Raw genomic sequence first — 54,564 nt, 5'->3', positions numbered from 1 at the left:
ATGGCCGGATGCGCATCGGCGGCAACATCATCTGGGCGACCGATTTCCGCGAGGAGACGAAGACCACCACGCAGGGTGGCGGCAAGGGGGGCGGAGGCGGCAAGGTCAAGACCACCGAGTACCTGTACTATGCATCCTTCGCCGTCGCTTTGTGTGAAGGACCAATCACCGGCATTGGGCGCATCTGGGCCGACGGCAAGCCGATAGACCTCTCCGGCGTCACCTGGCGCTGGTATCCGGGCGACGAGGCGCAGACGGCCGATCCGTTCATCGCGGCGAAGATGGGCGCGGCCAACACGCCCGCTTATCGCGGCACGGCCTATGTCGTCTTCGAGGAACTGCCGCTGTCGAGCTACGGCAACCGCCTGCCGCAGCTTTCATTCGAGGTGTTCCGGCCGCTCGCCGATCCCGACACCGCCGAGGGACTGACCCGCGCCGTCACCATGATCCCGGCCTCGGGCGAGTTCACCTATGCCACACAAGCCATCCGCAAAACCTCGGGCGGCGCGACGGTTTCCGAGAACCTGAACGCGCTGCCCGCCACCGCCGACATGGTCGTCGCACTCGACCGCCTGCAGGCCATGGCGCCGGCCGTCGAGAGCGTCAGCCTCGTCGTGGCCTGGTTCGGCGATGACCTGCGCGCGGGAACCTGCAAGCTGCGCCCCGGCGTCGAGGTGTCGGCCAAGTCGACCACGCCCGCCAGCTGGTCGGTCAATGGCGTCAGTCGCGCCAATGCTTTCCTGGTCAGCCGCGACAACCAGGACCGCCCGGTCTATGGCGGCACGCCCGCCGATTTTGCTGTGGTACAGGCGATCCGGGAGATGAAGGCACGCGGCCTGCGCGTCACCTTCTATCCCTTCCTGCTGCTGGACGTCCCACCCGGCAACATGAAGCCCAATCCCTACAGCGCCAATGCCGCGGCCTTGGGCCAGCCGACATTCCCCTGGCGGGGGCGGATCACCTGTTCCCCGGCTGCGGGTTTTGCAGGGTCGGTGGACAAGACCGCCCCCGCTGCCACGCAGGTGTCGGCACTGTTCGGCACGGCGACACCCGCGAACTTCAGCGTGTCAGGCACCAATATCAACTGGACCGGGCCGGTCGGGGAATGGTCGTTGCGCCGGATGATCCTGCACTACGCGCATCTGTGCAAAGCGGCCGGGGGCGTCGATGCCTTCCTGATCGGTTCCGAAATGCCGGGGCTGACCACCATCCGCTCGGGCGCCAGCAGCTATCCGGCGGTGCAGGCCTATCGGGATCTGGCCACCGATGTCCGGTCCATCCTCGGGGGAGGCACCAAGCTCGGCTACGCCGCCGACTGGTCGGAATATTTCGGGCACCATCCGAATGATGCCAGCGGCGACGTCTTCTTCCACCTCGACCCGCTCTGGGCCGATCCCGAGATCGACTTCGTCGGCATCGACAACTACATGCCGCTCTCCGACTGGCGCGACGGGTTCGACCATGCGGATGCCGCCGAGGGTTGGCCCGCGATCTACGACCGGGCCTATCTGCAGGCGAACATCGCCGGCGGCGAAGGGTTTGAGTGGTTCTACGCCTCGGCCGCCGACCGCTCTGCGCAAATCCGCACGCCCATCACCGACGGCGCAGCAGGCAAGCCTTGGGTCTTCCGTTACAAGGATCTGCGCGCCTGGTGGTCGAACCCGCATTACGACCGCCCGGGCGGGGTGGAGAGCAGCACGCCGACCGCATGGGGGCCGCAATCGAAGCCGATCCGCTTCACCGAACTCGGCTGCCCGGCCATCGACCGGGGCACCAACCAGCCCAACGTCTTCTTCGACCCGAAATCCTCCGAGAGCTTCACGCCCTATTTCTCGCGGGGCTGGCGCGACGACACCATCCAGCGCGCCTATCTCGAGGCGACCTATCTCTTCTGGGGCGAAGCTGCGAACAACCCGCTGTCCTCGGTCTACGGCGACCGGATGGTCGATGTCTCCGAATGCGCGGCCTGGACCTGGGACGCGCGGCCGTACCCGTTCTTTCCCGAACTGACCGATGTCTGGACCGACGGACCGAACTGGCGGCTCGGCCATTGGCTGACCGGCCGCCTCGGGGCGGTGTCGCTCGCCGCGCTCGTGCGGCACCTCTGCCTGCGCGCGGGGCTTCCCGAAGATCGCGTCGACGTCACCGGCCTCTGGGGCGCGGTCGAGGGCTATGCCATCGGTGCGCTGGAGAGCCCGCGCGCTTCAATCACCACGTTGGCGCGCCACTTCGGCTTCGACGCCGTCGAGACCGAAGGCGTGATCCGCTTCGTCATGCATGGGCGGGCGGCGGTGGCGAGCGTCACGCCGGACGACCTGGTCGCCGCGCGCGAGGGCGACGTGCTGGAACTGACGCGCGGCCAGGAGACGGAGTTGCCCCAGGCCCTGAAATGGCAGGTCGCCCGCGCGGACGAGGATTACGAGGCCGCGCAGGTCGAGGCCCGGCGGATCACCGTCGACACGACCCGGATCGCCTCCGAGAGCTTCCCCATGGCGGTGCCGCCGGAGGAGGCCGAGCGCCGTTGCCGCCGCGCGCTGATGGAAGCGTGGACCGGCCGTGAAAGCGCGGCTTTCCGGCTGCCGCCCTCTCGGCTGGCATTCGACCCGGCCGATGTGGTTATGCTCGCCCATGACGGCCGGTCAATCCCGCTGCGGCTCATCTCGATTGCCGACACCGACGCGCGCGGCATCGAGGCCGTCCGCCAGGACCGGGAGGCCTACGACCTCCCGCCCGGCGCGCCGCGACCCTCGACGCTGTCGCAGGCCGTGGTGTTCGGCGCGCCCGAGGCGGTCCTCCTCGACCTGCCGCAGCTCACCGAGGACCAGGCCGCGCATCGGCCATTCGCGGCGGCGCATGCCGTGCCTTGGCCGGGCGAGTTGGCGGTGTTCCGCAGCCCCTCGACGGACGGGTTCGACCTGCTGACCACGTTTGACAGCCGCGCCCGGATCGGCACGCTGGTCTCGGACTTCTACGCCGGGCCGACGTCGCGCTTCGACCTCGGCAATGCGCTGGTGGTCGATCTGCTGACCGGCACGCTGGAAAGTGTCACCGACCTGACGCTGTTCGGCGGGGCGAACGCGCTGGCCATCGAGAGCGCGCCCGGCACCTGGGAGATTGTGCAGGCTGGCGCGGCCGAACTGATCGCTCCTGGCCGGTATCGCCTCACCCGACTCCTGCGCGGCCAGAGGGGGACAGCTGGTGCGATGGGCAATCCGGCGCCCATAGGCGCACGGGTCGTGGTGCTGGACAGCGCGCTCGCGTCTCTGCCCATCGCCGAGGCCCATCTCGGCATCCCATGGAACTGGCGCATCGGCCCCGCAAGCCGCCCGGTCAGCGACGAGACCTACATCGCGCAGGCCTTCACGCCGGTTGGCGTGGGGCTGCGGCCATTCTCTGTCGCCCATGTCGAGCAGCCGTGGCGCAGGCCGCGCTCGCCGGGCGATCTGACCATCCGCTGGACCCGCCGGTCCCGCGCGCTCGCCGCCGACAGCTGGGGCGGGCTCGAGGTGCCGCTGGCCGAAGAGCTCGAAGTCTACGAGGTCGAGATTCTCGACGGCGCCACCGTAAAGCGGGTGCTGAGCACCGCCACCACCAGCGCGATCTACACCGCCGCCGCCCAGACCGCCGACTGGGGCGCAATGCTGGGCCCCGGCGACACCCTCGACATTCGCATCTATCAGCTCTCCGCCCTCGCGGGGCGGGGCGCGCCGAAAACCGTCACGCTGACCTTCTGAAGGCCATCCCATGTCCGACGCAACGACCCATCTGCTGCTGCCCTATATCCTCGCGGCGCAGGCCCAGAAGCATGTCACCCATAACGAGGCGCTGCGGATCCTCGACGGACTCGTCCAGCTCTCGGTCCTCGATCGGGATCTGACCGTTCCGCCGGGAAGCCCCGCCGATGGCGACCGCTACATCGTTGCTTCGGGTGCCAACGGCGACTGGGCGGGCTGGGATCTGAACATCGCCCTCTCGACCGACGGCGCCTGGCTGCGCCTTCCACCGCGCACCGGATGGCGCGCGTGGGTCGAGGACGAGGGCCTGCTGCTCGTCTGGACCGGTGCCGCCTGGGAGGTCGTGGGCGAACCGAGCGACATCTCGGATGCGGTCTTCAGCCTGATCAACGATTCCGATCCCACCAAGAAGGCGGTCTTCTCGCTCTCCGGTATCAGCACCGGCACGACCCGCAGCTACACGCTGCCGAACACCTCGTCGGAACTGGCAATCCTCGCGGGCACGCAGACCTTCACCGGCAACAAGACCTTCTCTGGCACGCTGACCGCCTCTGGCACCGTCACGGTCTCGGCCGCGACCGCGACCATCGGCACGGCGGCGGGCACCGCCACCTACGGCATGGGCACCGGCGCAACGACCACCGGTATCACCAAGACCGTGAACCTCGGCACCGGCGGCGCATCGGGATCGAACACGGTCGTCAACATCGGCCCCGCGACCTCTGGCGCGAACGGCACGACGGTCGTCAACACGCCGACCGTCACCTTCGCCAATGCCGTGACGCAGGTCGGCATGCCGCAGGCGAACCTGACCGCGCAGCTTCTGGGCCTCGGCGGGGCAACGGCGGACAGCTTCAACCGGGTGTCGGTGAACACACCGGCCGTGCTGTTGAACAACGCAGGCGCGGGCATCGAGGTGACAGTCAACAAGGCCGCCACCGGGAATGACGCGGCCTTCGCCTTCAAGACCGGCTTCTCGGCGCGCGCGCTGATCGGGTTGCTCGGCAACGACGACTTCAGCTTCAAGGTCAGCCCGGACGGCTCCGCCTTCTTCGATGCGATCCGGATCGACCGATCCAGCGGCCAGGTGGAACTGCCGCAGCCCGCGGTGTTGCCGGGGCTGGCCGCTGCGCCATCCCCGCCGCCCGTGGGCAAGGCCGCCGTCTATGCCCGCAACCGCGCCGGGGCACCTTGGATCGACGTCATGCGACCCTCGGGACGGGACTTTCCCCTGCAGCCGCATTTCGGGGTGAACCGGATCGCCAACTGGTCACCCTCGACCGGCACCACGATCAACAGCGAGGGCCTGCCCATCACGTCCGTCGGCACCGTCTCGCACCCGACGCTGGCCGCCACGAACCTCGCCGCCTCGATGCGCCGCTGGCGCCTGACTTCGGCGGCGGTGGTGGATTCGGCCGCCGACCAGCGATCAGCAGGCTGGGCCTGCTGGCGCGGCAATGCGGCGGGGCTGGGCGGCTGGACTTTCGTCACGCGGATTTCGCTGACGACGCTGCAGGCGACCGGCATGGGCTTCTTCGGCCTCTACGGCTCTACCGCTGCGTTGGCCACCACCCTGACTCTGGCCGCCGCCATCAACTGCATCGGTATCGGCTTCCAGCGCGGCACCCACACACGCTGGCAACTCGTGGCCAACGACGGCACGGGCGCGCCGACGCTGACCGACGTGGGCGCGAGTTTCGCCGTCGCAACGGGGGGCGTGCTGACGCTGTTCATCGCGGCACCGCCCAATGGCAGCTCGGTCTGGGCGCGGGTGGTCGACGAGGTTTCCGGCGCGGTGTTCGAGCAGGAGGTCACCGCCGACCTGCCAGCGGCCACGCAGTTCCTGTCACCGCGCCTCTTCCTCAACACCGGCGCGACCGCCGCCGCCGTCGCCTACGACTGCGCGGGGGTCTATGTCGAGACGGATTTCTGATCTGTAGATATGGACTGCCGTGTGCATGCCGGGCCGGGCAACACCATCGAGGCAACCGCCGAATGCCTCGACCGGAGCAATACGCCCGGCCCGGTTCACCTATTCACGTTTCAGAAAGCGGAAGGGGATTCGCTGCAGGTTGGAGATAACACAGTGGCCCGGCATGTCGTGTCAGGCAATGGGAACAATTCTGCCCCCCTGTCAGGGCTGTTTTCGGCGCTTTGGAATTGTGATGCCGGACGGTTTTCTACTTGAAATCTACGCTTTCCCGACACCGGTCGCCCGGGTCGCAGACCGCTGTGCCGACCGCGCAGTCGCTGGTATCGCCGCCGCAGCAGTTCTCTGTGAGATAGGCCATCAGCCCGTTCATCGCCGCACAGTTGGCGGTGTAGATCAAAGGATCGCCCCTCGCGGCGGAACGTCACCAGGCCGGCATGCTTCAGTTGGCTCAGATGAAACGAGAGGGTGGTCGAGTGCAGGCCGAGCCTCTCGCCGATATGCCCGACAGCGCGCCCTTCGCTCCCGGCCTGCACCAGCATCCGAAAGATATCGAGACGGGTCTCCTGCGCGAGCGCGGCCAAGGCCGCTATGGTGCCCATTTTTTCCATATCTCCAGAATCGTGTAAATGTTTCTGTGCCACGAATAAGAGCGGCGCCGGAACTGCCTCCGGCGCCATTCACTACCTACCGGCTCGATCCGCCGTAGACGATGCCGTTCGGGCGATCACCAACCGGTAGGGTCTTGACGACGTGCTGGCTCCCCACTTCGATGATCGACACGGTATCGTCGGCGATGTTGGTCACGAACACGAATGCCCCGTCGGTCGATACCGAGACCCCATGGGCGCCGCCGCCGGTGGCGAGGGTCTTCACGACCTGACCGGTCGCGGTGTCGATCACGGACACGGTGTTGTTAGGCTCCGCGTCGGTGCCCTGGTTTGCCACATAGACGTAGGCTCCATCGGGGGTCGCAACCATCTGGATCGGGTTCGGCCCGACGTCGATCCTGTTCATCACCTCGCGGGAGGCGGTGTCGATGACGGCCATCCGGTTCTCGTCCCGGAGAGAGACGTAGACCTGATCGCCAGACGGGGTAAACCCGACCTGAACGGGCGCTGCGCCCACCGGAATGCGCGCAACTTCCGTCAGATCCTGCGTGTCGATGACGGAAACCGAGCCATCCTCGACATTAGCCACATAGAGTTGGCTCTCATCGGGGCTGAGGCGAAGGCCGTGCGGATAATCCCCCGTCGCGATGCGCCCGATGACCTCTCCCTTTGCGAGGTCGACCACGGCGATCTCGTCGCCGCCGGCCAGCGAGACAAATGCGCGCCCCTGCCGGTCAGCGACCACATGGGCCGGATGCGAGCCTACCGTCACGGTCGCCGTGGGCGCCGAGAGGTTCCGCGGATCGAGAATGACCAGCAAACCCTCGGCCGCGCCCTCCGCGCCATGCCCATGGCCGTCCGAGCCGTGATCCCCCTCGGCGGCAGGATCTCCGACCGCCAGCAGAAGCTTGCCATCCGGCGTCAGATCGACGTTGTGAGGCGCGACCGGGATCGTAACCGTGTCGACCGCCCCCGTGCCGAGATCGAAGGCGCTGATGGAATTGCCGCCCTCGTTGGCGGAGTAGACCGTTCCGCCGGTCTGAGCAAAGGGCGACGGCGCGTCGCCGGCCTTCGCCTCCAGCCATGCCTGCATCTCGGCGATCTCGGCTTCCTGCGCCGCGATGATCTGGTCCGCCCATGCCCTGGTCTGCGGGTCGTTTCCGTATTGCTGGACGATCCGGGCCATGTCGATCGCGCCCTGATGATGGGGGATCATGCCCCGGACGAAGGCGACATCCGGATCATCCGCCATGACGCCGTCCATCATCGGCCCGTGCATTTCATTCATCGCTTCGACGTAGGCCCGGGTGAACTCCGGAAGGCTTTCGTTGGCCGGGGCGGCACCCTCGTTCGGCGCGCCCATCATCCCCTGCATCATTCCGCCCTGCATCATCTGGTGCATCGCGCTCATGCATTCCGGGGCCATCGCCTGCATCATGGCTTGGCACTGCTCTGGCATCATCCCTTGCATACCAGCCATCTGGCCTGAGGGAGGCGTCGGCACGGGAGCCTGCTGCACTTGCGCGGGCGGGGTTCCCGGGTGATGGGCGTCATGCCCGGCCTGAGCGAGGGCAGCGCCAGGCAGGCCTGCCAGGACGCCGAGGGAAAGGGCGATTGCGGTTCGGTTCATTGATTTCATCCTTTGGATCCAGAGCGCTGACCCGGGGTTTCGGGTCGCGGTTCTCCGTTCTGTTCGCTGGTCTTTCGGGTTTGCACAGGAGCGGCCGGAGACAACATTCGTTCTCGCGGCCATCCCCTGCGCATCACGCAGCGATAGGACGTGGTGGCCTCAGGATGCCTTCGGGGAAACGGTCGTGCGGATCAGGGCGCACAACCGTGAAAGCCTCACCGCTCGTCGGCGGGCCGAACTCCGGCGGCGCGACGGGAACTGCGGCGGTCAGGCAGGTCTGACAGCAATCCGCAAGGTTTGGGCTACCGTCCGTGTTCACGCAGCTTGGCGATTGATTGGCGCCATGGTCGTCCGACGCGTGATGCTGGGTGCAGTGGCTTGCCTGGGCAGCGGCCTGTTGCTGGTGGATGGCGTGTCCAGTCGGGCTCGCATGGACTGGGACCTGCAGAACCAGTGCGCCGATGGCAAGCAGCAGGATGCAGATCGCAAACCGGCGCAGTCGGCCGCAACTCGCCCGAAATTTGACCCCGGCCCGTTTGGTCATGCGCCACCTTCCTTGCCGGCGGCACGCCGGCCCTGCGCGATGTCGCGTTCATGTCGCGCGCCACCCGACGTGGGGCGCCAGCCCCGCGGACGGAGGCAGGCCGCCACAGCGAGGTGCTGTTTGAGATCATCCGCGAGCCTGGCGTTCATGTCGGCGGCGCCTTTCAGATTTCCCGCGAACCGAGGAAGCGCCCGAAGCTCCGGGTGGTCGGGCCGAACAGGAACGCTTCATACGGCTCGGGATCGACGCCCGGGAAATCCATGCCGGGCGAGCCGGCAGGCATGCCGGGAACGGCCAGCCCCGTCACGTCAGGCCGCTCGGCCAGCAGGCGGCGGATCGCTGCGGCAGGCACATGACCCTCGATCACATAGCCGTCCACCTCGGCAGTGTGGCACGATGCCAGTTCGGCCGGCACGCCGAGGCGCTGCTTGAAGCTGTCCATGTCGGTGGATTCCACCACCCGCACCGGGAATCCCGCATCCTCGATGTGCGCGATCCAGCCATCGCAGCAGCCGCAGGACGGATCCTTGGTAACGCTCACCAGCGGCAGCGTTTCGGCATGTCCCCAGCCGGCCGTGGACATCAGCAGGGGCAGCGCGCCGGCAGCGGCCAGGATGGCGCGCCGGCTGATGTTGCTGTCGTTTCTCATAGTCACACCTTTTTCCATGGATTCATTGTCTCGCCGTCACGGTCCGCATCCGGCTCACAAGGGAGTGATGGGCAAACCGAGGGCCTTGGCACCGGCATCGTCATAGCTTCACCCTCCGCAGCCGAGCGGCATTGGTGATGACGCTGACCGATGAGAGCGCCATGGCGGCGGCCGCAATGATCGGCGACAGCAGGATGCCGAAGAACGGATAGAGGACTCCGGCTGCGACCGGCACGCCGAGCGCGTTGTAGATGAAAGCGAAGAACAGGTTCTGGCGGATGTTGCCCATCACCGCCTGCGACAGCCGGCGGGCGCGGACGATGCCGTTCAGATCGCCCTTCAGCAGCGTGACACCGGCGCTTTCCATCGCCACATCGGTGCCTGTGCCCATGGCGATGCCGACATCGGCGGCCGCCAGCGCCGGCGCGTCGTTCACCCCATCGCCCGCCATCGCCACAACTTCGCCCGCCGCCTTGTGCCGCTGCACCACCGCGCTTTTCTGATCGGGCAGAACCTCGGCCTCGACCTCGTCGATGCCGAGATGGCGCGCGACGGCCTTCGCTGTGGTCCAGTTGTCGCCGGTGAGCATGACCACGCGGATGCCTTGTTCCTTGAGCGCGGCCAGCGCCTCCGGCGTCGATGGCTTGACCGGATCGGCAATGGCGAAGATCGCGGCGACGCGGCCATCCACCCCCATGAAGATCGCGGTCGCCCCGTCCTCGCGCAGCCGGTCGGCCTCATCGGCGAGCGGAGCGACATCGACGCCTTGCTCGGCGAGGAACTTCGCATTGCCAAGCGGAATGCGCTTGCCTTCGACCACCCCGAGCGCGCCCTTCCCGGTCGGCGAGTCGAAATCCGCAACCGGCGCCGTCGCGATCCCGCGCTCCTCGGCGGCGCGGACGATGGCCAGCGCCAGCGGATGCTCGCTGGCCCGCTCCACACTGGCGGCAAGCCGCAGCGCCTCGTCCTCGCTGAAGCCAGCAGCCGGAACGATGGCGGTCACAGCGGGCCGGCCCTCGGTCAGAGTGCCGGTCTTGTCGACGATGATGGTGTTGACCTTCTCCATATTCTCCAGCGCCTCGGCGTTCTTGATCAGCACGCCCGCCTGCGCGCCACGGCCGACGCCGACCATGATCGACATCGGCGTCGCCAACCCCAACGCGCAGGGACAGGCGATGATCAGCACCGACACGGCAGCGATCAGACCGAAGAAGAAACGCGGCTCCGGGCCCCAGATCGACCAGGCGATGAAGGCAAGGATCGCGATCACGATCACCGCCGGCACGAACCAGCCCGACACTTGGTCGGCGAGGCGCTGGATCGGCGCGCGGCTCCGCTGCGCCTCGGCGACAAGCTGGACGATCTGCGACAACATGGTGTCGCGGCCAACTTTCCGCGCCTCGATCACCAGCGCGCCGGACTGGTTCATGGTGCCGCCGATGGCCGATGCACCGGCCTCCTTGGTCACAGGCATCGATTCACCCGTCACCATCGATTCATCGACGGCGCTGCGGCCTTCCAGCACTTCGCCATCGACCGGCACCTTCTCGCCGGGACGCACACGCAGGCGGTCGCCGACATGCACGCTGTCGAGCGGAACCTCCTCCTCCATGCCATCGTCGCGAATGATCCGGGCGGTCTTGGGGGCGAGGTCGAGCAGCGCGCGGATGGCGCCGCTGGTGCTCTCTCGCGCCCGCAGTTCCAACACCTGCCCGAGCAGCACCAGCACGGTGATGACCGCCGCCGCCTCGAAATAGACCGCGACGGAACCGTCATGCTGGCGAAACGCATCGGGAAAGATACCGGGCGCAACTGTGGCGACGACGCTGTAGATCCAGGCGGTCCCGGTGCCCATGGCGATCAGGGTGAACATGTTGAGGCTGCGGTTGACCAGCGACTGCCAGCCGCGCTGAAAGAATGGCCAGCCGGCCCAGAGAACGACCGGCGTTGCGAGGATCAGTTGCAGCCAGTTCGAGGTCAGCTGGCCGACATAATGGCTCAAGCCAAGAAAATGGCCGCCCATTTCGAGGACGACCACTGGTATCGTCAGCGCCAGTCCGATCCAGAACCGACGTGTCATGTCGATCAGTTCCTCGTTGGGTCCGGCCTCGAGACTGACCAGCACCGGCTCCAGCGCCATGCCGCAGATCGGGCAGGAGCCGGGGCCGACCTGCCGGATCTCCGGGTGCATCGGGCAGGTATAGATCGTCCCCTCGGGCACCGGCTCTGCCGTGGCCGCCGCGGTCGCCGGATCGAGGTAACGTTCCGGCTCTGCCAGGAACTTGGCCCGGCAGCCGGCGGAGCAGAAGTAATACGGCCGGCCGGCATGCTCGGCCTTGTGCTCGGTCGTGTGCGGGTCGACCATCATGCCGCAGACAGGGTCCTTGACCTTGTGCGTGTCGTCCCGCGCGACGGCGGCGTGGTCATGCGCGTGATCGTGCACATGGCCGTGGTTGTGGTGATGGTGATCTGTCTTGCTGGCCATTTCTCACGCCTCCTTGGCGGTTTGCCCGATCATGCGTTGACTGCGAATTCGGTCATCATGCCGGTCTCGAGATGCGGCATGTGGTGGCAATGCAGCATCCAGCGCGCGACCTCGCCGGCGTCGAGCGCGATATCGACCATCGACATCGGCGGCACGTATACCGTGTCGCGCAGCGCGCCTCGGACCGCACGCCCGTTCAACCCGACGACTTGGAACACATGTCCGTGCAGATGCATCGGGTGGCCCATCATCGACATGTTGTGGAAGGACAGCACGACCCGCTCGCCGCTCTGTGCGGCAAGCGGGCGATGCTGGCCCCAGACGGCCCCGTTGATCGTCCACACATAGGGCTGCATCGAGCCGCCCAGCATCACCATGTGGCTGCGGTCCACCGGCCGATCCGGCAAAGCGCCCGCGGCGATCAGACGCGTCTCCTGCGCAAGGTCGCTGTCGAAGGCAGGCGCTTCGGCCTCCGCCATGGTGTCGATGCGCCGTATTTCGGCGCCCTGCGTGGTAAGGATCAGCCCGGTCCGCTCTCGCGCGCCTTCCCGCAGCGCGAGGATCGGCCAGGCGCCGCCCTCCTGCGGCAGGTCGATCTCGAGGTCGAGCCGTTGGCCCATGGCCAAGCCGAACCGCGTGCCGGGGACGGGCTGAACGGCATGGCCATCGACCGCGACGAGCCGGGCCTGCGCTTCGCCAGTCTCGATCCAGAACACCGTTGCCGCGGCGGCGTTGATCACCCGCAGCCGGATGCGCCCGCCGCGCTCGACCTGCACCACCTCGGGATCCGAAAGCGTGCGGTCGTTGGCGAGATAGGCGTCCCAGTCGTAGTCGTTGAGGTCCATCGCCATGCCGTCCATGGCGCCCATTCCCGTCATGCCACCCATGGCGCCGTGATCCATGCCACCCATCGGCATGTTCCCCATCGCGCCGTGGTCCATGGCCGCCATGCCGCCCATGACCGCGCCGTGGCCGCCTCCATGACCGCCGGCGGTCCCGTGGCCGCCAAGGATCTCGGCCATCACCTCCTCGGGTGCCTTGAACGAGAAATCATGCAGGAACAGCACCACCTCCTGCCGGTCGGCGGCGACATCCTCGGCGCTGCGCACGATCAGCGGCGCGGCCAGAAGGCGCATCTCGTGCAGCGGCACATGCGCGTGCATCCAGTAGGTGCCGGGCAGCGGCGCGAAGTCATAGGCGCGAGTCTCGCCGGGGGCGAGCATCGGCAAAGGCATGTCGGGCACGCCATCCTGTGCGTTGGGCGGGATCTGGCCGTGCCAGTGGATCAGCGTGTCAGTATCGAGATCGTTGCGCAGATCCACCCGGAACCGCGCGCCGGGATCGAGTGTCAGCCCCTGTCCGGCTGGCCCGGCAAGACCCCAGACGGTGGCGGCGCGACCGTCGATGTCGAGCGTCCGGGTGGCGGCGTGCAGCGACAGCGGGGCGGCGCCCTGCGCTGCCGCGATCCGGGGCAGATGCGCATAGGCCAGCATGGCGGCGCCAGCGGCAAGAAAGCCGCGTCGTGAAAGGGTATTCATGGTCGTCTCCTCGGGACAGCTCGTCCCGTTCATCAAAACCGACAAGACGCCGCGGGCCTCGGCCCGGACGCGCGATCAGAGGAGACGGTGCTTGGGAGGTCGTTCGTTCAGTCCAGGTGCCCGACCGGCAAGCACTGCACCGGTGGGCAGGTCATGGCTGGCAGGCGCGTAAACGCTGGGCGAGTCTTCCCTCGGAAATGTCAGAAAGACCAAAAGACCTGAACAAAGCAACTCACAGCTTCCAGCATCCATCGATCCGCAGTGCTGTTCGCCGTCACAGGAACGGTCGCTGCCGGCCGCAACCTGCATCATCTCGCCGACATGCACCGAGTGATCCGGCTCTGCGCTCAAGCGCGCCGCATGCGCGGAGGTCACCGTCGTCATGACGGCGATCGCGAGTACGGCAAGCATGGTGACGAGGCGCGAGAACATGCCGGAAAGATAGGCGCTGGTCACGGGAATGTCCATTGCCTCCGGCGTCGCGCCTCTGGCAGAAATTCATCCTCGGCATATAGCCAATAGAAATTCCTCGCCACCAATCATGCAACTCATGCGAAAAGAACTCCGTAATATCTTGTGGCCCGGGTTGCTCGTCGGAGGCCTGGTCATGGCGGTCTTCGCTGGCAGGCACTATGCCCAGACCGCATCCAACGCCGCGTCATCTGCAGAAGTCATCGAACAGGGCCGGCAGATCTATGCGGACCAATGTGCGTCCTGCCACGGTGCGCAGCTCGAGGGGCAGCCGGACTGGAAGACGCCCCTTCCGTCCGGGCGTCTCCCGGCGCCACCGCACGATGCCGGCGGCCACACGTGGCACCATCCCGATGACATCCTGTTCCGCATCGTCAGGGAAGGCACGGCCGCCATCGTCGGGGGCGGCTATGAGAGCGACATGCCGGGGTTTGCCGATCTTCTCAGCGACGCCGAGATCCGGGCTGTCCTCGCCTATATCAAGAGCACCTGGCCAGAGCGCGAGCGGACCTACCAGGAGAATGTGTCGCAACCACACTGATGGCACCTTCGGGATGGAGCTGCCCCTGCGACCGGCAGTGCAATTTCCCGAGGCCCACCGGTCACAGTTGATGCCGCCGAACAGAAGCGGCATGTTTGGATCGACCTGATGGCGAAACCTTTGGGAGGGATGTTCGTGGGATTATTCATGGCTTACTTGGCATTTGAAGCGCGCTCGATCTTGGCGCCGCCTCGGGTTTTCCCTCGATGAACAATCCCGGCTCCAGTTCATCGAAGCGGGTTCAGGACCGCACGGACCGACTCAACAAGAACTGCTTCTGCGTTACACTGGACCTTCCATCGCTGCGCGAAGCGATGGAGCGCGAGGCCGGTGAGCCGGCATTCTTCGAGACGTTCATCCGCCCCAAGGCCCATCTGTTCTCGCACGTACCGGTGTTCCTTTCGGCCACCACCGTGGATGAGATGCGCGCCATCGCAGCGGCTGTGGAGACCACCGCCCAACTCGCGGCATACAAAGCCGCGGTCCTTTCCTGGGCGCCGGAAATCGCGCGGGCGGATCACGGTCCGATCGGGGCATTGATGGGCTACGACTTTCATCTTGGCGAAGACGGCCCCCGGCTGATCGAGATCAATACCAACGCCGGCGGGGCATTTCTCAATGCCTTTCTTGCAAGGGCGCAGCGCGCGTGTTGTGCCGAAATGGACATCCCCCCGACGCTGCTATCCTTTGAGGACGCGGCGTTCCGCATGTTCCAGAACGAATGGATTCGGCAGCGTGGAACGGGCGCGCCAGAACGCATCGCCATCGTCGACGACAATCCGCCGGAACAGTATCTTTATCCCGAATTCGTGCTCGCGCGGCAAGTTTTGGCGGCACGAGGGGTAGACGCGGTCATCGCCGACGCCGGTCACCTTAGCTACGACGATGGTCAGCTCAGCGTCGACGGAAAGACGATCGATCTCGTTTACAACCGGGTCACCGATTTCGCCTTTGATCAGCCCGAGCACAAGGCATTGCAGGAATCCTACCGTGATGGCGCGGTTGTCGTAACGCCGAATCCGCACAACCACGCGCTCCTTGCCGACAAGCGCAACCTTTCGCTTCTTTCGAATTCCGCGACACTTGAGGCATGGGGAGTCGACCCGGGGATTCGGGCCGGGCTTGCTGCCGTTCCACGCACCGTTCTGGTCAATCCCGACAACGCTGATGCACTTTGGAAATCCCGCAAGGACCTGTTCTTCAAGCCGACAGGAGGACATGGTGGCAAGGCGGTATATCGTGGCGACAAGCTGACGAAAGGAGTCTGGGCGGAGATCGCGGGAGGCGGATACGTTGCCCAGACGCTGGTCCGCCCCAGCGAGCGCATGATCAAGATCGACGAGACACCCCAGAGGCGCAAAATGGACGTGCGACTGTATACCTATGATGGGCAGGTGCTTCTGGTGGCCGCGCGCCTTTATCAAGGCCAGACCACAAATTTCAGGACGCTAGGGGGTGGGTTCGCGCCGGTGTTCGTGATCTGAAGCGAGAGTTGTTGGGATCTTGTATAATGAAATCAATACCTTAAGGTGGAGAAGGTTGGACGTCAGACCCATCCCCTCCGCCATATACATCTCTAGCCTTGCACAGCATATCCGACCTCAGGCCTTTACAGGTTACGACTATGGCCGCACCACAAGCAACAGATCCTACGTTTTTTTCATCAAGATCTCGCCAGAGATGATGCAGTCATCACGTTCAAGGATCTCATATGCACACACTATGCAACAACCAGAGCACATGCGAATTCAGTCTATCCGCTTGGTGGCATTGCCTCCCGTCATTGCCGGCTCGCAGCCTCGGATAAGGCATTTTTTGGGATTAAATAACGCCTGAGCAAGATTCGGCTAAGCTGGACACCGCGTTGAAATACCTGCGCGATCAAGGCATGGACGTTGCGCTGCTTCGAAAGATGCACCAGAGCAATACTGAAACATTCGGCGCAGCCATCAGTTACCGACATGGTAACCCGTACCGCGTCTTTAACGGACCGAATATTACATATCACAGGCGCCTATTGTTTGTGGCCGCCGAGCATTGGCGGACCGGGACTGGTTTTCAGGAACTGACCGAGGCAGCAATCGAGCGCTTTGACGTCAGCGCTCGATAAAAGCCCCATCCACCGGCACACAGCCACGCCCCACCAATCACCAGCGCCCTGCAGCGATCCACTGCAATCCGGTCAGAGAGGGCATGAACAGGTATTCGCCGCCGCGCAGGCGGTTGAAGGTGGTCACGCCGTTCACGCGTTGGCGGGCGGGGTCTTTCGGGATGGTGAAACTGCCCGGCTTGTCGTGCAGGCCGACGATCGGGTCGCGCTCCTCGGCCAGATCGATGAAATTGCCGCGATTGACCCATTCCTGCTGCAGAAACTCGATCGTGTCATAGGCGCGCGCGCTGATGAAGATGAAGAAGATGCCGCGCTGATCATCGCCATCGTCCCTGGCGGTCACATCCGGCGTCCATTTCGGACCGAAGGTCGATGACCGACGGATGATGCGGTGAATGTTCACATCGGTCAGGATGGTCAGTTGGCTGTCGCGCGGGTTCATGCGCCGCATATGGCTGGCGTGGGGACAGACAAGCCCCGCCGCGTCATCCTTGAACGAGAAATCGTTGCTGCGCTGCGGATCTGCCCCCAGCGCCTCGTCGTCATGGTCGGGCGACAGCGGCAGCGGCGCACCCGAGCGCCAGCGTCCGAACATCTTGGCGGCCAGCTTATGCTGCGCTTCCTCGCCCTCGGCATGGGCGCGAAGGAAATCATTGAACGCGCCGACCCGGCTGTCATATTTCCGCAGCACCACGAAACTGCCATTGCGGCCAAGTGCCTCGGGCTGCGGGATCGACAGCGGCGCGCCGGTCTCACTGTTTTCGCCAAGGATGAACTCGCCCGGCGCAATGGCGCGTTCCTGTCCCGGCTGCGGCTCGACCCCCGCGCCCGCCACCGTCGGCTGCGAGATCGAATCGCGAAAGCCGAACGGGTTCTTGGCTTCGGCATCGGCGCCGAATTCATGCGTGCCGACCAATGTCACGCCGCTCGAGGCGCGATATTCGCCCATGGCCTTTTCGACCGCGATATCCAGCCGGTCCTTGTCGACGGCATAGATGGTCAGCGCGATGTGGCAGTGATCGTCGCGATAGGCGTCCTCCCAGTCCTGAGGGGCGTTTTCGCCGAAGTCGCGCAATTGCTCGGCGCGTTTGGCCATGCCCTGCTGGAACGCCAGCGGAAAGGTTTTCAACGAGGCCTCGGGCACCCCCAGCGCCTTCAGCCCGGCATGGCTGATGGCAACGCCGGTCCATGCCTCCAGATCCTCGGTCCATGTCCCGGCCGAGGGGATGTGCTGGGCCAGACGGCCAAGCAGGGCGCGCCCGCCCTCGGCCTCATCGACATGCAGCATGGCGTGGATGCCGACATAGGGCTCGGGCCGGGACCGCAGGATCAGCGCCTGAATGTCGTCCAGTTGCAGCGTCACGCGATCTGGCCGAAAGCGGTCGCGAATCTTTTCAAGCAGGGACATCAGTAATCCACCCCATGCGGTTTCGAGATCGCGGCCGACAGCTTGGTCAGCGCCGCGCGGGTGGCGGGGTCGGCCTCGGCATTCTCGGCCATGGTATCCAGAAACGCGTCCAGCGCATGCGACATGCGCTGCAGGCGGCGCACATCGACCACTGTCACCTGCGGATTGGCGACAAACCACGCGGCGGCGTCGATCTGGTGGCTGGCGATGAAATCCTTGACATCGGGCGAGGCGATGCCGGGCCAGCCTTCGACATTGGCAAACAGCAGATCCATCAGATCCGGGATCTTGGTCGCGAAATCGTTGATATAGGTGTCCCAGTCGCCGTCATAGGCGGTGGCAAACAGGATCTTGGTGTTGTTTTCCAGAAACACGAAGCGCATGTCATGCAGCGTCGAGACCTTCTGCGCGCCGTCGAAGCTGCCGCCCGTCAGATCGAAGATGCGCCGCATCCGTTCGGCCGCACCCGGCTTCAGATCGGCGATCACCGTCAGCTCCGAGACATTGCCCGACTGGCGGCCCGCGCGGCCTGCGGATTTCGAGCTGCCCTTCAGATCAGGCTCATGCTGCCGGATCAGCTTGTTGATGGCGTCTTTCGCCAGCGTCGGTGCGTCAGCGGCGATTTCCGCGGCAACGCGCCGGAATTCGGCCAGCCGGGTTTCATGCTCAAGACGGGGGTCTGTGGTATCGACCATGGCGTCAGTCCTTTTCTTGGGGTCGGTCAGTCGGCGATTTCAGCCAGCGAGTCCGGCTCGCGCCGCTCAAGCGCGTTCAGCCGGTGTCGCAGCGCCGATGAGGATTCGTAGGCGGCCTTGCGGATGCGCATGATGCCCCCCAGGGGCCGATGCGCCGCCACGCCGTTCCACGGGTTGAAGGCAAGGTGGTCATCGCCCTGCACCTGCCGCGGCGGCGAATAGCTGTCCTGCGGATCGAAGTGCAGCGTAGCGATGACACGATGCGGCGAGATTTCGGGATCCCACAGGATCGCGGCATCCTCGACAGGCATCGCCTTTGGATCGGTGCAAAGCTGCGCGCGCAGTTCATAGGTTGCGCCGCGCGTGCTGAACCAGTCGGTGATCGCATCGCGCATCGCCGAATAGCCGCCCTTGACCTGCTGGCCGGTCAGTTCGGCCACCTCGCCCGTGGGGGCAATCGACAGCTTGGCCAGATAATCGCCATAGCGCAGCGCCGCCTGCGTGTGAAACGTCTCGCCCAGCGGGTGGCCCTGATCGCGGGCCAGACCGTCCAGCGTCGCATTGGCCCGTCCGCCCAAGGCCTCGACCGCGCCCTTGACGCCGCGCGCGGCCGCCGCGGCAAGCTGTTGCACCACGTCAGGCGCGGCGGATTTCGATTCCAGCAGACCCAGCAATTGATCGTATTTCGCAATGGTCCCGAAGGCGAGCGTCGGGAAATTCACCATCAGGACATCCTGATTGCTGCCGCCCAGTTCGGGGGTCAGCCGTTCACCCTGAACCCCGATGATCTTGGTGGCAAAGCCATGCGGCTGCGGGATGGCATCGCTGTGGATATCGCTGGCGGCGGATGAGATGCGCGAGACGATCTCATGCGTGCGCGGCTGGGCAAAGATGCCCTGCGCCAGTTCGGGCGGCAGATCGGCAAGGATGGTCAGCCGACCCTTGATGACCGCATGGCTTTTGGCATGGGCATCGCGATGGGCGTGGCGATGGCGTTCGGCGTCGGCTGCCTGCTTGGCGGCCATGCGCGCCACGATCTCGCGGGTCAGCTTGTCTTCATCGGGTTGCGTGGTTTCGATGGCTTCGCTGTATCGGACGGGTTGCATTCCATACTCCGGCGGCTGTCTCGGATTTAACATATCAACCGATATTTGAGTTTCATCCCGGACCGATTTCCCTTGCGTCAACTGCGCAGGGGCGCAGGCATTCTATTGTAAAAGACAACGACCGGCGTCATGTCTGCGGGATGGAAAATCCCCGCAGTCCGACCCTGCCCGCCCGCACCCGACGCGAAATGCAGGCCGAAACCCGCGCCCGGCTGATGCAGGCCGCGCTGCAGATCATTGCCGCGCGCGGCGTGGCCGCAGCCTCAATTCGCGGCATCTGCGATGCGGCAGGATTTTCGCAAGGCGCGTTCTATTCCAACTTTGCCAGCAAGGACGATCTGCTGATCGCGCTGATCCAGGACCACATGGCCGGGCTGGTCGACGATCTGGATCGGACCATCGCCCAGACCGAGGGGCTGTCCTTGCAAGACAGCCTGGCACTGGTGCTGCCGAAATTCACCACGCTGGCGCAGATGCCCGCCGCGTCTGTCGTCGTGGTCGAGCTGCATCTGCATGCCCGCCGCAGCCCGTCTTTTGCCAAGCGCTTCGCTCCGGTGCGGCAGGCCTATCAGGCGCAGTTCACGCGGATCACCCAACACCTGATCGCGCGGCATGACCTGCGGCCCAGCGTCCCTGCCCCGCAGATCGCATGGGCAATGACGGCCTTCTGGTCGGGCGCGGTCACGCAAGCGGCCCCCGACGAGGCGACGGGGTTCGAGGCGCTGATGGCACGGCTTTTCGAAAGCCTGACCGGCGCGGCGGACCAGACGCCCAAGACGACGCGCGCCTGAGCTTTGCCCATCCCTCTCTTGCGTCCGGGGCCGCCGCGTCGCAAGCTGCCCGCGCGAACAGGCCGGAGCCAAGATGACTTCTGAACATGCCCGACACGAGATCTCGGACCTGATCCTGCGTGTCGCTCAACGGGACCGTCTGGCCTTCGACACTTTGTATACCGCGACTTCGGCGAAACTTTTCGGCACCTGCCTTCGTGTCTTGAAAGACCGGGCCGAAGCCGAGGAAGCCGTGCAGGAGGTATTCGTCAAGATCTGGCTGAAGGCCGACCGGTTCGCGGTGACCGGCCAAAGCCCGATGTCCTGGCTGATTGCCATTGCCCGGCATCAGGCCATCGACCGGCTGCGGGCGCGGCGCGAAACCGCCTCGGCACTGGAGGACGGCGCGCTGCAGATCCGCGATCCCTTGCCCGGCCCCGAGGCTCAGGCAGTCGCCGCAGGTCAGCGCCGCCAGCTGGACGGCTGCCTGCAGGAACTTGAGGACGAGCGGGCGAATGCCGTGCGCGCGGCCTATCTGGACGGCGACAGCTATGCCGATCTGGCGGCGCGCCACGATGTGCCGTTGAATACGATGCGAACATGGCTCAGGCGCAGCCTGATGCGGTTGAAGGAGTGTCTGCAGCGATGAGCGACACCGATCTTGATGACCTGACCCAAGGTGGCGACGATCTTCTGGCCGCCGAATTCGTGCTGGGCGCGCTGCCCGTGGCCGAACAGGCCGTGCTGGCCCGCAGGGCGGAAACCGATCTGGCCTTTGCCCGGCTTGTGGGCGAATGGGAAGAGCGGCTGAGCCCGCTGGCCGATGGCATCGTGCCGCAGGACCTGCCGCCCGCCATCAAGGACGCGCTGAACCTGCGGCTGTTCGGTCAGCCCGTGCGCGCGCCCGGTCTGTGGTCGCGGCTTGCGCTGTGGCGCGGAATTGCGGGCGTGGCGACGGCGGCCTTTCTGCTGGCGGTGGCTTTGCCCGGCCTTCAGCCCACCCTGCCCGCCGATCGCCTTGCGGCCTCGCTGACGGCGCAGGACAGCGGCGTGACCTATCTGGTCGTCTACGATTCCGCGACGGGCAGCGTCAGCCTTGCGCATATGACGGGCGATCCGGTCGCCGGGCGCGACTTCCAGCTTTGGGTGGCGCGGGGATCCGAGGCGCCGGTCTCGCTGGGGGTGATCCCGGCGGGGGTGTCCACACGGGTCGAGGTCTCGGACCAGATCCGCGCGCTGATGACCAATGCCGCGCATATGGCGATCAGTCTGGAACCGCCCGGAGGCTCGCCCACCGGGCAGCCGACCGGGCCGGTTCTGGCCGTGGGCGACCTGCTGGACATCTGATCCCGAAAGAAAATGCGGCCCCGTGCGAAAAAAATCGCCGGGGCTGAAACTTTCCCGAAACGCCATCCGTGACTTCTTCCGTCTCCCGATCACCGGGCGACATTTCGGGAGGATCCCAGATGAAGACCTTTGCCAAAGCCATCTTCGCAGGCTGTTTCGCGTTGGCCACCGCAGGCGCGGCGCTGGCGCAGGACAATCCCATGGTCGGCGGTGCCGCCATGTTCGCCGACAAGAACATCGTCGAAAACGCCGTGAACTCGGCCGATCACACCACGCTGGTCGCCGCTGTTCAGGCCGCCGGACTGGCCGAGACCTTGCAGGGGCCGGGCCCCTTCACCGTCTTTGCCCCCACCAATGAAGCCTTTGCCGCCCTGCCCGCCGGGACGGTCGAAACGCTGCTGAAGCCCGAGAACAAGGCAGCCCTGACCAAGGTGCTGACCTGCCATGTGGTCGCGGCCAAAGCCATGGCCGCCGATGTGCAGAAAATGGTCGCCGATGACGGCGGCAAGCATGTCATCGACACCGTCGGCGGCTGCAAGATCACCGCCGAGGTCAAGGACGGCATGGTGATGCTGACCGACGAAAACGGTGGCATGGCCACTGTCACCATTGCCGATGTCGTGCAATCGAATGGCGTGATCCACGTCATCGACAAAGTTCTGCTGCCGAAGGGCTGATTTCCCTCCGGCACAGCCCGGGCCGTATCTCGCGCGGTCTTTCCCTCCCGCACGGATACGGTCCGTCATCGCCGGGATCTCCGGCAAAAACCCAACCAAAGAAGGAATTTTTCCATGAATGCGATCAAATCCGTTGCCGCTGGCCTGCTGATCTCGGCCATTGCCGCCCCCGCCATGGCGGCCACGGTCGTCGGCCTGTCGGGCGATAATGAATTGCACTGGCTGGACACCGAAAGCTGGACCCGCACCGGCGGCGTCACCGTTTCGGGCGTCGAAGGCCGGCTTCTGGGCATCGACGTGCGCCCGGCGGACGGGATGCTGTATGGCGTCTTTGCCGATGGCACGCTGGCCACCATCGACCCGCAGACGGGCATGGCCACCAAGGTCAGCACGCTGGCCACGAAACTGGCCGATGGCGTGTCGGCCACGGTTGATTTCAACCCGGTCGCCGACAAGCTGCGCGTCATGGGCAGCGACGGCACCAGCCTGCGCGTCACCGTCGACACCGGCGAAGTGGTGACCGATGGCAGCCACGCCTATGCCGATGGCACCTCGCCCAATGTGATCGCCGGGGCCTATACCAATTCCCATGCGGGCACGGAAAAGACCCAGCTGTTCAACATCGACGGCAAGGCCGGCTGGCTGGTGCTGCAGCATCCGCCGAATGACGGCACGCTGAACGCCGTGGGCGATATCGGCGTCAAGCCGACCGAGGCCGGGTTCGACATCGCCTCGGACGGTCAGGGCGGCAATGCGGCATGGCTGGTGGTGGATGGCGGCTTCCATTCCGTCAACCTCGAGACTGGCGCGACCACCGAGGTCGGCAAGATCGACGGCGCCAATGTGCGCGACATCGCCATCCTGCCCGCGATGTGACCTGACGCGGCGGTGCGCCACGTGCCCGTCGCCTGACCCTACGGCATGGCCGCGGCCCGGGAACAAAGCCCGGGCCGCGTTCGTTGCAAGGCCTTGGGCCGTGGCAGGATCCACGCCATCCCGCAGACCCAAGCATCCCCATCACGAACCGAGGGCAGAATGAGCGATTTCCTGAACCTTCTGGGCCGCAGCCTGATCGCGCTGCTGTTCATCGGCGGCGCGGTCCAGAAGCTGACTGACCCCGCGCCGGTCAAGCAGATGCTGCAATCCGTTCACATGCCCGCCTTTGCGGTCTGGCCGCTGGCGCTGTTCAACCTGATCGCCGGGCTTGCGCTGGTCTTTGGGCCGGGCGTCAAGACCTGGGCCATCGTGCTGGCGCTTTACTGCATGATGACCAGCTATTTCCATTGGCAGCTGCGCGCAGACCCGTGGCAGATGACGATCTTCGTCAAGAACTGGGCCATCGCGGGCGGGCTGCTGATCCTTGCTGCGCAGGGCCCGGGCAACTGGGTCTGGCGCGGCTGACGCCCGGGATGTTCCAAGACAAACTTTATCAATGAACCCCGAAGCCGATTGGGACGTTTGGCGACACGCGGTCGTGATCGGGTTTGGAACACAGCAGGCCGCAGCATGTCGTCGATGGGACCAAGGGGAACTGCCATGAAACACGGATTGCTGTCGGCGACAGTCGCGCTGCTCTTTGCTGCAAGCACAGCACAGGCTCAGGTCGTCGTCTCGTCGAAAATCGACACCGAGGGCGGCGTCATCGGATCGCTGATCCTTGCCGTTCTGGACAATGCCGGGATCCAGACGGAAAACCGCCTGCAACTGGGCGCGACCCCCGTGGTCCGCCAGGCCATCATCGCCGGTGAGATCGACATCTATCCCGAATATACCGGCAATGCGGCCTATTTCTTCAACCGCGCCGATGAGCCGATCTGGAAGGACCCGGACGCCGCCTATCAGACGGCCAAGGAACTGGACCAGCAGGCCAATCGCATCGTCTGGCTGACCCCCGCGCCCGCCAACAACACATGGGGCATCGCCCTGCGCGAGGATCTGGCCAAGGCGCAAGGCATCACCACGTTCAGCCAGTTTGCCGAATGGGTCAGGAATGGCGGCGATGTGAAGCTGGCGGCCTCGTCCGAGTTCGTGAACTCGGCCCCGGCCTTGCCCGCCTTTCAGGCGGCCTATGGTTTCACGATGAAGCCCGAACAGCTTGTCGTCCTGTCGGGTGGCGATACCGCCGCAACCATTCAGGCGGCGGCGAATGGCACCAGCGGCGTGAACGCGGCCATGGTCTATGGCACGGATGGCGCCATTCCCTTTGCCAATCTGCGCGTGCTGCAAGACGACCGCGCGGCCCAGCCGGTCTATCAGCCGACCGCGATCATCCGTCAGGACGTGCTGCAGGAAAACCCGCAGATCGCCGATCTGCTGAAGCCGGTGTTTCAGGCCCTGACGCTTGAGGAATTGCAAAAGATGAATGGCCGCGTGCAGGTCGAAGGCATCCCCGCCGCCGATGTGGCGCAAGAGTTCCTGACCTCGCATCAGCTTCTGGCCAAGTGAACCGCGTCGGGCTGGCCATGGCGGTTCCGCTGGCCTTGGGGCTGGCGCTGCCCTTGGCCAGTTTCAGGCCGAACCGCATCGCGGCCGGGGAAAGCCATTATCTGCTGGCTTTGCATCCCTTGGCCGCCGTGCTGCTGGCGGGCTTTGCGCTGGCGGTCATCGTCCTGCGCCGCAAAACCGTGCTGCCGCTGGCCGCCATCCTGCTGTGGCTGGCGCTGATGGGCTGGGTTGCGCGCGATCTGGCACTGGGGGCTGCCGCCTATGCCCGCGTCACGCCGGGGCCGGGCTTCTGGAGCGTGCTGGTGGCCATGCTGATCCTGCTGGTCGATGCGCTGGCCCATCAGCGCCCCGGCCCGCTGCTGCGCCTTGGCATTCTGGCGGGCATGGCCGCGGCGATCCTGCTGATGCTGCATGGCGGGCTGTGGGACAGCGTGTCCTATATGCAAGAATATCGCAGCCGCAGTGCCAGTTTCTGGCGCGAGGCCCGGACCCATCTGACCCTTGCGCTGGGCTCGTTCGCGGCGGCGACCGTGGCGGGCTTTGTCATCGGCGCGCTGGCGCATCGCCTTGCATCCCTGCGCGCGCCGGTGGTGGGCGTGCTGACGCTGATCCAGACGATCCCGTCGATTGCGATGTTCGGGATGCTGATGCTGCCCTTGGGCTGGCTTGCGGCGCAGATCCCGGCGCTTGGCATCAGCGGCATCGGCATGGCCCCGGCCTTTGTCGCGCTGTTTCTGTATGCGCTGCTGCCGATGGTGGCGAATACGCTGGCGGGCCTGTCGGCCGTTCCCGCCAATGTGACCGAGGCCGCGCGCGGCATGGGCATGACCGGCCCGCAGCGCTTCGTCCAGATCGAGCTGCCGCTGGCCTTGCCGATCCTGCTGACCGGGGCAAGGATCGTGCTGGTGCAGAATATCGGCCTTGCGACCGTCGGCGCGCTGATCGGCGCCGGGGGCTTTGGCACCTTCGTGTTTCAGGGGCTGGGGCAGACGGCCTCGGATCTGATCCTGCTGGGTGCCTTGCCGACCGTCGCGCTGGCCTTTGCCGCAGCGGTGGTCTTTGACGCGGTGATCGAGATGACAGGCCGGGGGCGGACATGATCGAGTTGCGGCAGCTTTCCAAATCCTATGGCTCGGAAAAGGCGGTGGATGGTGTCTCGCTGGACGTGCCGCGTGGGACGATCACGGCCATCGTCGGCACCTCGGGGTCGGGCAAGTCGACGTTGCTGCGGCTGGTGAACCGGCTGATCGTGCCCGATCATGGTCAGGTCGTGATCGACGGGCAGGATGCGGCGCGGCTGCCGCAGGCAGATCTGCGCCGCCGCATCGGCTATGTCATTCAGGATAACGGCCTGTTTCCGCACTGGACCGCCGCGCGCAATATCGGCACGGTGCCGCGGCTTCTGGGCTGGGATGCACCCCGCATCGCCAGCCGCGTGGCGGAACTGCTGGAGCTGTTGCAGCTGCAGCCGCAGATCGCCAGCCGCTATCCGCATGAACTGTCGGGCGGACAGGCGCAGCGTGTGGGGGTGGCCCGCGCGCTTGCGGCGGATCCCGATGTCTTGCTGATGGACGAACCCTTTGGCGCGCTGGATCCGGTGGTGCGCAAACGCGCAAGGCAGGATCTGCGGGCGCTGCAACAGCGCATCGGCACCACGATCCTGCTGGTCACGCATGACATGGATGAGGCGATCGGGCTGGGCGATCAGATCGCCGTCATGCGCAACGGCCGGATCGAGCAATGCGACACCCCCGCCCGCATCCTTGCCGATCCCGCCACGCCCTTCGTCCGCGATCTGGTCGGCGAAGGCCAGCGCGCCTTTCGCTATCTGTCGATCCAGACCGTCGCGAGCCTGCGCGAAAGCGGCCAGATTGCGGGCACGGCCCTGCCGCCGGAGACGCCGCTTTCGACCGCGCTGGAACAGATGCTGTGGACCGGCTGCGACATGCTGCCCATCGCGGGTGGCGGCGTCATCCGGCGCGATGCCATCCTGAAAGCCGCGCAAGGATGAGCCGCTGGCTGACCCCGCTGCTGGCGGCCGTAGTCGCGGCGTTTCTGTTGCGCCCGCAGCTTTTCGCGCCGCTGCTGGCGCCGATTTCGGCCGGGGGGCCTGCGATCTATGACCGCGCCTCGCTGCTGGCGCTGACCGTATCGCATCTTGGCATCGTGCTGATGGCGATCCTGCCCGCCACGTTGCTGGCCATCGGCTGCGCCGTGCTGGTCACGCGCAGATCGGGGGCCGAGTTCCTGCCGCTGTCGCGCGCCATCGTGGGCTTCGGCCAATCCTTCCCGCCGCTGGCCGTGCTGGCGTTGACGGTTCCGGTGCTGGGTTTCGGGACATGGCCGACGGTGGTGGCGCTGTTTCTGTATGCCCTGTTGCCGATCTTTGAAAACGCGCTGGCGGGCTTGCAGAACATCCGCCCGAATATCCTTGAGGCGGCGGATGGCGCAGGCATGCGCCCCGCGCAGCGCATCCGCCTTGTGGAACTGCCGCTGGCCGCGCCGCTGATCCTTGAGGGCGTGCGCATCGCGGCCATCGTGTCGCTGTCGACGGCGACCATCGGCTCGACCGTCGCGGCAAAAGGGCTGGGCGAGGTCATCATTGCCGGGCTGAACGCGCAAAATTCGGCCTTTGTCGTGCAGGGCGGGCTGCTGACCGGGGCCTTGGCGGTGCTGATCTCGCAAGTGTTCAGCCTGCTGATCCGGCGGCTGGATGTCCGCACGCATCGGAATGAATGAAAGGCGCGGCTGAACACCGCGCCTTTCCCTGGTCATCGCAGGGCTGGATCAGCCGTTGACCCATTCAAAGGCCGGGGCGTTTTCCAGCGCCGCACGGTCCGCCTTGAAGACGATGAAGTAATCGTTCTCGCTGTCGCCATCGCGGATCACGTCAAGCTGGTCCTTGGCCACTGCCACGGACTTTTCGCCCATGCCAAGGAAGCCGCCGATATCGACCAGAACGGCCTTGACCTGACCATCCGCGCCGATCACCAGATCGCTGATCTCACCGACATCATCCCAATCCGCATCGACCTCATTCATCGGAGCGGTGGTATCGACATCGGCTTCGGAGACATACAGACGCTTGCCGATGAAGGTCTCGGCGGACATGTCCCCGGCCATGCCGGTATACCCAAAGCCCGCAGCGGTCGCGGCGGTGTCGGTCATCGGCGTTGCCGCCCCAGCGCCCGCACCATCCGCCGCAGCCGGGGCGGTCTCCGTGCCGGCGGGCATCGTCGCAGGCGCCTCGGTGGTTGCGGCGGGCGGCGTGGTTTCGGTCGCGGTCTGGGCAAATGACGGAGCCGCAAGCATGGCAACAAGGGTGGTCGAAAGAAGTAGTCTGCTCATTTTGAACTCCTGTTTCATTGTCCGGCCATCCGCAGCCGGTTGAGCAAAAAACAGGCAAAAGCCCTGAACTGTTCCACGAAAACTTAACAGATAAGCAAATTTTAAGTGATGACCCCGCTGCTGCAGCCATTCGCTTAACAAAGGATGATCCATGCTGCGGCGCAGGAACAACTGCTGGCCCGGCCGGTTTACCTGATGCGCCAACGGTGGCGATTTTTCCGAGAGAACAAGATGGCAGGACGGCTGATTGTGGTTTCCAACCGCATTCCGACTGACGACAACGTGTCAGGCGGTCTGATGGTCGCGCTTCACGACGCATTGGGCTATTCGGGCGGTATCTGGATCGGTGCGCATTCGGAAACCAGCGAAAACACCGATGATATCGTGGATCTGGGCGGCACGGCCTATCGCAAGCTGGCCTTTCGCCTGACCGATGAGGAATTGCAGAATTATTACCTTGGCTATGCCAATTCGGTGCTGTGGCCGCTGTGCCACCGGCGCGGCGATCTGGTCGAGATGAACTCGGATTATCAGGCGGCCTATCGCCGGGTGAATGCGCGGGTGGCGCGCATCCTGTCGCAGGTGATCCAGCCCGACGATATCGTCTGGGTGCATGACTATCACTTCCTGCCTTTGGGCGCGGAAATGCGGCGCCTGGGTGTGACGAACCGGGTCGGGTTCTTTCTGCATGTCCCCTTTCCCTCACTGGGGGATCTGTCGGTGCTGTCGCAGCCGCAGGAATTCGCCGCCGATCTGGCCAGCTACAATCTGATCGGCCTGCAGACCCGCGCCGATGTGGCCCGCTGCCTTGAGATGTATCGCGCCGATCCCCGGGCGGAATTCATGAATGACGGCAGCATCAAGTTTCTGGACCGCATCACCTCGGTCCGGTCCTTCCCCATCGGCATCGACACCAAGGGCTTCGCGCTTGAGGCGCAGCAGAACGAACAGCCCTTCGGCAAGCAGGCGCCGGAAACCTTCCTGATCGGGGTGGACCGGCTGGATTATTCCAAGGGGCTGCCGAACCGCTTCAAGGGCTTCGCCGCCTATCTGCAACGCCGCCCGGATGGCAGCCAGCCCTGCCTTGTGCAGATCGCGCCGCCGACGCGCGAAAAGGTGCGCGCCTATCAGGACATCACCCGCGAGCTGGAAGAGATCGCCGGTCACGTCAATGGCTCATTCGCCGAACTGGACTGGACGCCGCTGCGCTATATCCACCGCTCGGTGCCACGCGCGCGTCTGGCGCGGCTTTATCGCAAGGCCAGGGCCTGTCTGGTCACCTCGCTGGCCGATGGCATGAACCTTGTCGCCAAGGAATATGTCGCGGCGCAGGATCCCGAGGATCCGGGCGTGCTGATCCTGTCGCGTTTCGCTGGCGCGGCCGAGGACATGACGCAGGCCGTGCTGATCAACCCCTATGACATCGAGGACATTGCCCGCGCCATCGACGTGGCGCTGGCCATGCCGCTGGCGGAACGCAAGGCCCGCAACGCCGCGCTGTTGCAGGTGGTCGAGGCGACGGATGTATCAGTCTGGTCGCAGAACTTCCTGCGCGTGCTGAAGGCATGTCCGGCCGATTTCGACTTCGCGCCGTTCTTTCCTGAAGACACGCCCGCGCCCGCCCGCGACATCGCCAAACTGGACGTGGCCTGACCCCGGCAAGGCCCCGCCGGTGCAAATCAACATATTTTGCATCGGGGAACATGGCGCGCGGTCAGCCGTTGATCCCGGACACCATGCAGGAGGAGATCATGGACCATACGAACCACACCCGCCTGAATGAAACCCAACTGACCGAAGACACGCTGCAAGGCGCCACGATCTATGGCCCCGGCGACGAAAAGATCGGCTCGGTCAGCCATGTCCATGGCGCGGGCGCGGATGCCAGCGTCGTCATCGACGTGGGCGGCTTTCTGGGCATCGGCGCGAAACCCGTGGCCGTGCCCGTGCGCCAGCTTGATTTCATGACCGATGAGCATGGCGAGGTTCACGCGGTATCCAGCTGGACCAAGGATGAGCTGAAAGCCATGCCCGAACATCATCATTAAGCCGAGACCAGCCATGCAAGATCGCAAATCCGACGAACAGCGCGTGCCCGCGCAGCAGTCCGAACAGGACCGCAGCTATCCCGAAGGGATGGACCGCGAACGCAGCCAGCCCGATCACGACCAGACCACCCGCCCCTCGCAGCGCAAGGATGACGGGGGCAATGCGCGGATCGACACGCCGACCACCAGCAGGCAGCCGCAATATCACGGCACCGATGCCTCGGGCGCGGCCAGCGGCGATCCGACCGAATAGGCACTGCCGCAGCCCGTCATCCGACCGGGGCGGGCTGCGTATCATCTGGATCTGCAAGCGGGAGACCGTTCATGGAAGCCAAATCCAAGGCCCAGCAGAAAGCAGCCGGTGCCGCATTGTCGGCAAAACGCGGCGACAGCAAGAAATCCGACCTGCGCGGCGCATCCAAGGAAATGTTCGACTCGATGACCGAGGGCGAACTTGCCGACATGGCCAGCACGAAGCGCAAGGGCAAGCCCGAGCGCAAGACCTGACCCGATCACGAAGAACCGCGTTCGGCGGAACATCCTGCCGCGCCGGCCGTTGATGTGACACAAGACCGAAAGGACATGATGATGACCATCAAGAACCTCGAAGATCTTTACCGCGACCAGTTACAAGACCTGCATTCCGCCCTTGGTCAATCCATGGCCGTCGTCGGCGAGATGGGTCAGGCCGCCAGCAATTCCGACCTTGCCGACGCGCTGATCGCAGGCCAGCAGGGCATTGCCAAAGGCATCGAGACCCTGGCCAGCCTGTGCGCCGAAAACGGCGTCGATCCGAATGGCGAACATTGCAAGGGCATGGAAGGCATCGTGGCCGAGGCGCGCAAACACGCGCTGGACACCAAGTTCGCCGACGAGGATGCGCAGGACGCGGCGATCATCACGCAATATCAGCGCATGGCGCATTATGCGATCGCGGGATATGGCTGCGTGCGCACCTTTGCCAACCGGCTGGGCCATGACGCCCAAGGCGCGCGGTTGCAGGAAGAACTGGACCAGACGCATGGCGGCGACAAGCACATGACCCAACTGGCCGAGGGCGGCATCAACGCGGCCGCCATGACGCCTGCCGAGTAAGATCCTGTTGCCCTGACGGATGCAGACAAGCCGCCCCTTGGGCGGCTTGTTTCATGTCCGCATGCAGGTAATCCGCCGGTTCAGGCGATGCCCGCGCCGCCGGTCACGCCATAGACCTCGCCGGTGATGAAACTGGCCTCGGGACTGGCCAGCAGCACATAGACCGGCGCCAGTTCGACCGGCTGGCCGGGGCGACCAAAAGCCGAGTTCTGGCCGAAATTGCGCACCTTGCGCGTGGGTTGCCCACCCGAGGGTTGCAGCACTGTCCAGACCGGACCGGGCGCCACGACATTCACCCGGATGCCGCGCTCGATCATCTGCTGCGCCAGCGCCTTGCTATAGGCGACGATCCCGGCCTTGGTCGTGGCGTAATCCAGAAGGATCGCCGAGGGATCATAGGCCTGAACCGAGGCGGTGGTGATGATCGCGCTTCCGGCGGGCATATGCGACACCGCCGCCTGCGCGATCCAGTGCAGCGCGTAAAGATTGGTCTTCATCGTGCGGTCGAAATCGTCGGTGGAAAGCTGCGTCAGATCGGTGCGAAACTGCTGGCGCGCGGCATTGATGACCAGAATGTCCAGCCCGCCCAGATCCTGCACGGCGCGGTCGACCAGCTTGCGGCACCAGTTTTCATCCGTGATGTCGCCGGGCAGCAGCACCGCCTTGCGGCCCTCGGCGCGGATCAGATCGGCTACCTCGGCGGCGTCCTCGGCCTCGCTTTCCAGAAAGGAGATCGCGACATCCGCCCCTTCGCGCGCATACGCGATGGCGGCGGCGCGACCGATGCCGGAATCGCCCCCGGTGATCAGCGCCCGCTGGCCCCGCAGCTTGCCCGCGCCCTGATAGCTGGTTTCGCCGTGATCGGCGGGCGGGTCCAGCCTGGCCACGATGCCCGGCGCGGGTTGTTCCTGCGAGGGAAAGGGCGGTTGCGGATAAAGGCTGCGGGGATCGCTCAGTTCGGGACGGTCGGCCATGTCGTCGGGCTCCTGCTTTGGGTGTTTCGGTCGGCGCGGTCAGTCGTCGCGGAAGACGCGCTTGCGGATGGCGGCTTCGATCGGCTCGTCTGCGGCCTGCGTTTCGACATCGGCCTGCAGGATGCGCACGGCCAAGGCCGACAGGGCGGACCAGATCTCATATCGGGACCATCCCGCAGCCTCGGCCTGATCGGCCAGTTCCAGCGCCGCGATCTCGATCGCGTCGGCGCAATCATTGTCGCGGTCGTCATAGGGGCCAAGATTTTTCGGCGCGTGCATGGCTTTCCATTCTCCTGCCTTCGGTCGGTCTTGCGCATCGGCCCTGACCGCTGGCCGAGCATGTCCCGACAAGGCTGGGTCCCGCCCGTTCTCAACCGATGGTGGTCATGGACAAAAGCCCGGCTGGGGCTGGGAAGTTCCTGACCGGCAGGCGATGTTAACATTTACTAGGTGCGGCTTCGGTCCCACGCCGCGGGCAAATTTCCACGCAGGCGGAACTCACGCGGCTGTGACCGCTTGTGTTCGGGTGATCGTATGGGACATCGGGCGGTTTGACGGCAAAAGCGACGGTTCTTTGTGGCGCGGTGATCCTGCTTGCGGGCTGCGAGGGCAGGCAATCGGCCCTGTCGCCTGCGGGCGAAGACGCGGCCCAGCTGAAATTCCTGTTTCTTGTCATGCTGGCCGGGGCCGTGGTGCTGTGGCTGGCGCTGAACGGGATCTTTTACTACGTCACGCGCCGCCAGCCCAAGGCGTTCCGCCTGAAACATCCCGACCGGCTGATCCTTGGCGCGGGGGTGATCTTTCCCACCGTGCTGATCGGGGCGCTGCTGGTCTGGGGCCTGTCGATCATGCCGCAGCAGCGCGCCTCGGGCGACGGGCTGACCATCCGCATCAAGGCCGAGGAATGGTGGTGGCGCGTCGAATACTGGCCCGAAGGCGCGACCCAGCCCGTCATCGCCGCCAATGAGGTGCGCCTGCCCACCGGCAGCCGCTCGGAATTGCGGCTGACCGCCAATCTTTACATCCATTCGCTGTGGATCCCGGCGCTTGGCGGCAAGATGGACATGATCCCCGGACGCGAAACGGTCCTGACCCTGCACCCCGAAAAGCCCGGCATCTATCGCGGCCAATGCGCCGAATTCTGCGGGGCCTCGCACGCGCTGATGGCCTTTGAAACCGTGGTCATGCCGCCCGAGGAATTTGCCGACTGGTTGCAGGCCGAAGCCGCCCCCGCGCGTCCCGCCGCAGATCCCGCAGGCGAGGCGCTGTTTCGCGACGAGGGCTGCGGCGCCTGCCACGCGGTGCGCGGCACCGATTTCACCGGCCAGACCGGGCCGGACCTCACGCATCTGGCATCGCGCGCCTCGCTGGCGGCGGGGATCATGCAGGTCACGCGCGACGATCTGAAACGCTGGATCGCCCATACCGGCGACATCAAACCCGAGGTCGCCATGCCCGCCTATGACTGGCTGTCCGACGCGCAGCTGGACCAGCTTGCCACCTATCTGGAGGGGCTGAAATGATCGACCGCACCCCGCGCGGCCCCTATCCCCCGACCGAGGAGATGCTGTCCCAGCCCGTCCCCGAACAGATCAGCCGCGAACAGGCCGCGCGGCTGGAACAGGTCTGGAGAACCAAGACCGGCATCCGCTATCTGATGTCGGTCAACAATTCCGAGGTCGGCAAATGGTATTCGCTGACCTGCTTTGCCTTCATGCTGGTGGCGGGCGTGCTGGCGCTGCTGATGCGGGTGCAGCTGGCCTATCCGGACATGAAGTTTCTGGATGCCGACCGCTTCAACCAGTTCTTCACCATGCATGGCTCGGCCATGATGTTCCTGTTCGCCGTGCCGCTGTTCGAGGCGATGGCGATCCTGATCCTGCCCGCCTTTCTGGGCGCGCGCGACATGCCGTTTCCGCGCCTGTCGGCCTTTGGCTATTGGTCGTTCCTGATCGGCGGCGTCTTCGTGCTGGGCTCGGTGTTTTTCGATGCCGCGCCGAAATCGGGCTGGTTCATGTATCCGCCGCTGGCCACCGAGGATGAGGGTGTCGGCTCGGACATCTGGCTGCTGGGGTTGTCCTTCATCGAGATCGCCTCGATTGCCGCGGCGGTCGAACTGATCGTCGGCGTGCTGAAATGCCGCCCCCCCGGCATGCGCGTCAACATGATGCCGCTTTACGCGTGGTATGTTCTCGTCGTCGGCGGGATGATCCTGTTTGCCTTTCCGCCGCTGATCGCGGGCGATCTGCTGTTCGAGCTGGAGCGCGCGCTGGACTGGCCGTTCTTTGACCACACGCGCGGCGGCGATCCGATCTTCTGGCAGCACCTGTTCTGGATCTTTGGCCACCCCGAGGTCTATATCGTCTTTCTGCCCTCGATCGCCATTGCCGCCATGGTCGTGCCGACCGTCGCGCAGCGCCCCATCGTCGGCTATTCGTGGATCGTGCTGTCTGCCGTGGGCACCGGCTTTCTGTCCTTCGGCCTGTGGGTGCATCACATGTTCACCACCGGGCTGCCGCTGATCTCATTGGGGTTCTTTTCGGCGGCATCCGAGGCGGTGGTGATCCCGACCGGCATCCAGATCTTTGCCTTTCTTGCCACGCTGATCGTCGGGCGTGTCACCGTCAGCCTGCCGCTTCTGTGGATCGCGGGCGGGCTTGCGATCTTCACGGCGGGCGGGCTGACCGGCGTGATGCTGGCCATCGCCCCCTTCGACTGGCAGGTGCATGATACCTATTTCGTCGTGGCGCATCTGCATTACACGCTGTTTGGCGGCATGATCCTGCCGGTCATGGCGGGGATCTATTACTTCTTTCCCTTCTTCACCAAGCGCATGCTGTCCGAGCGCCTGGGCAAATGGGCATTCTGGCTGATCTTTGGCGGCTTCAACCTGACCTTTCTGCCGATGCATCTGACGGGCCTTCTGGGCATGCCGCGCCGGGTCTTCACCTATCCCGGAGATCTTGGCTGGAACACGCTGAACATGGTGTCGACCATCGGCGCCTTCATCATCGCGGCGGGCTTCGTGATCTTTACCTATGATCTGCTGCGTCCCGGCAAGCCGCGCCTTGCCAGCCGCAATCCGTGGAAGGCGGGAACGCTGGAATGGACAGATACCGTCGAGGGCGAAGATTGGGGCGTGCGGTCCATCCCCTATATCACCTCGCGCTATCCGCTGTGGGACCAGCCCGATCTGGTCAAGCGCATGGATGCGGGCCGCTATTACCTGCCCGATGCCCAAGAGGGGCTGCGGGAAACCATGGTCACCTCGGTGATCGACGCCCGGCCCGTGCAGGTCCAGCGCGTCACGGGGGATGCGTGGATCACGCTGGGCGCAGCGGCCTTCACCGGCGGCTGCTTCATCCTGCCGACCTTCCACATGTATGTTCCGGCGGCGATTTCGGGCGTGATCGCGGTTGCCTGCATCATCTATTGGCTGTGGACCTCGACCGCGCGCAAGCCGGAAAAGCAGATGAAGGATGTCGGACTGGGGCTGTCGCTGCCGACCTATGCCTCGGGGCCGGAATCGGTCGGCTGGTGGGCGATGTGGATCACCATGCTGGGCGATTCCACGGCCTTTGCCTCGATCGTCTTCGGCTTTTTCTTCTACTGGACCAGCCGCGCCGATTTCCTGCCGCCCGATGCGCTGCATGCCGATACGGGGCTGCTGGCGCTGGCGGTGGCGGCGTTGGGGCTGGCATGGGGGCTGACCTATGCCGCCCGCTTCCTGAACCGCGCGGGGCGCATCCGTGCCTGCCGCGCGGCGCTTGTGGCCGCGCCCCTGCTGGCTGCGGCGGGGGGTGCTGCGCTGGTGGCCTCGGTGATGGGGCTTTCGCCCTCCAGCCATGTCTATCCGGCGGTCGTCTGCGCGCTGGTGATCTGGACCGTCGCCCATATCGCGGTCGGCGTGCTGATGCAGCTTTACTGCCTTGCGGGCAGCGTCTTCGGCAAGATCGACCCCGACCATGACGCGGATCTGTGGAACGTCACGCTGTATTGGCATTTCCATGTGCTGACCGTGCTGGTCACCGCCGCAATCATCGGCCTTGCGCCGCATCTGTTATAAGGTCCGCCATGCCCGATATCAGCGCCCGCGAAGACCAGGAGGAGTTCCGCGACGAAAGCGCCAGCCTGTGGCGCATCGCCTTGTCGCCGACGGTCTGGGCGTTTCATTTTCTGCTGTGCTATGGCGGCGGCGCGGTCTGGTGCGCCAAGTTCGGATCGTCGCAGGGGGTGCTGTTCTTGCGGCTGTCGGTGCTTGGCCTGACCGTGCTGGCGCTGGCGATCATCCTGTGGCAGGCGCGCAGGTCCATTCAGCAATGGCACCCCGGAACGCGCGGCGATACCAGTCTGCACCAGCCCGAAAGCCGGCACCGGTTTCTGGGCCATGCGGCGCTGCTCTTGTCGATCATCTCGGGGATCGGGGTGGTCTATGTCGCCCTGCCCGCCCTGTTCATCGCGAGTTGCCAATGAGCATGCGCGGCCTGTGCATCCTTGGCGCGGCGGGGCTGTTGGCGGCGATCTGGCTGATCCCGCTGCCCGACACGGCGCGGTTTCCGCTGCATATGCTGCGGCATATGGTGCTGGTGGCGCTGGCCGCGCCGCTTCTGGTGCTGGGCTTTCCGCGTCTGGGCCGGATCTTCGCCATGCCAGCCCTGCTGGCGGCGGGGCTTGAGTTCCTGCTGGTCTGGGGCTGGCATTTGCCCGCCGCCCATGGCGCGGCCTATCGGCTGCCCGGCGCCTTCGTGCTGGAGCAGGCGACCTTTCTGCTGGCCGGTCTGTTCGTCTGGGCGGGCTGCCTGCATGGTCCGCGCCTTCTGGGGGCGGCGGGGCTTTTGCTGACCTCGATGCACATGACGCTGCTGGGGGCGCTGCTGACGCTGGCGCCGCGCGATCTTTATGCAAGCTATTGCGGCACGCCGCCCGATCCCGAAGGTCAGGCGCTTGGCGGCATGCTGATGCTGGCCATCGGCACGCCGGTCTATCTGCTGGCGGGCGTCGCTTTGGCCGCCAGCGCCCTGTCCCAACCCGAGGCTGCGACATGAAACACGTCATCGCCACATTGGCAGGACTGGCTGTGCTGGGCGCGATTGCCGGCTTGGCGGTGGTATTCTTTGGCTTGTTCGATACCTCGGCCCGGCGCGGGCATTGGGCGATCACCGACTGGGCGATGCATACGACCTTTGAAAACGCCGTCAAATGGCGCGCGCCCGCCGCGTCCGAGGTGCCGCCCGATCTGGACGACCCGGCCCTGATCGAGCTGGGCGCGCGGCATTACGCCAGCGCCTGCGTCACCTGCCACGCCACGCCCGGCCGCGATGCCGACGCCACCATTGCCGCCATGGTGCCGCATCCGCCGCAGATCCAGCAGGCGGTGAAGCCATGGCAGCCCCAGCACCTGCACTGGATCGTCGATCAGGGCGTGAAGATGACCGGAATGCCCGCCTGGCCCGCCGAGGGACGCAAGGATGAGGTCTGGGCCGTGGTGGCCTTTCTGAACGCCGTCCGCGATGGCATGACGGCCGAGGATTACACCGCTTTGACCCAGACCGGGGAACAGGGCTATTGCGCCAGCTGCCATGGCCCGGACGGCACGTCGCGCGCGCCCCGTCTGGATATCCTCAGCCCCGATTATATCGCGGCATCGCTGGCCGCGTATCGTTCGGGCGCGCGAGCCAGCGGCATTATGCAGCACGCCGCAAGCAAACTGCCCGCCACCGCCGATGCCCGGCTGGCATCTGCGATGGCCGATCTGCCCGCACCACCTCGGCCTGCCGTGACCGGCGACGCAGATGCCGGCGCGGTGCTGGCCGACCAAGGCGCGGGCGAAGTGCCCAGTTGCCTTGCCTGTCACGGCCCGCAGAACCGCAACCCCCTGATCCCCAGCCTTGACGGCCAAGGCCAAAGCTATCTGGCCGCGCAACTGCGCCTGTGGCGCGACGGCCATCGCGGCGGTGCCGCGCGCGCGCCCCTGATGGCGCAGGCCGCGCAACAGCTGACGGATGACCAGATTGCCGCACTGGCGGCCTATTTCGCGATGCGGTGAACGGATCGCTCAACTCTGCGTTGGGTCAGGAAAGCAGCCACGAAAGTTCCTGATGCCCATTGAAACAAAAGAAGATCTTCACCAGAAAATGGGACATCAAGCCGGGTCTCCGGCACAGATACCGGCCAAGGGCTGGGTGCAGATCCTGTGGCGCGTGCAATCCGAAATCACCCGCGATCATATCGGCGTCGTCGCGGCGGGCATCGCGTTTTACGGGCTGATCGCGATCTTTCCCGCGATCGCGGCGATTGTCGGCATCTCCGGGCTGATCCTTGACCCGGCCGATCTGGACGCGACCACCGACACCATCGTCGCCGTCCTGCCCCCTGATGCCGCCGCCATCATCCGCGACCAGATGGTCAAGGTCACCAGCAGCGAAACCGGCACGGGACTTGTCGCGGCATCGGGGCTGCTGCTGGCGATCTATGGCGCGATGAAGGGCGTCATGACGCTGATCGAGGGGCTGAACATCGCCTATGACGAAGAGGAAACCCGGGGTTACCTGCGGCTTTACCTGACCGGCTTTGCCATCACGCTGGCGCTGGTCGTGGGCTTTATCCTTGCCATCGGCCTGATCGTCGTGCTGCCCGCGCTGGTCGAATTGCTGCATCTGGGACCGCGTTTCGCCGCGATGGTGTGCTGGATCAACTGGCCGATCCTTGCGGTCTTCATGATGATGGGGCTGGCGATGCTGTATCGCTTCGGCCCGGCGCGGTCGGCGGCACGCTGGCGCTGGCTCAGCCTTGGCGCGGCGCTGGCGACGGTGCTGTGGATCGCGGCCTCGTTGGGATTTTCGGCCTATGCCAGCAATTTCGGCAGCTATACGGAAACCTATGGCACGCTGGCGGGGGTGATCCTGCTGCTGACATGGCTGTGGCTGTCGGCCTATGTCATCCTTGCCGGGGCAGAACTGAATGCCGAGACCGAGCAGCAGACCCTGCGCGACACCACCACCGGCGCGCCCGAGCCGATGGGCCAGCGCGGCGCGGTCAAGGCCGATACGCCGCCGCCGGATCTGCCCGACGCGGCCCCGGAGGCTTCGGGCCCACACGCTTCGGACACGGTCGCTTCGGGCCTATACGCTTCCGGCCCAAAGGCTTCGGCCCCGCCGCGCCAGCGCGATGACACCACGCCCGTGACCGAGCTTGGCCTTGCTGCCGTGCTGGCGGGCCGCGCTGTGTGGCGGATGCTCAGGGCGCCAAGACGCTGACCCGCTTCACGCTTCGGGGTCGATCAGCATCAGCCCCGAGGCCGGATCATGCCGCTTGCGCAGATGGCGCGGCTGTTCGGTCAGGATGATCTCCAGCGTCGGCCGCACCAGACCGCCTTGCAGATGCCCGGCCACCGCGCTGCCGTCACGCTTGCCCAGCACGGCGTGGACATGCAGCGCGGGCGCGCCCTTGTCATCCAGCGCGATATCGCCGGTCAGGGATGCGACCTCGGTCTGTTCCTCGACCGGGATCGGCTCATAGGTCTTGCTGCTCCAGTCGAAAAACGCCAGCGTCGCGGTCTGAAACGCGCCAATGGCCTTGAAGCTGGCGGCGCTCAGCCGCTCGGCTTTCGCAAAGGACATCAGGCACGCCATCACCTCATCGCCTTCTTCCAGAATGACGGCATAGGTTCGTTCGGCGTCGCTGTGCAGCAGTTTCGTCTTCATCGCATGTCCTTTTGGGGTAATGAAAAATGGCCTGACGCATCACGGATCTTGCCGGGTGCATCAGGCCGGTTGCGCGGGACAAGTCAGCGGGCGATGGGTCTGACGCCATCGCCCGCACTCAGCTTCGCGACCTATTCCCCGCCATTGGTGGCGCGGTCGTTCTGTCTGGCATGGCGGTCGCCCGCCTCGCGGTTTTCGCCACCGGCATTGGGCGGATTGGCGTTGTGCAGCTGCTGCGGGTTCTTGATGTTGCGCAAATTGCCCAGCTTTTCATGCTGCGCCTGTTGCTTGGTGTTGAAGTCCTCATTGGCCTTTTCGGGATCGAATTTCTGGCCCATCTGGTGTCTCCTTTCAGGGTGTCATTGTTCCGCGGGTGCCTGTCCCTCGCCCTGCTGGGCGGGCGCGCTGATGCTGGCGGGGTCTTCCTGCTGCTCATCGGCGTGCCAGAATTGCCGCAAGACGAAGATCGCCACGATCACCGCCACGACGATGGCAATGATGACGACAGCCCCCCGGCCCGCCTGACGCGGAGGCGGGGTCTGCCGATGTGGATCGGGATTGTTCATGCGGCGTCCTTTCGCTGTGGTTCGGAAATCATGCCAGATCGCGGACCTGCGGCTCGCGCGCCCAGTATCTTTGCGTGGCGGCCTTGGTCAGCCCGGCCAGATCGGTGATCCCGGCATCGGCTTTGATGCCTGCACGATCCAGCAGCGGCTGCGCGCCCGCGTCATGGCCGATGGCTTTCAGATGCGCGAAGGCGTCCGACACAAAGCCCACCGCCGCGCTGTCTTGCGCCAGTTTCTGCGCCGCATCCGTGGTCAGGACCAGCGCCACCGCGTCAAACAGCCATGACGGCGACCCCGCAAGCTGGCCATCCGCCGTCAGCGTGCCGTCCTGCAATTTCAGCCCGCCGACCTTGGGCGCGATGGTAAAGGGCGTGCCCCCGGCCTGCCGGATGTCGTCGGACAGCTTCTGGATGGCCGCATTGTCCGAGCCTGCATCGAACAGGATGCCGACCTTGCGGCCCTGCAACGTCGCATGCCAGTTCTTCTGGATCGACAGCGCATCCGAGATGTCCAGATCCGTCGCCGCCTGCGCAGACGGGGCGGCGTCGGGCAGATCCAGCGCCAGCCCCTCGGCCACGCGCTGCGCCAAGGTGTCATCGACATTGCGCAATTGCGACAGCACCCGGCGGCGGATGTGATCCAGCCCCACCTTGGACAGCTCGAACACGATGGCCGAGGCGATATGCGCCTGCTCGTTTTCTGTCTGCGAGCGCCAGAACATGCGCGGCTGGCTGAAATGGTCGGCAAAGCTTTCGGCACGCTGGCGCAGCTTTTCGCCCTCGACCCGCTGCGGCGCGGTGCGATAGCCTCTGGCCGAGGCGCGCGGGCCGCCATCCTCGCCTGCTTCGGACAGGCTGTTCGGCTCATAATTCGCCCGACCCTCTGGCACCTGCGTCTGCATCATGCCGTCGCGCATCATATTGGCATAGGGGCATTTCGGCGCATTGACCGGGATCTGGTGGAAATTCGTCGTGCCCAGCCGCGATTTCTGCGTGTCCAGATAGGAAAACAGCCGCCCCTGCAGCAGCGGATCATCGGAAAAGTCGATGCCCGGCACCACGTTCGAGGGCAGGAAGGCCAGCTGTTCGTTTTCGGCGAAATGGTTGTCGGGGTTGCGGTCCAGCACCATACGGCCGATCACGCGCAGCGCCACGACCTCTTCGGGGATGATCTTGGTCGCGTCCAGCACGTCATAGGGCAGGCTGTCGGCCAAGGCCTGATCGAACACCTGAATGCCCAGTTCCCATTCGGGGTGGTCCCCGGCCTCGATCGCCTCCCACAGATCGCGGCGGTGGAAATCGTTATCCGCGCCCTGCAGCTTGGCGCTTTCGTCCCAGACCAGCGATTGCATGCCCAGCTTGGGCCGCCAATGGAACTTGACGAACTGCGCCTGACCCGCCTCATTCACCAGCTTGAAGGTATGCACGCCAAAGCCCTGCATCATCCGGTAGCTGCGCGGGATGCCGCGATCGGACATGGCCCACATGACCGTGTGCATGGTTTCCGGCATCAGCGAGACGAAATCCCAGAACGTGTCATGCGCCGAGGCCGCCTGCGGAAAACCGCGATCCGCCTCCATCTTGACCGAGTGGATCAGGTCGGGAAACTTGATCGCGTCCTGAATGAAGAAGACCGGGATATTGTTGCCCACCAGATCCCAATTGCCCTGATCGGTATAGAATTTCGTGGCAAATCCGCGCACATCGCGCGGCGTATCGACCGAGCCCGCGCCGCCCGCGACGGTGGAAAAGCGCACGATCACCGGCGTGCGCTTGCCCGCTTCGGCAAACAGGCTGGCGCGGCTTAAATCCGGGATAGGGTCGGTGCATTCGAAATAGCCATGCGCGACCGAGCCGCGGGCATGGACGATGCGTTCCGGAATGCGTTCATGGTCGAAGTGAAAGATCTTTTCGCGCAGCACGAAATCTTCCAGCAGGGTCGGACCGCGATCCCCGGCCTTCAGGCTGTTCTGGTTGTCCGATACCGGCACGCCATGGTTCGTCGTCAGAACCTGATCCTTGCCCGAGGCAAGCTGCTGGGTTTCGCCTCCGTTGCCGGTCTCTGCGTTGCCGGTGTCTGCGTTGCCCGCGTCGTCGCGATCAAGGGAATTCGCCATCTTTTACCTTCCGGATTTGGGGTGGGTTGGCCTGCCCAAAAAACGTGCCGGCGGCGGGGCAGTTCCGTAAAGAAATGATGGCCGGGGACGATCCTGCCCATGGTCGCGGAACCTTGCAGGAAAGCTGACGTTCGATTTTCAGCAACTCGCGTCACGGATCTGCGGATGACCTCTCCTCAAATTGCTGCTTTCGCTATCATTTTCGCAATGATGGGTTTGTTTCTTTGGGGAAGGCTGCGATACGACATCGTGGCGATGCTGGCGCTGATGGCATCGCTTGCGGCAGGCACGGTCGCGCCCGAGGATGCATTTCGCGGCTTCAGCGACGATATCGTCATCATCGTCGGCAGCGCGCTGGTGGTCAGCGCCGCCGTGTCCAGATCGGCGCTGATCGAAACCGCGCTGCGCTGGCTGGTGCGCAAGCTCAGCCGGTTTCAGGTGCAGCTTCTGGTTCTGGTCGGCTCGGTCACGCTGCTCTCGGCGCTGATCAAGAATATCGGCGCGCTGGCGATGATGATGCCCGCCGCGCTGAAGATGGCCAAGAAATCCGGCAACTCGCCCTCGCGCTATCTGATGCCGATGGCCTTTGGGTCGCTTCTGGGCGGGCTGATCACCATGGTCGGCACCTCGCCCAATATCATCGTGTCGCAGGTGCGTCAGGATTTGACGGGCCAGCCGTTCAAGATGTTCGATTATGCCCCGGTGGGTCTGGGTCTGTCGCTGATCGGCATGGTGTTTCTGCTGCTGGCCTATCGCCTGCTGCCCGCCGACCGCCGCACCACCGCGACACTGGGCGAGACGGTGAATATCGGCAATTACGCCAGCGAGGCGACGGTCCCGGATGACGCGCCCGCCGTCGGCAAGACCATCGGCGCATTTCTGGGCATGGCGGATGGCGAGGTGGCGGTGACGGGCCTGATCCGCGCCGACAAGCGCCGTCAGATCACCCTGTCCGATACCGTGATCGAGGCGGGCGACATCTTGCAACTGCGCGGACAGCCCGACGGGCTGGAGCGTGCGGCCTCGGTCGGGGGGCTGTCGCTGGCGGGGCAGGACAAGGTCGAGGAACTGGCCGTCAAGACCGCCGTGATCGAGGCCGTGGTCCAGACCAGCGCCCCGGTCATCGGCAAAAGCGCAGGCGCCATGCGGCTGTTTGAACGGCACGGGGTCAATCTGGTGGCCATCGCCCGCGCCGGCCATCGCATGACCGAACGGCTGGCGCAGGCGCGGCTGCAACCGGGCGATGTCGTGCTGCTGCAGGGTCCGCTGGACGTTCTGCCCGAAACAATTACCACGCTGGGGCTGTTGCCGCTGGCCGAGCGGGAATTGCGCATCGGCTCGGTCCGGCGCGACGTGCTGCCGGTCATCATTCTGGCCGTCGCCATGGGGCTGACCGCCTTTGGCTATGTTCCCGTCGCTGTGGCGTTCTTCGGCGCCGCGCTGGCGATGATGCTGACCGGCGCGATCAGCCCCGAGGCCGCCTATGAGGCGATCGAATGGCCGATCCTGATCATGCTGGGCGCGCTGATCCCGGTCAGCGGCGCGTTGCAGACCACAGGCGGCACCGATCTGATCGGCACGCTGCTGTCGGGGCTGGCCACAGGGCTGCCCGCATGGGGTGCGGTGGCGCTGATCATGGTGGCCGCGATGGCGGTGACACCGTTTCTGAACAATGCCGCCACCGTGCTGGTCATGGCCCCCATCGCCGCGACATTCGCCGGCACGCTGGGCTTCAAGCCCGATGCGTTTCTGATGGCGGTGGCGGTCGGCGCGGGCTGCGATTTCCTGACGCCCATCGGGCATCAGTGCAATACGCTGGTGATGGGCCCCGGCGGCTATCGCTTCGGCGATTACGCGCGGCTGGGCGCGCCGCTGTCGGTTCTGGTCGTGGTGCTGGGCACGCCGCTGATCCTTGCTGTCTGGCCGGTCTGAGCGCGCGGCAATTCACCCGCCCGCAGAAATGCCATGCGGAAAGGTGATCCGAACCGCCGCGCCGCGCGTAGTCTGTGCAGTGAGGTCACAAAGGGCGGGGACGACCATGGCACAGATGCTTTTCCTTTACGCGGTGACGGCGGCGGTCTTTCTGGGGCTGGACATGCTGGGCATCCGCTACATCGTCCGCCCGGTCTTTGACACGCATGTCGGGCATCTGCTGGCGCAGCCCTTGCGGCTGGGTCCGGCGGCGGTCTTTTATCTGCTTTACGTCGTGGGGCTGCTGATCTTTGTGTCATGGCCCGCGCTGAAGGCCGGGTCACCGTTGCAGGCGCTGGTCTTTGGCGCGCTGCTGGGGGCGATGTGCTATGGCACCTATGAGATGACGAACTATGCCACGCTGGCCGACTGGTCGTGGCAGCAGGTCATCGTCGACGGACTGTGGGGCACATTCCTGACCGGCTTTGCGGCATGGGCCGGGGTGGCCGTGGTCAGCGGTCGGCTGACCTGATGCCCGGCCCTCAACGCAGCAGCCGCGCCGTCAGCCGCAGCGACAGGCCGTAAGGCAACGCCCGCAGCAGCTTGACGCCCCATGTGAAGCGTTTCGGGAAATGCAGCTCGAACGCCCGCGTCTGCAGGCCACGGATCACCGCCTGCGCCGCCTGTTCGGGCGTGATGATCGCGGGCATCTTGAAGCGGTTCTTTTCGGTCAGCCGCGTCGCCACGAACCCGGGCGAGACCAGCCGCACATCGACGCGCGGCGCAAGCTCGGCGCGCAGGGTTTCGGCCAGATTGGCCACCGCCGCCTTGGTCGCGCTGTAGGGCTGGCCGCTGGGCAGGCCGAAATACCCCGCGACCGAGCCGAACAGCACCAGTTGCCCGCCATCGCGCAGCAAGGGCGGCGTCAGGCGCGCCACCTCGAAACTGCCCAGCAGATTGACCGCGACCAGCTTTGCGGTGGCCTCGGGGTCCAGATCCGCGACGCGGCCCGGATCATAAAGCGCGGCGGTGCAGATGACGGCATCAAGGCTGCCGGGCGGGATCGTCGCCACCACATCCGCCAGCGATTGCGGCTGAGCCAGATCCAGCACCGCAACCCGCGCATCGCCGCATTCCGCGGCCAGCTCAGCCAAGGCCGCACCATTGCGCGCCGACAGGATCAGTCGGGCACCTTCGCGTGCAAAGCCCCGCGCCAGCGCCGCGCCGATGCCGTCGCTGGCGCCGATGATCCAGATTGTCTTGCCTGAAAAGCCCATGATCTCAGATCCGGAAAAGCGGTTGCAGCAGGCGCGGGATCATCCCGCGAAACCGCAACGGCGCGTCGGTGGCCGCCAGACAGATGCAGGGACCGTCCGGTCCGGCAATCGGCTGGTGGTCGATATCGTCATGGGCGGTTTCGACATCGCCGCGACCGAAGCGGCCCTGACTGTCGGAAAAGCTGCCCTGCAGCACCAGCGTCAACTCCAGCCCGCCATGGCTGTGTTCCGGCACCGCCCGCCCCGGCGGGATATAGAGCAGCCGCAACGAGCCGTGGGCGTCGGCAGTCAGGATCTGCTGCCGGATGCCGCCGCCCAGCATGCGCCATTTCGGCGGCTGCCCGCCAAGCGCCTGCATGACCGCCGCCGGAAAGATGCCCGATCCCGCCGGGGCGTCCGGCATGGGTGGCGCGGCTTGCACCGCCGCGATCAGCCGCTGGCCCGCCCCCGCGCTGACCGCGACCGGCGCGATGCCGTCCAGCAATGCCCCGCCCAGCATCTCGACCGCCTCGGCCTCGGCGCGGCAGGCATCGCACAGCGACAGATGCGCCGCGACGACCACCGCGAAGGGATGCGGCAGGTTGCCGGAGGCGAAAGCGCGCAGCAGGTCGTCCGGGATATGGTGGGTGATGCCGGTCATGGCTGCCTCAGATCGTTCAGGTCGCGCCGCAGCCGTTCCAGTCCCAGCCGGATGCGCGATTTGATGGTGCCCAGTGGCAGGCCGCTGATCTCGCTGATGCGGCTATGCGGCAGATCCTCGAAATAGGCCTGCTCCAGCACGCGGGCCTGATCGGGCGACAGCGCGGCCAGCGCCTTGCGCAACAGCGCGGCCTCTTGCCCAAGGCCAAGGATCTGCGCGGCATCAGCCTGGGCTGCGTCGGGGGCTGCGATGATGTCGGCCTCGGGCGGGGGCCTGCGCCGGGCAAGGTCGATGCTACGGTTGCGCGCGATGCGATAGATCCAGGCGCTGGCCTCGGCCCGGTGCGGATCGAACTGCGCGGCCTTCTGCCAGACGGCCAGCATCACGTCCTGCACCACATCCTCGGCGCTGCCGTCGCGCAGACCGCCGCGCATCAGCATCGCCTTGAGGCGCGGAGCGAAATGCTGAAACAGCAGCAGGAATGCGTCAAGATCGCGCTGGTCGCGCACCGCCAGCAGCCAAAGCGTCGGCTGGCTTGGGTCGGCATGGTCCTGTCGCAAATCGCCGATCCCCTTCCCGGTCGTGGGGGCGTGGCCGCCATGCAGCGCAGTGCCGCGTGGGGGCGGCGCGATCACGTCATGGCTGCTGCGGTTGTCCTGCATCATGTCAGGGATACGCGCTGACCGGCCGATCAGATCACTGCGGCGCAGAAAAAGCAATTCCGCAGCGAATAAATCGCGCGCCGGGTGATCCGATCGGCCCCCGCTTGCGTAACCTTTCCGACGGCAGTGAAGGAGACGGTCTTGCCCTTTGACCTCACGCGTGGCGCACCGCTGAAGATTGCCATCATCGGCGGCGGGATTTCGGGACTGTCGGCAGCGTGGCTGCTGTCGGGCCACCATCAGGTCACGCTTTACGAAAGTGCGGCGCGGCTAGGCGGACATGCCCGCACGGTCATGGCCGGGCGGCGTGGCGATGTGGCGGTCGATACCGGGTTCATCGTCTTCAACTATGCCAATTATCCGCATCTTTCGGCGCTGTTTCGTGACCTTGACGTGCCTGTGCAGCGCAGCGATATGAGCTTTGGCGTGTCGCTGGGCAATGGCCGGGTGGAATATGCCCTGCGCTCGGTCGGGGCGCTGTTTGCGCAGCGCGCGAACCTCATGCGTCCGGGCTTTTACCGCATGATCCGCGACATCCTGCGCTTCAATGCCCGCGCCGAGGCTTTGGCCAAGGGCCAGCCCGACCTGACCATTGGCCAGTTGATCGCCCAGATGCGGCTGGGGGACCGGTTCCGCGACGATTACCTGTATCCGATCTGCGGCGCGATCTGGTCCACCCCGGCCAGCCAGATCGGCGATTTTCCGGCGGAAACGCTGCTGCGATTTCTGGCCAATCACGCGCTGATGTCCAAGGGCGGGCAGCATCAGTGGTGGACGGTCTCGGGCGGCAGCGCAAGCTATGTCGAAAAGCTTGCGACCCAGTTGCAGCGGCGCGGCGTGGTGCTGCGGCCTGCAACGCCGGTGCGCCGCGTCCAGCGCGATGCCACTGGCGTCACGGTTCAGGCCGACGGTGCCGCGCAGCGGTTCGATCAGGTCATCATGGCCTGCCATGCCGATCAGACGCTGGCGCTGCTGGCAGATCCCCTGCCACCCGAACGCGCGGCGCTTGGCGCGGTGCGGTTTCAGGACAACCGCGCCGTGCTGCATGCCGATCCGCGCGTCATGCCCGCCCGCCGCGCCTGCTGGAGTTCGTGGATCTATCGCGCCGACGATCCGCAATCGGACCGCGCGGTCGGCGTCACCTATTGGATGAACCGCCTGCAATCCCTGCCCGAGGATGACCCGCTGTTCGTCAGCCTGAACCCCGAGGCCGCGATTGATCCGGCGCTGATCTATGACCAGACCACGTTCCGCCATCCGGTCTTCGATCAGGCGGCGATCCGGGCGCAGGCCAGCCTGCGCGCGATGCAGGGCACGCATCACACCTGGTTTGCGGGCGCCTGGCTGCGCAACGGCTTTCACGAAGACGGCTTCGCCAGCGCCATGCGCATCGCCCGCCACCTGCTGCCCGCGAAGGTCTGAGCGATGGCGGATGACCTTGCTTCGGTGCTGGCGGCGGGCGGGGTCTTGCACCTGCCATCGGACGTGGCGCATGCCCGGCGCGGCGATGTGCGCCACGCCTTTCGTTACGGCGTCGATTACCTGCTGCTGGCCCCCGAGACGGTGCGGCCGCGCGGTCTGTTCCGACTGGGCAGGCGCGGGCTTTTCAGCTTTTGCGCCGCCGATCATGGCGGCATGCGCGGTGCGGGCGAAGGCGCGGCATGGGCGTGGCGGATGCTGGACCGGGCGGGGCTTGCCCGCGACGCGCAGATGACGCTGGCGCTGATGGCGCAGCCGCGATGTCTGGGCTTCTGGTTCAACCCGGTCAGCTTCTGGCTGGTGCTGCGGGGCGGCGATCTGCTGGCCGTCATCGCCGAGGTCAACAACACCTTTGGCCAGCGCCATTCCTACCTGTGCCACAATCCCGGCTTCGCGCCGATCCGCGCCGAAGACCGGCTGCGCACGGACAAGGTGTTTCACGTCTCGCCGTTTCAGGATGTCGCGGGCAGCTATGAGTTCCGCTTTGCCGTCACGCCCAGCCGCATTTCCGTGCTGATCCGCCAAAGCTGCGGCAGCACCGGGATGATTGCCACGCTGCACGCCACACCCCGGCCCCTGCGCCAGCGCGCGCTGATTGCTGCCGCCCTGCGCCGTCCGGGCGGCGCGCTGCGCATCCTTGCCCTGATCTATTGGCAGGCGCTGCGCCTGCGGCTCAAGGGCATCGCCTATCGTCCCCTGCCCGCCCCCCCGTCCAAGGAGATCAGCCGATGAGCCCGTTTCAGACCCGTTTCCTGACCTCGCTGGAGGGTATCCGGCACGGGCGGCTGTCGCTGACCACGCCCGAAGGCCATCGCCACAGTTTCGGCGGCAACGGCCCCGAGGCGCAGATCCACATCACCGACTGGGCCATGCTGTCTGCGCTGGCGCGGCGCGGCGATGTGGGTTTTGGCGAAAGCCATATCGCGGGCCATTGGGACAGCCCCGACCTTGAGGCGCTCTTGTCGCTGGCCATCCAAAACAGCGATCATCTGGGCGGGCAGGACAGGCCGGGTCTGCTGGCAGGCTGGGGTTTTCGGCTGATCGACGGGCTGCGCCGGAACTCGGTCGCGGGTTCGGCGCGAAATATCCGGGCGCATTACGATGTCGGCAACGAATTCTATCAGCTTTGGCTGGATCCGGGGATGAGCTATTCCTCGGCGCTGTTTCAGGACACCGACGATCTGGAAACCGCGCAGCTGCGCAAGAACGACCGCATCCTGTCGCGGCTTGCATCGGGCGAACGCATTCTGGAGATCGGCTGCGGCTGGGGCGGCTTTGCCGAACGCGCCGCCGATCACGGCCGCCATGTCACCGGGCTGACGCTGTCGCCGTCGCAGCGCGGCTATGCCGATGCGCGGCTGGATGGCCGGGCCGAGATCCGCCTGCAGGATTACCGCCACGCCACCGGGCGCTTTGACAACATCGTCTCGGTCGAGATGGTCGAGGCGGTGGGCGAACGCTATTGGCCGACCTATTTCGCGGCGCTGAAGGCGCGGCTGGCACCGGGCGGGCGGGCGGTGCTGCAGGCGATCACCGTGCCGGATGCGGAATTCTCGGTCTATCGCAAACGCTCGGATTTCATCCGGCAGCATATCTTTCCGGGCGGGATGCTGCCCAGCCCGGCGATCCTTGCACATCAGGGCACAAAGGCGGGGCTTGCGCTGAAGGACAGCTTTTCCTTTGGGCAGGATTACGCCCGCACCTGCCGGATCTGGGCCGCGCGCATGGCCAAGGCCGCGCCGCGCATCCGCGGCTTTGGCTATGACGATGCCTTTCTGCGCGGCTGGCGCTATTATCTGGAAAGCTGCGCCGCGACCTTCGCCACCGGGCGCACCGATGTGGTGCAGGTGGAATATGCCCATGCGTAAGGTGCGGCCTAAGCGGTCTGGCCCAGCATCCCGGCATCGTGGATGATGCGGCCGCCGCAGATGGTCAGCGCCACGCCCAGATCCGGGATCGCGGCAGGCGCGACCGCCTCGATATCGCCGCCCAGCAGGACCAGATCGGCGGCAAGGCCGGGGCGCAGGCAGCCAGTCACATGGTCGCGATGCGCGGCCCACGCGCCGCCTGCGGTATAGGCCCGCAGCACCTGCATCAGCGTCAGCCGTTCGTCCCGCGCCCCCGCATAGGGCTGCCTCGTCAGGGCCGCCGCAATGCCGCGCAGCACCGAGACATCGGCGACCGGCCAATCGCTTGAGAAAGCGACAGGCGCACCCGCTTCGGCCAGACTGCGGCACAGATAGGCGTCCGGCCACCGCGCAGCGCCGATGCGCGACAGCGTGGGCTCTGACGGGAAATCCATCGCCCCCGGCACATGCGGCGGCTGCAGGCTGGCGGTGATGCCCAAGTCGCCAAGCCGCGCCACATCGTCTGCCTCGATCAGTTCGATATGTTCGATGCGGTGGCGGCTGTCGCGCGGCCCGTTCGCATCGCGCGCCGCCGCATATCCGTCGATCACCGTTCGGACCGCGCCATCGCCGATGGCATGGACCGCGATCTGCAAGCCGCGCCGGTCGATCTGGGTGGCGATCTGGTTGAACCGCTCGGGCGCAAAAAGCGGGCCGGGCTGGTCGGGATCACCGCGCAGCAGGAATGCCGTGCCGCTGTCGATCACCCCGTCCATGAACATCTTGACGAAGCCCGAACTGATCCAGTCATCGTCGAAATCCGCAGCCATGTCCGAGGCGCGCTGCAAGGCATCCAGCGCCATATGCGGCTTGAAATGGAACGGCACCTTGACCCGCAGCGGCAGTTGGCCATTGTCGCGCATCTGGGCCAGCAGCTCCAGCGTGTAGCGGTTGCCGTCCATGTTCACGAGGCTGGTGATGCCCTCCGCCGCGCAATGCGCCATGCCACGCAGCAGCAGCGCCGTATCGGCGGCACGCTGGGCGGGGTCGGGGGCCGGGTCGGGTTCTTCGCCGGTGGCGATGCCCAGATTGATGCGCCCCTCACCGGCAAAGGCGATCAGCGGACCAAAGGCCTCGAATTCGCGCAGCTCGCCGGTGGCAAGCCCGTCCGCGCCCATCACCACCTCATGACCATGCGGCATCACCGCGCCATGCAGCAGCCCTGCGGCCTGCAATGCGGCGGTATTGGCCCAGACGGTATGCAGATCGGGCGACATCATCGCGATGGGCCGATCCGCGATCATCGCGTCCAGATCGTGCCGCGTCGTGGGGTGGTCCAGAATGTCGTAATGCGCCTCTTGCGCCATCAGCAGCGGCGCATCGGGGTTGGCTGCGGCAAAGTCGCGAAACGCCGCCGCGACGTCCTTGGCGCCATGCAGGTGGCCGATATGCAGATGCGTCAGATCGGCCCCGCCCAGACCGACATGGACATGGCTTTCAAAAAAGCCCGGCAGCAAGCTGCGCCCGCCCGCGTCGATCAGCGATGTCTGCGGCCCGGCCAGCGTCGCGATCTGCGCCGCATCGCCCACGGCAAGGATGCGGCCCCCGCCCACCGCCACGGCCTCGGCCCTTGGATGGTCGGGATCCATGGTCAGGACGCGGGCATGGGTCAGGATCAGATCGGCGGGCGGCATGGGCGCAGGCGCTATTTCAGCTTGATGGCGAAATGCTTGCGGACCGGTGCCTCGATGGTCCATGTGCCCTTGAAGGTCGGCTCGACCACGAAGGCATCGCCGGGGTTCAGCGTGACGGGCACGCCGCCATCAGGGGTGATGGTGATGCGCCCCTCGATCAGATGCACGAATTCGTAGAACTGATAGGTCGCGTGCCACGTCCCGGTCGTCGCTTCCCATGTCCCCGAGATCATGCTGCCATCGGCCGAGGTGTTCTGGATCCAATAGCGCATGGTCGGCTCGCCCTCGATCTTGGTCCAGCCGTCAAGATCGGTGGTGATGGGCTGGGGGCCCGGTTCGGGAAAGCGGAAAACCGTATCGCTCATGTCTGTCCTCATCGGCAGGGGTGTCGGGCCAATTGGTAGGCGCAGCCCGCGCGGCACGCAAGCGCCGGCTAAAGGGGCTGCCAAAAGGGCTGGCGGCGGCGCGTCAAATCGTCAAAGACTGGCGCACAAGCAGGGCCGGACATAGGGCCGGACACAGGGGGGGGACAGCTCACGTCATGCAGATCCGCAAGGCCAAGGCAACCGACAGCGCGCATCTGGTGCGTTTCATCAATATGGCCGCGGACGATCTGCCGTTGCATTTCTGGCGCAAATCCGTCGGCCCCGAAGGCGATCCATGGGCGCTGGGGCGCGAGCGTGCCGCGCGCGAGACCGGCAATTTTTCCTATAGCAATGCGTGGCTGGCCCAGATCGACGGCGAGGTCGCGGCCTGCCTGCTGGGCTATGCCGCCGAGACCGCGCCCGGCCCCATCGCCCCCGACACGCCGCCGATCTTCGTGCCGCTGTTGCAGCTTGAGGCCTTGGCGCCGGGGTCGTGGTATCTGAATGTGCTGGCGACATATCCGCAGTTTCGCGGCAAAGGTCTGGGCGGCGCTTTGCTGGCCCATGCGGAAACCGTCGCGGCAAAGGCCGGTCACGATACGATCAGCCTGATTGCCGCCGACACGCATCAGGACGCGCTGCGGCTTTATACTGCCAAGGGCTACCTTCAGGTCGCGCATCGCCCCGTGGTCAAGGGCGACTGGCAGGTCGATGCCAATGAATGGATCCTGTTCACCAAACCCCTGCCCGCTGTCTGATCCGCGCCATCTGATCCGCGCCGGTTTCGCTTTGTCGCGTCCCCGCCTTGCGCTAGGCTGGGGCCAGTCCTGATGCACCCCGAGGCATTCGATGCGACCGCCCCGCCTTGCCATGTTCACCGCAGCCCTTGCCACATGTTCGGCCCTGTCGGCCTGCGGTCATGTCGATTACAACAACGCCCCACGCGGCGAATTCAGCGGCAACCTGTTCGTGATGTGGGTCGGCGAAGGCGGCGCGTCCGGAGATGGCAAGTTTCTGTTCGTGCCCGATCCCGGCAACCCGCTGAGCTTTACCCTGCCCGGCGATGACGGCAAACCGCTGCGCATCCAGCCGCAGATGATGTATACCGACGGCGGCTCGATCCCGAAGATCGGTCAGGTGTTCAACGGCTTCGGACCATGGGGCTATGCGCGCGCCTATATGATCCATGACTGGCTGTATGTCGCCCGGCACTGCAATCTGGACGGCATGCCGACCGGACCCGAGGCCGGGATGGCCGCGATCAGCTTTCAGCAATCCGCCGATATTCTGGCATCCGCAATCCGGGCGCTGGTCACAAGCGGGCGCGTCAAGGAAAACGATGTCGCGGGGCGGACGATCTCGGGTGCAGTGGCGGGGCCGATTGCGCGCGAGCTGTGGGACAAACGCGGCGCCTGCCCGCAGCCCCGCGTGGCCGAGATGGACCGGCTGGCCGCCGAAGCCGCGATCCCCGGATCGTCGCAACGCAGGGCGGCCCGACGCGCGGGCGTGCCTGTGGCAATGGTCGTCGGCCAGTTCGGGTTCTAGCGGCCCCCCGGGCTTGCCCATATATTCGGCAAACTGCCGATTGACCGCAGAAAAGCGCGGGACGTGCCGCATTTTCGCCATGGGCAAGGTTGCGGATCCTGCGGCCGTCATGCAACGCCGCTTGCAACCGGAGGCCCATGGCGATGCAGAAACGCCTTTCCATCGTTCTGATCGAAACCGATCTGGACCGCGCGCAACCCATCATGGACGGGCTGCGCGGACTTGGCGCGCATGACATCCATCTGATTTCCGACGAGGCCGGTCTGGCGCGCCGCATCGCCGCCTTTCAGCCTGATATCGTGCTGATCGACCTTGCCAATCCCTCGCGCGATATTCTTGAGGAAATGGCCGTCGCCGCCGCGCCGATGGACCGGCCCGTGGCCATGTTTGTCGACCGTTCGGACGAACAATTGACCCGCGCGGCGATCGAGGCGGGGGTCTCGGCCTATGTCGTGGACGGGTTGCGCGCCGACCGCATCAAGCCGGTGCTGGACGCAGCCATTGCGCGGTTTCACATGTTCCAGCGCATGCGCGCCGAACTGGCCGCCAGCCGCGCCGCATTGGAGGAACGCAAGATCATCGACCGCGCCAAGGCCATTCTGA

Annotated in this window: 58 protein-coding genes (2 of these 58 only partly in view); 36 read left to right on the top strand and 22 right to left on the bottom strand. The window is 65.6% G+C overall.

All coding sequences use genetic code 11. From position 1 onward, the window contains the following. Both GL284_RS11490 and GL284_RS11485 read left to right on the top strand, forming a co-directional pair. Positions 1-3,734, top strand: partial view of a baseplate multidomain protein megatron gene (locus tag GL284_RS11490; RefSeq protein WP_155044763.1) — the 3' portion only. The gene continues 232 nt to the left of window position 1, outside the view; only the last 3,734 of its 3,966 coding nucleotides appear in the window; the start codon falls outside the window, past its left edge; its stop codon occupies positions 3,732-3,734. Between the two features lie 10 nt (positions 3,735-3,744). After that, positions 3,745-5,667: a DUF2793 domain-containing protein gene (locus GL284_RS11485; protein ID WP_155044762.1), complete on the top strand. Its 1,923-nt coding sequence runs from the start codon at positions 3,745-3,747 to the stop codon at positions 5,665-5,667. Between the two features lie 110 nt (positions 5,668-5,777). Here GL284_RS11485 and GL284_RS21895 read toward each other — a convergent pair whose 3' ends face one another. After that, positions 5,778-6,206, bottom strand: coding sequence for an ArsR/SmtB family transcription factor (locus GL284_RS21895; RefSeq protein WP_334257579.1), 429 nt, complete (start codon positions 6,204-6,206; stop codon positions 5,778-5,780). Between GL284_RS21895 and GL284_RS21890 the strand changes: the two genes are divergently transcribed. Beyond that, positions 6,141-6,293, top strand: a complete 153-nt coding sequence (locus GL284_RS21890; protein WP_341870360.1) for a hypothetical protein — start codon at positions 6,141-6,143, stop codon at positions 6,291-6,293. The two genes, GL284_RS21895 and GL284_RS21890, sit on opposite strands and share 66 nt — an antisense overlap. Positions 6,294-6,351: 58 nt before the next feature. Here GL284_RS21890 and copM read toward each other — a convergent pair whose 3' ends face one another. The 6 genes from copM to GL284_RS11450 all read right to left on the bottom strand — a co-directional run bounded on the left by copM (position 6,352) and on the right by GL284_RS11450 (position 13,577). Next, on the bottom strand, positions 6,352-7,905 hold the full coding sequence (gene copM / locus GL284_RS11475; RefSeq protein WP_230383024.1) for a CopM family metallochaperone: 1,554 nt from the start codon (positions 7,903-7,905) through the stop codon (positions 6,352-6,354). Between the two features lie 133 nt (positions 7,906-8,038). Continuing rightward, entirely contained in the window at positions 8,039-8,449 is a 411-nt protein-coding gene (locus GL284_RS11470) for a hypothetical protein (RefSeq protein WP_147273360.1), read from the bottom strand. Positions 8,450-8,612: 163 nt separating this feature from the next. Continuing rightward, on the bottom strand, positions 8,613-9,098 hold the full coding sequence (locus tag GL284_RS11465) for a DUF411 domain-containing protein (RefSeq protein WP_155044760.1): 486 nt from the start codon (positions 9,096-9,098) through the stop codon (positions 8,613-8,615). A gap of 100 nt (positions 9,099-9,198) precedes the next feature. Continuing rightward, complete coding sequence (locus GL284_RS11460) at positions 9,199-11,583, bottom strand: heavy metal translocating P-type ATPase (RefSeq protein ID WP_155044759.1); 2,385 nt, start codon at positions 11,581-11,583, stop codon at positions 9,199-9,201. Between the two features lie 29 nt (positions 11,584-11,612). Continuing rightward, positions 11,613-13,121: a multicopper oxidase family protein gene (locus GL284_RS11455; protein WP_155044758.1), complete on the bottom strand. Its 1,509-nt coding sequence runs from the start codon at positions 13,119-13,121 to the stop codon at positions 11,613-11,615. A 75-nt stretch (positions 13,122-13,196) separates the two neighbouring features. Further along, on the bottom strand, positions 13,197-13,577 hold the full coding sequence (locus GL284_RS11450; RefSeq protein WP_203561093.1) for a hypothetical protein: 381 nt from the start codon (positions 13,575-13,577) through the stop codon (positions 13,197-13,199). Positions 13,578-13,728: 151 nt separating this feature from the next. Here GL284_RS11450 and GL284_RS11445 point away from each other — a divergent pair, with 151 nt between their 5' ends. From GL284_RS11445 to GL284_RS11435, 3 genes are all read left to right on the top strand, one after another. Then, positions 13,729-14,133, top strand: a complete 405-nt coding sequence (locus GL284_RS11445; protein WP_052174987.1) for a c-type cytochrome — start codon at positions 13,729-13,731, stop codon at positions 14,131-14,133. A gap of 206 nt (positions 14,134-14,339) precedes the next feature. Further along, positions 14,340-15,617, top strand: a complete 1,278-nt coding sequence (locus GL284_RS11440; protein WP_036709829.1) for an ATP-grasp domain-containing protein — start codon at positions 14,340-14,342, stop codon at positions 15,615-15,617. A 380-nt stretch (positions 15,618-15,997) separates the two neighbouring features. Then, the gene (locus GL284_RS11435) at positions 15,998-16,243 is read left to right on the top strand and encodes a hypothetical protein (protein ID WP_155044756.1); all 246 of its coding nucleotides are present in this window, start codon (positions 15,998-16,000) and stop codon (positions 16,241-16,243) included. Positions 16,244-16,280: 37 nt separating this feature from the next. Here the strand turns inward: GL284_RS11435 and GL284_RS11430 are convergent, their stop codons facing one another. The 3 genes from GL284_RS11430 to GL284_RS11420 are packed head-to-tail and all read right to left on the bottom strand — an operon-like array spanning position 16,281 to position 19,452. Continuing rightward, positions 16,281-17,651 carry a Dyp-type peroxidase gene (locus tag GL284_RS11430; protein ID WP_155044755.1) on the bottom strand — a complete coding sequence of 457 codons (1,371 nt, stop codon included), beginning with the start codon at positions 17,649-17,651 and terminating at the stop codon, positions 16,281-16,283. Further along, on the bottom strand, positions 17,651-18,346 hold the full coding sequence (locus GL284_RS11425) for a hypothetical protein (protein WP_155044754.1): 696 nt from the start codon (positions 18,344-18,346) through the stop codon (positions 17,651-17,653). The genes GL284_RS11430 and GL284_RS11425 overlap by 1 nt, the downstream gene beginning before the upstream one ends. 26 nt (positions 18,347-18,372) lie before the next feature. Next, positions 18,373-19,452: a catalase family protein gene (locus GL284_RS11420; RefSeq protein ID WP_155044753.1), complete on the bottom strand. Its 1,080-nt coding sequence runs from the start codon at positions 19,450-19,452 to the stop codon at positions 18,373-18,375. Positions 19,453-19,592: 140 nt separating this feature from the next. Here GL284_RS11420 and GL284_RS11415 point away from each other — a divergent pair, with 140 nt between their 5' ends. The 10 genes from GL284_RS11415 to GL284_RS11370 all read left to right on the top strand — a co-directional run bounded on the left by GL284_RS11415 (position 19,593) and on the right by GL284_RS11370 (position 27,430). Beyond that, positions 19,593-20,243 carry a TetR/AcrR family transcriptional regulator gene (locus GL284_RS11415; RefSeq protein WP_155044752.1) on the top strand — a complete coding sequence of 217 codons (651 nt, stop codon included), beginning with the start codon at positions 19,593-19,595 and terminating at the stop codon, positions 20,241-20,243. A gap of 73 nt (positions 20,244-20,316) precedes the next feature. Next, a complete protein-coding gene (locus tag GL284_RS11410) occupies positions 20,317-20,871 on the top strand; it encodes a sigma-70 family RNA polymerase sigma factor (protein ID WP_155044751.1) in 555 nt (184 codons plus the stop codon). Then, positions 20,868-21,569, top strand: coding sequence for an anti-sigma factor (locus GL284_RS11405; protein WP_230383025.1), 702 nt, complete (start codon positions 20,868-20,870; stop codon positions 21,567-21,569). Before GL284_RS11410 ends, GL284_RS11405 begins: the two co-directional genes overlap by 4 nt. Positions 21,570-21,688: 119 nt before the next feature. Further along, entirely contained in the window at positions 21,689-22,246 is a 558-nt protein-coding gene (locus GL284_RS11400; RefSeq protein WP_155044749.1) for a fasciclin domain-containing protein, read from the top strand. 114 nt (positions 22,247-22,360) lie between these two features. Next, the gene (locus GL284_RS11395) at positions 22,361-23,122 is read left to right on the top strand and encodes a DUF4394 domain-containing protein (RefSeq protein ID WP_155044748.1); all 762 of its coding nucleotides are present in this window, start codon (positions 22,361-22,363) and stop codon (positions 23,120-23,122) included. A 159-nt stretch (positions 23,123-23,281) separates the two neighbouring features. Then, a complete protein-coding gene (locus GL284_RS11390) occupies positions 23,282-23,647 on the top strand; it encodes a DoxX family protein (RefSeq protein WP_155044747.1) in 366 nt (121 codons plus the stop codon). A 135-nt stretch (positions 23,648-23,782) separates the two neighbouring features. Next, complete coding sequence (osmF, locus tag GL284_RS11385) at positions 23,783-24,691, top strand: glycine betaine ABC transporter substrate-binding protein OsmF (protein ID WP_230383026.1); 909 nt, start codon at positions 23,783-23,785, stop codon at positions 24,689-24,691. Continuing rightward, positions 24,688-25,791: an ABC transporter permease gene (locus GL284_RS11380; RefSeq protein ID WP_341870356.1), complete on the top strand. Its 1,104-nt coding sequence runs from the start codon at positions 24,688-24,690 to the stop codon at positions 25,789-25,791. The genes osmF and GL284_RS11380 overlap by 4 nt, the downstream gene beginning before the upstream one ends. Beyond that, a complete protein-coding gene (locus GL284_RS11375) occupies positions 25,788-26,702 on the top strand; it encodes an ABC transporter ATP-binding protein (RefSeq protein ID WP_155044745.1) in 915 nt (304 codons plus the stop codon). The genes GL284_RS11380 and GL284_RS11375 overlap by 4 nt, the downstream gene beginning before the upstream one ends. Beyond that, positions 26,699-27,430, top strand: coding sequence for an ABC transporter permease (locus GL284_RS11370; protein WP_155044744.1), 732 nt, complete (start codon positions 26,699-26,701; stop codon positions 27,428-27,430). Before GL284_RS11375 ends, GL284_RS11370 begins: the two co-directional genes overlap by 4 nt. 48 nt (positions 27,431-27,478) lie before the next feature. Here GL284_RS11370 and GL284_RS11365 read toward each other — a convergent pair whose 3' ends face one another. Continuing rightward, entirely contained in the window at positions 27,479-28,039 is a 561-nt protein-coding gene (locus GL284_RS11365) for a PRC-barrel domain-containing protein (protein WP_230383027.1), read from the bottom strand. A 17-nt stretch (positions 28,040-28,056) separates the two neighbouring features. Between GL284_RS11365 and GL284_RS21310 the strand changes: the two genes are divergently transcribed. The 6 genes from GL284_RS21310 (at position 28,057) to GL284_RS11340 (ending at position 31,182) form a co-directional block, all read left to right on the top strand. Continuing rightward, the gene (locus GL284_RS21310) at positions 28,057-28,314 is read left to right on the top strand and encodes a hypothetical protein (RefSeq protein ID WP_196216763.1); all 258 of its coding nucleotides are present in this window, start codon (positions 28,057-28,059) and stop codon (positions 28,312-28,314) included. Positions 28,315-28,336: 22 nt separating this feature from the next. Then, on the top strand, positions 28,337-29,692 hold the full coding sequence (locus tag GL284_RS11360; protein WP_230383028.1) for an alpha,alpha-trehalose-phosphate synthase (UDP-forming): 1,356 nt from the start codon (positions 28,337-28,339) through the stop codon (positions 29,690-29,692). 98 nt (positions 29,693-29,790) lie between these two features. Beyond that, positions 29,791-30,087 (top strand): PRC-barrel domain-containing protein, encoded by a 297-nt coding sequence (locus GL284_RS11355; protein ID WP_155044742.1) that lies wholly within the window; start codon positions 29,791-29,793, stop codon positions 30,085-30,087. Between the two features lie 13 nt (positions 30,088-30,100). Continuing rightward, a complete protein-coding gene (locus GL284_RS11350) occupies positions 30,101-30,340 on the top strand; it encodes a hypothetical protein (RefSeq protein WP_155044741.1) in 240 nt (79 codons plus the stop codon). A 71-nt stretch (positions 30,341-30,411) separates the two neighbouring features. Next, positions 30,412-30,594 (top strand): DUF3008 family protein, encoded by a 183-nt coding sequence (locus tag GL284_RS11345; protein WP_155044740.1) that lies wholly within the window; start codon positions 30,412-30,414, stop codon positions 30,592-30,594. Positions 30,595-30,675: 81 nt separating this feature from the next. Further along, positions 30,676-31,182: a DUF892 family protein gene (locus GL284_RS11340; RefSeq protein ID WP_155044739.1), complete on the top strand. Its 507-nt coding sequence runs from the start codon at positions 30,676-30,678 to the stop codon at positions 31,180-31,182. 80 nt (positions 31,183-31,262) lie between these two features. On the opposite strand, the gene GL284_RS11335 is transcribed toward GL284_RS11340, so the two are convergent. Continuing rightward, a complete protein-coding gene (locus GL284_RS11335; protein WP_155044738.1) occupies positions 31,263-32,156 on the bottom strand; it encodes an SDR family oxidoreductase in 894 nt (297 codons plus the stop codon). A gap of 39 nt (positions 32,157-32,195) precedes the next feature. Continuing rightward, complete coding sequence (locus GL284_RS11330) at positions 32,196-32,435, bottom strand: hypothetical protein (RefSeq protein WP_155044737.1); 240 nt, start codon at positions 32,433-32,435, stop codon at positions 32,196-32,198. 272 nt (positions 32,436-32,707) lie between these two features. Between GL284_RS11330 and GL284_RS11325 the strand changes: the two genes are divergently transcribed. The 6 genes from GL284_RS11325 (at position 32,708) to GL284_RS11300 (ending at position 39,412) form a co-directional block, all read left to right on the top strand. Then, positions 32,708-33,679: a cytochrome c oxidase subunit II gene (locus GL284_RS11325; protein ID WP_155044736.1), complete on the top strand. Its 972-nt coding sequence runs from the start codon at positions 32,708-32,710 to the stop codon at positions 33,677-33,679. Then, entirely contained in the window at positions 33,676-36,222 is a 2,547-nt protein-coding gene (gene ctaD / locus GL284_RS11320) for a cytochrome c oxidase subunit I (protein WP_155044735.1), read from the top strand. Before GL284_RS11325 ends, ctaD begins: the two co-directional genes overlap by 4 nt. Before the next feature lie 8 nt (positions 36,223-36,230). After that, the gene (locus GL284_RS11315) at positions 36,231-36,629 is read left to right on the top strand and encodes a hypothetical protein (RefSeq protein WP_155044734.1); all 399 of its coding nucleotides are present in this window, start codon (positions 36,231-36,233) and stop codon (positions 36,627-36,629) included. Next, complete coding sequence (locus tag GL284_RS11310; protein WP_425274240.1) at positions 36,626-37,201, top strand: cytochrome c oxidase assembly protein; 576 nt, start codon at positions 36,626-36,628, stop codon at positions 37,199-37,201. Before GL284_RS11315 ends, GL284_RS11310 begins: the two co-directional genes overlap by 4 nt. Then, positions 37,198-38,202, top strand: coding sequence for a c-type cytochrome (locus GL284_RS11305; RefSeq protein WP_155044733.1), 1,005 nt, complete (start codon positions 37,198-37,200; stop codon positions 38,200-38,202). Before GL284_RS11310 ends, GL284_RS11305 begins: the two co-directional genes overlap by 4 nt. An 88-nt stretch (positions 38,203-38,290) precedes the next feature. Then, positions 38,291-39,412, top strand: coding sequence for a YihY/virulence factor BrkB family protein (locus GL284_RS11300; protein WP_230383029.1), 1,122 nt, complete (start codon positions 38,291-38,293; stop codon positions 39,410-39,412). Positions 39,413-39,418: 6 nt separating this feature from the next. Here the strand turns inward: GL284_RS11300 and GL284_RS11295 are convergent, their stop codons facing one another. From GL284_RS11295 to GL284_RS11280, 4 genes are all read right to left on the bottom strand, one after another. Then, a complete protein-coding gene (locus GL284_RS11295; RefSeq protein WP_155044732.1) occupies positions 39,419-39,859 on the bottom strand; it encodes a PPC domain-containing DNA-binding protein in 441 nt (146 codons plus the stop codon). 131 nt (positions 39,860-39,990) lie between these two features. After that, entirely contained in the window at positions 39,991-40,197 is a 207-nt protein-coding gene (locus GL284_RS11290; protein WP_155044731.1) for a hypothetical protein, read from the bottom strand. A gap of 21 nt (positions 40,198-40,218) precedes the next feature. After that, positions 40,219-40,425, bottom strand: a complete 207-nt coding sequence (locus tag GL284_RS11285; RefSeq protein WP_155044730.1) for a hypothetical protein — start codon at positions 40,423-40,425, stop codon at positions 40,219-40,221. Between the two features lie 28 nt (positions 40,426-40,453). Next, a complete protein-coding gene (locus GL284_RS11280; RefSeq protein ID WP_155044729.1) occupies positions 40,454-42,541 on the bottom strand; it encodes a catalase in 2,088 nt (695 codons plus the stop codon). Between the two features lie 210 nt (positions 42,542-42,751). On the opposite strand from GL284_RS11280, the gene GL284_RS11275 reads away from it, so the two are divergent. After that, the gene (locus GL284_RS11275; RefSeq protein WP_230383040.1) at positions 42,752-44,473 is read left to right on the top strand and encodes an SLC13 family permease; all 1,722 of its coding nucleotides are present in this window, start codon (positions 42,752-42,754) and stop codon (positions 44,471-44,473) included. A 106-nt stretch (positions 44,474-44,579) separates the two neighbouring features. After that, positions 44,580-44,984, top strand: coding sequence for a DUF2177 family protein (locus tag GL284_RS11270; RefSeq protein WP_155044727.1), 405 nt, complete (start codon positions 44,580-44,582; stop codon positions 44,982-44,984). A gap of 10 nt (positions 44,985-44,994) precedes the next feature. Here GL284_RS11270 and GL284_RS11265 read toward each other — a convergent pair whose 3' ends face one another. From GL284_RS11265 to GL284_RS11255, 3 genes are read right to left on the bottom strand one after another with little or no spacing between them, the layout of a single operon-like run. Continuing rightward, a complete protein-coding gene (locus GL284_RS11265; protein ID WP_155044726.1) occupies positions 44,995-45,729 on the bottom strand; it encodes an SDR family NAD(P)-dependent oxidoreductase in 735 nt (244 codons plus the stop codon). A gap of 4 nt (positions 45,730-45,733) precedes the next feature. Next, positions 45,734-46,369, bottom strand: a complete 636-nt coding sequence (locus GL284_RS11260; protein ID WP_155044725.1) for a ChrR family anti-sigma-E factor — start codon at positions 46,367-46,369, stop codon at positions 45,734-45,736. Then, positions 46,366-47,034, bottom strand: coding sequence for a sigma-70 family RNA polymerase sigma factor (locus GL284_RS11255; RefSeq protein ID WP_230383030.1), 669 nt, complete (start codon positions 47,032-47,034; stop codon positions 46,366-46,368). Before GL284_RS11255 ends, GL284_RS11260 begins: the two co-directional genes overlap by 4 nt. A 138-nt stretch (positions 47,035-47,172) precedes the next feature. Here GL284_RS11255 and GL284_RS11250 point away from each other — a divergent pair, with 138 nt between their 5' ends. From GL284_RS11250 to GL284_RS11240, 3 genes are read left to right on the top strand one after another with little or no spacing between them, the layout of a single operon-like run. Then, entirely contained in the window at positions 47,173-48,453 is a 1,281-nt protein-coding gene (locus GL284_RS11250) for an NAD(P)/FAD-dependent oxidoreductase (protein WP_155044724.1), read from the top strand. A gap of 3 nt (positions 48,454-48,456) precedes the next feature. After that, positions 48,457-49,242 (top strand): DUF1365 domain-containing protein, encoded by a 786-nt coding sequence (locus GL284_RS11245; RefSeq protein WP_155044723.1) that lies wholly within the window; start codon positions 48,457-48,459, stop codon positions 49,240-49,242. Next, positions 49,239-50,378, top strand: a complete 1,140-nt coding sequence (locus GL284_RS11240; protein ID WP_155044722.1) for an SAM-dependent methyltransferase — start codon at positions 49,239-49,241, stop codon at positions 50,376-50,378. Before GL284_RS11245 ends, GL284_RS11240 begins: the two co-directional genes overlap by 4 nt. An 8-nt stretch (positions 50,379-50,386) precedes the next feature. Here the strand turns inward: GL284_RS11240 and GL284_RS11235 are convergent, their stop codons facing one another. Both GL284_RS11235 and GL284_RS11230 read right to left on the bottom strand, forming a co-directional pair. Then, the gene (locus tag GL284_RS11235) at positions 50,387-52,051 is read right to left on the bottom strand and encodes an amidohydrolase (RefSeq protein WP_155044721.1); all 1,665 of its coding nucleotides are present in this window, start codon (positions 52,049-52,051) and stop codon (positions 50,387-50,389) included. A gap of 11 nt (positions 52,052-52,062) precedes the next feature. Beyond that, complete coding sequence (locus GL284_RS11230) at positions 52,063-52,416, bottom strand: cupin domain-containing protein (RefSeq protein ID WP_155044720.1); 354 nt, start codon at positions 52,414-52,416, stop codon at positions 52,063-52,065. Positions 52,417-52,592: 176 nt separating this feature from the next. On the opposite strand from GL284_RS11230, the gene GL284_RS11225 reads away from it, so the two are divergent. The 3 genes from GL284_RS11225 to GL284_RS11215 form a co-directional block, all read left to right on the top strand. Continuing rightward, positions 52,593-53,174, top strand: a complete 582-nt coding sequence (locus GL284_RS11225) for a GNAT family N-acetyltransferase (RefSeq protein WP_155044719.1) — start codon at positions 52,593-52,595, stop codon at positions 53,172-53,174. A 91-nt stretch (positions 53,175-53,265) separates the two neighbouring features. Beyond that, positions 53,266-53,961, top strand: coding sequence for a hypothetical protein (locus GL284_RS11220; RefSeq protein WP_155044718.1), 696 nt, complete (start codon positions 53,266-53,268; stop codon positions 53,959-53,961). 143 nt (positions 53,962-54,104) lie between these two features. After that, positions 54,105-54,564, top strand: partial view of an ANTAR domain-containing response regulator gene (locus GL284_RS11215; RefSeq protein WP_155044717.1) — the 5' portion only. Its footprint extends 125 nt past the window's final position; the window shows 460 of its 585 coding nt (coding positions 1-460); it begins with the start codon at positions 54,105-54,107; its stop codon lies beyond the right edge, outside the window.

Origin of the sequence: Paracoccus shanxieyensis, assembly GCF_009711265.1 — a bacterium.
In the GTDB taxonomy this organism is placed as follows: domain Bacteria; phylum Pseudomonadota; class Alphaproteobacteria; order Rhodobacterales; family Rhodobacteraceae; genus Paracoccus; species Paracoccus shanxieyensis.
Note: the sequence above shows the minus strand (reverse complement) of the source record. Positions and strands in the feature narration are given on the sequence as shown.

Bases quoted from the DNA above. Each gene is read 5' to 3' on its own strand.
- GL284_RS11370 (WP_155044744.1), top strand. From the start codon at position 26,699: ATGAGCCGCTGGCTGACCCCGCTGCTGGCGGCCGTAGTCGCGGCGTTT.
- GL284_RS11465 (WP_155044760.1), bottom strand. From the start codon at position 9,098: ATGAGAAACGACAGCAACATCAGCCGGCGCGCCATCCTGGCCGCTGCC.
- GL284_RS11395 (WP_155044748.1), top strand. From the start codon at position 22,361: ATGAATGCGATCAAATCCGTTGCCGCTGGCCTGCTGATCTCGGCCATT.
- GL284_RS11235 (WP_155044721.1), bottom strand. From the start codon at position 52,051: ATGCCGCCCGCCGATCTGATCCTGACCCATGCCCGCGTCCTGACCATG.
- GL284_RS11445 (WP_052174987.1), top strand. From the start codon at position 13,729: ATGGCGGTCTTCGCTGGCAGGCACTATGCCCAGACCGCATCCAACGCC.
- GL284_RS11345 (WP_155044740.1), top strand. From the start codon at position 30,412: ATGGAAGCCAAATCCAAGGCCCAGCAGAAAGCAGCCGGTGCCGCATTG.
- GL284_RS21895 (WP_334257579.1), bottom strand. From the start codon at position 6,206: ATGCTGGTGCAGGCCGGGAGCGAAGGGCGCGCTGTCGGGCATATCGGC.
- GL284_RS11405 (WP_230383025.1), top strand. From the start codon at position 20,868: ATGAGCGACACCGATCTTGATGACCTGACCCAAGGTGGCGACGATCTT.
- GL284_RS11230 (WP_155044720.1), bottom strand. From the start codon at position 52,416: ATGAGCGATACGGTTTTCCGCTTTCCCGAACCGGGCCCCCAGCCCATC.
- GL284_RS11290 (WP_155044731.1), bottom strand. From the start codon at position 40,197: ATGGGCCAGAAATTCGATCCCGAAAAGGCCAATGAGGACTTCAACACC.
- GL284_RS11400 (WP_155044749.1), top strand. From the start codon at position 21,689: ATGAAGACCTTTGCCAAAGCCATCTTCGCAGGCTGTTTCGCGTTGGCC.
- GL284_RS11315 (WP_155044734.1), top strand. From the start codon at position 36,231: ATGCCCGATATCAGCGCCCGCGAAGACCAGGAGGAGTTCCGCGACGAA.
- GL284_RS11420 (WP_155044753.1), bottom strand. From the start codon at position 19,452: ATGCAACCCGTCCGATACAGCGAAGCCATCGAAACCACGCAACCCGAT.
- GL284_RS11330 (WP_155044737.1), bottom strand. From the start codon at position 32,435: ATGCACGCGCCGAAAAATCTTGGCCCCTATGACGACCGCGACAATGAT.
- osmF (WP_230383026.1), top strand. From the start codon at position 23,783: ATGAAACACGGATTGCTGTCGGCGACAGTCGCGCTGCTCTTTGCTGCA.
- GL284_RS11245 (WP_155044723.1), top strand. From the start codon at position 48,457: ATGGCGGATGACCTTGCTTCGGTGCTGGCGGCGGGCGGGGTCTTGCAC.
- GL284_RS11335 (WP_155044738.1), bottom strand. From the start codon at position 32,156: ATGGCCGACCGTCCCGAACTGAGCGATCCCCGCAGCCTTTATCCGCAA.
- GL284_RS11270 (WP_155044727.1), top strand. From the start codon at position 44,580: ATGGCACAGATGCTTTTCCTTTACGCGGTGACGGCGGCGGTCTTTCTG.
- GL284_RS11470 (WP_147273360.1), bottom strand. From the start codon at position 8,449: ATGACCAAACGGGCCGGGGTCAAATTTCGGGCGAGTTGCGGCCGACTG.
- GL284_RS11305 (WP_155044733.1), top strand. From the start codon at position 37,198: ATGAAACACGTCATCGCCACATTGGCAGGACTGGCTGTGCTGGGCGCG.
- GL284_RS11415 (WP_155044752.1), top strand. From the start codon at position 19,593: ATGGAAAATCCCCGCAGTCCGACCCTGCCCGCCCGCACCCGACGCGAA.
- GL284_RS11455 (WP_155044758.1), bottom strand. From the start codon at position 13,121: ATGAATACCCTTTCACGACGCGGCTTTCTTGCCGCTGGCGCCGCCATG.
- GL284_RS11340 (WP_155044739.1), top strand. From the start codon at position 30,676: ATGACCATCAAGAACCTCGAAGATCTTTACCGCGACCAGTTACAAGAC.
- GL284_RS11225 (WP_155044719.1), top strand. From the start codon at position 52,593: ATGCAGATCCGCAAGGCCAAGGCAACCGACAGCGCGCATCTGGTGCGT.
- GL284_RS11425 (WP_155044754.1), bottom strand. From the start codon at position 18,346: ATGGTCGATACCACAGACCCCCGTCTTGAGCATGAAACCCGGCTGGCC.
- GL284_RS11355 (WP_155044742.1), top strand. From the start codon at position 29,791: ATGGACCATACGAACCACACCCGCCTGAATGAAACCCAACTGACCGAA.
- GL284_RS11460 (WP_155044759.1), bottom strand. From the start codon at position 11,583: ATGGCCAGCAAGACAGATCACCATCACCACAACCACGGCCATGTGCAC.
- copM (WP_230383024.1), bottom strand. From the start codon at position 7,905: ATGAACCGAACCGCAATCGCCCTTTCCCTCGGCGTCCTGGCAGGCCTG.
- GL284_RS11275 (WP_230383040.1), top strand. From the start codon at position 42,752: ATGGGTTTGTTTCTTTGGGGAAGGCTGCGATACGACATCGTGGCGATG.
- GL284_RS11350 (WP_155044741.1), top strand. From the start codon at position 30,101: ATGCAAGATCGCAAATCCGACGAACAGCGCGTGCCCGCGCAGCAGTCC.
- ctaD (WP_155044735.1), top strand. From the start codon at position 33,676: ATGATCGACCGCACCCCGCGCGGCCCCTATCCCCCGACCGAGGAGATG.
- GL284_RS11430 (WP_155044755.1), bottom strand. From the start codon at position 17,651: ATGTCCCTGCTTGAAAAGATTCGCGACCGCTTTCGGCCAGATCGCGTG.
- GL284_RS11485 (WP_155044762.1), top strand. From the start codon at position 3,745: ATGTCCGACGCAACGACCCATCTGCTGCTGCCCTATATCCTCGCGGCG.
- GL284_RS11260 (WP_155044725.1), bottom strand. From the start codon at position 46,369: ATGACCGGCATCACCCACCATATCCCGGACGACCTGCTGCGCGCTTTC.
- GL284_RS11240 (WP_155044722.1), top strand. From the start codon at position 49,239: ATGAGCCCGTTTCAGACCCGTTTCCTGACCTCGCTGGAGGGTATCCGG.
- GL284_RS11300 (WP_230383029.1), top strand. From the start codon at position 38,291: ATGGGACATCAAGCCGGGTCTCCGGCACAGATACCGGCCAAGGGCTGG.
- GL284_RS11390 (WP_155044747.1), top strand. From the start codon at position 23,282: ATGAGCGATTTCCTGAACCTTCTGGGCCGCAGCCTGATCGCGCTGCTG.
- GL284_RS11310 (WP_425274240.1), top strand. From the start codon at position 36,626: ATGAGCATGCGCGGCCTGTGCATCCTTGGCGCGGCGGGGCTGTTGGCG.
- GL284_RS11440 (WP_036709829.1), top strand. From the start codon at position 14,340: ATGAACAATCCCGGCTCCAGTTCATCGAAGCGGGTTCAGGACCGCACG.
- GL284_RS11375 (WP_155044745.1), top strand. From the start codon at position 25,788: ATGATCGAGTTGCGGCAGCTTTCCAAATCCTATGGCTCGGAAAAGGCG.
- GL284_RS11285 (WP_155044730.1), bottom strand. From the start codon at position 40,425: ATGAACAATCCCGATCCACATCGGCAGACCCCGCCTCCGCGTCAGGCG.
- GL284_RS11410 (WP_155044751.1), top strand. From the start codon at position 20,317: ATGACTTCTGAACATGCCCGACACGAGATCTCGGACCTGATCCTGCGT.
- GL284_RS11360 (WP_230383028.1), top strand. From the start codon at position 28,337: ATGGTCGCGCTTCACGACGCATTGGGCTATTCGGGCGGTATCTGGATC.
- GL284_RS11295 (WP_155044732.1), bottom strand. From the start codon at position 39,859: ATGAAGACGAAACTGCTGCACAGCGACGCCGAACGAACCTATGCCGTC.
- GL284_RS11365 (WP_230383027.1), bottom strand. From the start codon at position 28,039: ATGAGCAGACTACTTCTTTCGACCACCCTTGTTGCCATGCTTGCGGCT.
- GL284_RS11220 (WP_155044718.1), top strand. From the start codon at position 53,266: ATGCGACCGCCCCGCCTTGCCATGTTCACCGCAGCCCTTGCCACATGT.
- GL284_RS11280 (WP_155044729.1), bottom strand. From the start codon at position 42,541: ATGGCGAATTCCCTTGATCGCGACGACGCGGGCAACGCAGACACCGGC.
- GL284_RS11265 (WP_155044726.1), bottom strand. From the start codon at position 45,729: ATGGGCTTTTCAGGCAAGACAATCTGGATCATCGGCGCCAGCGACGGC.
- GL284_RS11255 (WP_230383030.1), bottom strand. From the start codon at position 47,034: ATGATGCAGGACAACCGCAGCAGCCATGACGTGATCGCGCCGCCCCCA.